The 57,671-nt window shown below is 57.7% G+C and carries 54 protein-coding genes (2 of these 54 only partly in view); 22 read left to right on the top strand and 32 right to left on the bottom strand.

The annotated features are described in order from the left end of the window. Together AVCG78_RS27235 and AVCG78_RS21640 are read right to left on the bottom strand one after the other, a co-directional pair. A protein-coding gene (locus AVCG78_RS27235) for a hypothetical protein (RefSeq protein ID WP_267889532.1) crosses the window boundary here: on the bottom strand, positions 1-27 show its start. Its footprint begins 102 nt before the window's first position; the window shows 27 of its 129 coding nt (coding positions 1-27); its start codon is at positions 25-27; its stop codon lies off the left edge, out of view. Between the two features lie 143 nt (positions 28-170). Beyond that, positions 171-533, bottom strand: a complete 363-nt coding sequence (locus AVCG78_RS21640; RefSeq protein WP_012654381.1) for a hypothetical protein — start codon at positions 531-533, stop codon at positions 171-173. A 222-nt stretch (positions 534-755) separates the two neighbouring features. Between AVCG78_RS21640 and AVCG78_RS21635 the strand changes: the two genes are divergently transcribed. The 5 genes from AVCG78_RS21635 to AVCG78_RS21615 all read left to right on the top strand — a co-directional run bounded on the left by AVCG78_RS21635 (position 756) and on the right by AVCG78_RS21615 (position 7,727). Beyond that, positions 756-1,229, top strand: coding sequence for a BA14K family protein (locus tag AVCG78_RS21635; RefSeq protein WP_012654380.1), 474 nt, complete (start codon positions 756-758; stop codon positions 1,227-1,229). A gap of 416 nt (positions 1,230-1,645) precedes the next feature. Further along, entirely contained in the window at positions 1,646-3,571 is a 1,926-nt protein-coding gene (locus tag AVCG78_RS21630; RefSeq protein ID WP_174089730.1) for a mechanosensitive ion channel family protein, read from the top strand. 331 nt (positions 3,572-3,902) lie between these two features. Continuing rightward, entirely contained in the window at positions 3,903-4,892 is a 990-nt protein-coding gene (locus AVCG78_RS21625; protein WP_071207103.1) for an iron ABC transporter substrate-binding protein, read from the top strand. Positions 4,893-5,142: 250 nt separating this feature from the next. Then, positions 5,143-6,684 carry an ABC transporter permease gene (locus AVCG78_RS21620; protein WP_071207104.1) on the top strand — a complete coding sequence of 514 codons (1,542 nt, stop codon included), beginning with the start codon at positions 5,143-5,145 and terminating at the stop codon, positions 6,682-6,684. Then, positions 6,681-7,727, top strand: a complete 1,047-nt coding sequence (locus AVCG78_RS21615; protein WP_071207105.1) for an ABC transporter ATP-binding protein — start codon at positions 6,681-6,683, stop codon at positions 7,725-7,727. The genes AVCG78_RS21620 and AVCG78_RS21615 overlap by 4 nt, the downstream gene beginning before the upstream one ends. Positions 7,728-7,953: 226 nt before the next feature. Here the strand turns inward: AVCG78_RS21615 and AVCG78_RS21610 are convergent, their stop codons facing one another. After that, positions 7,954-10,818, bottom strand: coding sequence for a DNA translocase FtsK (locus AVCG78_RS21610; protein WP_071207106.1), 2,865 nt, complete (start codon positions 10,816-10,818; stop codon positions 7,954-7,956). A 411-nt stretch (positions 10,819-11,229) separates the two neighbouring features. On the opposite strand from AVCG78_RS21610, the gene AVCG78_RS21605 reads away from it, so the two are divergent. Next, entirely contained in the window at positions 11,230-12,225 is a 996-nt protein-coding gene (locus AVCG78_RS21605) for an MDR family oxidoreductase (protein WP_071207107.1), read from the top strand. A gap of 40 nt (positions 12,226-12,265) precedes the next feature. Here the strand turns inward: AVCG78_RS21605 and AVCG78_RS21600 are convergent, their stop codons facing one another. From AVCG78_RS21600 to pcaD, 5 genes are read right to left on the bottom strand one after another with little or no spacing between them, the layout of a single operon-like run. After that, positions 12,266-13,324 (bottom strand): 3-carboxy-cis,cis-muconate cycloisomerase, encoded by a 1,059-nt coding sequence (locus AVCG78_RS21600; RefSeq protein WP_071207108.1) that lies wholly within the window; start codon positions 13,322-13,324, stop codon positions 12,266-12,268. Between the two features lie 8 nt (positions 13,325-13,332). Next, positions 13,333-13,950 (bottom strand): protocatechuate 3,4-dioxygenase subunit alpha, encoded by a 618-nt coding sequence (pcaG, locus tag AVCG78_RS21595; RefSeq protein ID WP_071207109.1) that lies wholly within the window; start codon positions 13,948-13,950, stop codon positions 13,333-13,335. A gap of 1 nt (position 13,951) precedes the next feature. After that, on the bottom strand, positions 13,952-14,692 hold the full coding sequence (gene pcaH, locus AVCG78_RS21590) for a protocatechuate 3,4-dioxygenase subunit beta (protein WP_012654371.1): 741 nt from the start codon (positions 14,690-14,692) through the stop codon (positions 13,952-13,954). A gap of 51 nt (positions 14,693-14,743) precedes the next feature. Continuing rightward, positions 14,744-15,148 carry a 4-carboxymuconolactone decarboxylase gene (pcaC, locus tag AVCG78_RS21585; protein WP_071207110.1) on the bottom strand — a complete coding sequence of 135 codons (405 nt, stop codon included), beginning with the start codon at positions 15,146-15,148 and terminating at the stop codon, positions 14,744-14,746. Between the two features lie 42 nt (positions 15,149-15,190). Then, positions 15,191-15,982 (bottom strand): 3-oxoadipate enol-lactonase, encoded by a 792-nt coding sequence (gene pcaD, locus AVCG78_RS21580; protein ID WP_071207111.1) that lies wholly within the window; start codon positions 15,980-15,982, stop codon positions 15,191-15,193. Positions 15,983-16,074: 92 nt separating this feature from the next. Here pcaD and pcaQ point away from each other — a divergent pair, with 92 nt between their 5' ends. Then, positions 16,075-16,995: a pca operon transcription factor PcaQ gene (gene pcaQ, locus AVCG78_RS21575; protein WP_071584577.1), complete on the top strand. Its 921-nt coding sequence runs from the start codon at positions 16,075-16,077 to the stop codon at positions 16,993-16,995. 8 nt (positions 16,996-17,003) lie between these two features. On the opposite strand, the gene pobA is transcribed toward pcaQ, so the two are convergent. Continuing rightward, complete coding sequence (gene pobA, locus AVCG78_RS21570) at positions 17,004-18,176, bottom strand: 4-hydroxybenzoate 3-monooxygenase (protein ID WP_071207112.1); 1,173 nt, start codon at positions 18,174-18,176, stop codon at positions 17,004-17,006. A 116-nt stretch (positions 18,177-18,292) separates the two neighbouring features. Here pobA and AVCG78_RS21565 point away from each other — a divergent pair, with 116 nt between their 5' ends. Beyond that, positions 18,293-19,219: a helix-turn-helix domain-containing protein gene (locus AVCG78_RS21565; RefSeq protein ID WP_071207114.1), complete on the top strand. Its 927-nt coding sequence runs from the start codon at positions 18,293-18,295 to the stop codon at positions 19,217-19,219. Here AVCG78_RS21565 and AVCG78_RS21560 read toward each other — a convergent pair. Next, positions 19,194-19,949: an IclR family transcriptional regulator gene (locus AVCG78_RS21560; protein WP_071584528.1), complete on the bottom strand. Its 756-nt coding sequence runs from the start codon at positions 19,947-19,949 to the stop codon at positions 19,194-19,196. The two genes, AVCG78_RS21565 and AVCG78_RS21560, sit on opposite strands and share 26 nt — an antisense overlap. 152 nt (positions 19,950-20,101) lie before the next feature. Here AVCG78_RS21560 and AVCG78_RS21555 point away from each other — a divergent pair, with 152 nt between their 5' ends. The 4 genes from AVCG78_RS21555 (at position 20,102) to AVCG78_RS21540 (ending at position 24,169) form a co-directional block, all read left to right on the top strand. Continuing rightward, positions 20,102-20,809 carry a 3-oxoacid CoA-transferase subunit A gene (locus AVCG78_RS21555; RefSeq protein WP_012654364.1) on the top strand — a complete coding sequence of 236 codons (708 nt, stop codon included), beginning with the start codon at positions 20,102-20,104 and terminating at the stop codon, positions 20,807-20,809. Then, on the top strand, positions 20,806-21,495 hold the full coding sequence (locus tag AVCG78_RS21550; protein ID WP_071207118.1) for a CoA transferase subunit B: 690 nt from the start codon (positions 20,806-20,808) through the stop codon (positions 21,493-21,495). The genes AVCG78_RS21555 and AVCG78_RS21550 overlap by 4 nt, the downstream gene beginning before the upstream one ends. A gap of 10 nt (positions 21,496-21,505) precedes the next feature. Beyond that, entirely contained in the window at positions 21,506-22,711 is a 1,206-nt protein-coding gene (gene pcaF, locus AVCG78_RS21545; RefSeq protein ID WP_071207120.1) for a 3-oxoadipyl-CoA thiolase, read from the top strand. A 396-nt stretch (positions 22,712-23,107) separates the two neighbouring features. Then, entirely contained in the window at positions 23,108-24,169 is a 1,062-nt protein-coding gene (locus tag AVCG78_RS21540; RefSeq protein ID WP_060716105.1) for a DUF475 domain-containing protein, read from the top strand. A 126-nt stretch (positions 24,170-24,295) separates the two neighbouring features. Here the strand turns inward: AVCG78_RS21540 and AVCG78_RS21535 are convergent, their stop codons facing one another. The 5 genes from AVCG78_RS21535 to AVCG78_RS21515 all read right to left on the bottom strand — a co-directional run bounded on the left by AVCG78_RS21535 (position 24,296) and on the right by AVCG78_RS21515 (position 29,050). Then, on the bottom strand, positions 24,296-24,463 hold the full coding sequence (locus tag AVCG78_RS21535; protein WP_087729627.1) for a hypothetical protein: 168 nt from the start codon (positions 24,461-24,463) through the stop codon (positions 24,296-24,298). Between the two features lie 291 nt (positions 24,464-24,754). Next, entirely contained in the window at positions 24,755-26,272 is a 1,518-nt protein-coding gene (locus AVCG78_RS21530; protein ID WP_071207123.1) for a tripartite tricarboxylate transporter permease, read from the bottom strand. Between the two features lie 22 nt (positions 26,273-26,294). Continuing rightward, positions 26,295-26,789, bottom strand: coding sequence for a tripartite tricarboxylate transporter TctB family protein (locus AVCG78_RS21525; RefSeq protein WP_071207125.1), 495 nt, complete (start codon positions 26,787-26,789; stop codon positions 26,295-26,297). Next, positions 26,786-27,730 carry a Bug family tripartite tricarboxylate transporter substrate binding protein gene (locus AVCG78_RS21520; RefSeq protein ID WP_071207127.1) on the bottom strand — a complete coding sequence of 315 codons (945 nt, stop codon included), beginning with the start codon at positions 27,728-27,730 and terminating at the stop codon, positions 26,786-26,788. The genes AVCG78_RS21525 and AVCG78_RS21520 overlap by 4 nt, the downstream gene beginning before the upstream one ends. A gap of 252 nt (positions 27,731-27,982) precedes the next feature. Beyond that, positions 27,983-29,050: an ABC transporter substrate-binding protein gene (locus AVCG78_RS21515; protein WP_071207320.1), complete on the bottom strand. Its 1,068-nt coding sequence runs from the start codon at positions 29,048-29,050 to the stop codon at positions 27,983-27,985. Positions 29,051-29,219: 169 nt separating this feature from the next. Between AVCG78_RS21515 and AVCG78_RS21510 the strand changes: the two genes are divergently transcribed. Together AVCG78_RS21510 and AVCG78_RS21505 are read left to right on the top strand one after the other, a co-directional pair. After that, positions 29,220-29,900 (top strand): response regulator, encoded by a 681-nt coding sequence (locus tag AVCG78_RS21510; RefSeq protein WP_012654355.1) that lies wholly within the window; start codon positions 29,220-29,222, stop codon positions 29,898-29,900. Then, the gene (locus AVCG78_RS21505) at positions 29,897-31,300 is read left to right on the top strand and encodes a sensor histidine kinase (protein ID WP_156582588.1); all 1,404 of its coding nucleotides are present in this window, start codon (positions 29,897-29,899) and stop codon (positions 31,298-31,300) included. The genes AVCG78_RS21510 and AVCG78_RS21505 overlap by 4 nt, the downstream gene beginning before the upstream one ends. 24 nt (positions 31,301-31,324) lie before the next feature. On the opposite strand, the gene AVCG78_RS21500 is transcribed toward AVCG78_RS21505, so the two are convergent. From AVCG78_RS21500 to AVCG78_RS21480, 5 genes are all read right to left on the bottom strand, one after another. Beyond that, positions 31,325-32,449, bottom strand: coding sequence for a glycerol dehydrogenase (locus tag AVCG78_RS21500; RefSeq protein WP_071207131.1), 1,125 nt, complete (start codon positions 32,447-32,449; stop codon positions 31,325-31,327). 30 nt (positions 32,450-32,479) lie between these two features. After that, on the bottom strand, positions 32,480-33,277 hold the full coding sequence (locus tag AVCG78_RS21495; RefSeq protein WP_081355291.1) for an SDR family NAD(P)-dependent oxidoreductase: 798 nt from the start codon (positions 33,275-33,277) through the stop codon (positions 32,480-32,482). Between the two features lie 35 nt (positions 33,278-33,312). Beyond that, positions 33,313-34,878, bottom strand: a complete 1,566-nt coding sequence (locus tag AVCG78_RS21490) for a GMC family oxidoreductase (RefSeq protein WP_071207133.1) — start codon at positions 34,876-34,878, stop codon at positions 33,313-33,315. Positions 34,879-34,988: 110 nt separating this feature from the next. Continuing rightward, on the bottom strand, positions 34,989-36,521 hold the full coding sequence (locus AVCG78_RS21485) for a UxaA family hydrolase (protein WP_071207135.1): 1,533 nt from the start codon (positions 36,519-36,521) through the stop codon (positions 34,989-34,991). After that, entirely contained in the window at positions 36,518-37,207 is a 690-nt protein-coding gene (locus AVCG78_RS21480; protein ID WP_071207137.1) for a GntR family transcriptional regulator, read from the bottom strand. Before AVCG78_RS21480 ends, AVCG78_RS21485 begins: the two co-directional genes overlap by 4 nt. Positions 37,208-37,497: 290 nt before the next feature. Here AVCG78_RS21480 and AVCG78_RS21475 point away from each other — a divergent pair, with 290 nt between their 5' ends. The 8 genes from AVCG78_RS21475 (at position 37,498) to AVCG78_RS21440 (ending at position 45,608) form a co-directional block, all read left to right on the top strand. Then, positions 37,498-38,610: an iron-containing alcohol dehydrogenase gene (locus AVCG78_RS21475; protein WP_071207139.1), complete on the top strand. Its 1,113-nt coding sequence runs from the start codon at positions 37,498-37,500 to the stop codon at positions 38,608-38,610. A gap of 42 nt (positions 38,611-38,652) precedes the next feature. Then, positions 38,653-39,690, top strand: coding sequence for a sugar ABC transporter substrate-binding protein (locus tag AVCG78_RS21470; RefSeq protein WP_071207140.1), 1,038 nt, complete (start codon positions 38,653-38,655; stop codon positions 39,688-39,690). 71 nt (positions 39,691-39,761) lie between these two features. Then, the gene (locus tag AVCG78_RS21465) at positions 39,762-41,270 is read left to right on the top strand and encodes a sugar ABC transporter ATP-binding protein (protein WP_071207142.1); all 1,509 of its coding nucleotides are present in this window, start codon (positions 39,762-39,764) and stop codon (positions 41,268-41,270) included. Continuing rightward, positions 41,267-42,259, top strand: coding sequence for an ABC transporter permease (locus tag AVCG78_RS21460; protein WP_071207149.1), 993 nt, complete (start codon positions 41,267-41,269; stop codon positions 42,257-42,259). The genes AVCG78_RS21465 and AVCG78_RS21460 overlap by 4 nt, the downstream gene beginning before the upstream one ends. A gap of 3 nt (positions 42,260-42,262) precedes the next feature. After that, positions 42,263-43,270: an ABC transporter permease gene (locus AVCG78_RS21455; protein ID WP_071207150.1), complete on the top strand. Its 1,008-nt coding sequence runs from the start codon at positions 42,263-42,265 to the stop codon at positions 43,268-43,270. Between the two features lie 16 nt (positions 43,271-43,286). Further along, positions 43,287-44,318 (top strand): aldo/keto reductase, encoded by a 1,032-nt coding sequence (locus AVCG78_RS21450; RefSeq protein ID WP_071207153.1) that lies wholly within the window; start codon positions 43,287-43,289, stop codon positions 44,316-44,318. 19 nt (positions 44,319-44,337) lie between these two features. Next, on the top strand, positions 44,338-44,763 hold the full coding sequence (locus tag AVCG78_RS21445) for an RbsD/FucU family protein (protein ID WP_071207154.1): 426 nt from the start codon (positions 44,338-44,340) through the stop codon (positions 44,761-44,763). A 20-nt stretch (positions 44,764-44,783) separates the two neighbouring features. Next, positions 44,784-45,608 carry an amidohydrolase family protein gene (locus AVCG78_RS21440; RefSeq protein ID WP_071207157.1) on the top strand — a complete coding sequence of 275 codons (825 nt, stop codon included), beginning with the start codon at positions 44,784-44,786 and terminating at the stop codon, positions 45,606-45,608. A gap of 101 nt (positions 45,609-45,709) precedes the next feature. Here AVCG78_RS21440 and AVCG78_RS21435 read toward each other — a convergent pair whose 3' ends face one another. The 12 genes from AVCG78_RS21435 to AVCG78_RS21380 all read right to left on the bottom strand — a co-directional run. Beyond that, on the bottom strand, positions 45,710-47,101 hold the full coding sequence (locus tag AVCG78_RS21435) for an NAD-dependent succinate-semialdehyde dehydrogenase (protein ID WP_071207325.1): 1,392 nt from the start codon (positions 47,099-47,101) through the stop codon (positions 45,710-45,712). 492 nt (positions 47,102-47,593) lie between these two features. Further along, positions 47,594-48,670: an ABC transporter ATP-binding protein gene (locus tag AVCG78_RS21430; RefSeq protein WP_071207162.1), complete on the bottom strand. Its 1,077-nt coding sequence runs from the start codon at positions 48,668-48,670 to the stop codon at positions 47,594-47,596. Further along, the gene (locus AVCG78_RS21425; RefSeq protein ID WP_071207164.1) at positions 48,667-49,467 is read right to left on the bottom strand and encodes an ABC transporter permease; all 801 of its coding nucleotides are present in this window, start codon (positions 49,465-49,467) and stop codon (positions 48,667-48,669) included. Before AVCG78_RS21425 ends, AVCG78_RS21430 begins: the two co-directional genes overlap by 4 nt. A 1-nt stretch (position 49,468) precedes the next feature. After that, a complete protein-coding gene (locus AVCG78_RS21420; RefSeq protein ID WP_409065501.1) occupies positions 49,469-50,356 on the bottom strand; it encodes an ABC transporter permease in 888 nt (295 codons plus the stop codon). Between the two features lie 101 nt (positions 50,357-50,457). Next, positions 50,458-51,468, bottom strand: coding sequence for an ABC transporter substrate-binding protein (locus tag AVCG78_RS21415; RefSeq protein WP_071207165.1), 1,011 nt, complete (start codon positions 51,466-51,468; stop codon positions 50,458-50,460). Positions 51,469-51,549: 81 nt separating this feature from the next. After that, positions 51,550-53,013, bottom strand: coding sequence for an aldehyde dehydrogenase (locus AVCG78_RS21410; RefSeq protein ID WP_071207167.1), 1,464 nt, complete (start codon positions 53,011-53,013; stop codon positions 51,550-51,552). Positions 53,014-53,017: 4 nt separating this feature from the next. Beyond that, entirely contained in the window at positions 53,018-54,055 is a 1,038-nt protein-coding gene (locus AVCG78_RS21405) for an LLM class flavin-dependent oxidoreductase (RefSeq protein WP_071207169.1), read from the bottom strand. Positions 54,056-54,058: 3 nt separating this feature from the next. Continuing rightward, positions 54,059-54,979, bottom strand: coding sequence for a flavin reductase family protein (locus tag AVCG78_RS21400; protein ID WP_071207330.1), 921 nt, complete (start codon positions 54,977-54,979; stop codon positions 54,059-54,061). Positions 54,980-55,008: 29 nt separating this feature from the next. After that, complete coding sequence (locus AVCG78_RS21395; protein ID WP_156582587.1) at positions 55,009-55,845, bottom strand: alpha/beta fold hydrolase; 837 nt, start codon at positions 55,843-55,845, stop codon at positions 55,009-55,011. Positions 55,846-55,859: 14 nt separating this feature from the next. Next, positions 55,860-56,462, bottom strand: a complete 603-nt coding sequence (locus AVCG78_RS21390; RefSeq protein WP_071584534.1) for an amino acid synthesis family protein — start codon at positions 56,460-56,462, stop codon at positions 55,860-55,862. 101 nt (positions 56,463-56,563) lie between these two features. Further along, positions 56,564-57,256 carry a GntR family transcriptional regulator gene (locus tag AVCG78_RS21385; protein WP_071584535.1) on the bottom strand — a complete coding sequence of 231 codons (693 nt, stop codon included), beginning with the start codon at positions 57,254-57,256 and terminating at the stop codon, positions 56,564-56,566. A gap of 101 nt (positions 57,257-57,357) precedes the next feature. Next, on the bottom strand, positions 57,358-57,671 hold the 3' portion of the coding sequence (locus AVCG78_RS21380; protein ID WP_081363393.1) for an Lrp/AsnC family transcriptional regulator. It continues 154 nt past the right edge of the window; only the last 314 of its 468 coding nucleotides appear in the window; the start codon falls outside the window, past its right edge; it ends in the stop codon at positions 57,358-57,360.

Raw genomic sequence — 57,671 nt, 5'->3', positions numbered from 1 at the left:
GAAAAGGGAGCCGACGAAAATCTGCATGCGACGTCTTGGTTTGCTAGCGTGTTGAGTCATGTCACCTCAAAATTGTGTTTGGATTTATTGGTTTTTGTCGGGCGCGCTTACCCACGCTCTGAAACGCCACCATCCTCTCGGCTACGCCTCAAGGAAATGCATCAGAGCTGTTACTTCCTGTTCATCAACGCCTGCATTTCCTCGAAACGGCGGCGGCGGTCGTCGGCGCGCTCACCTTGCGAATAGCACGTGCTGGAGATGCAGAATTTGGTCAGACCGAAAGGTGCGGTCGATTTTTGAAACTCGCAATCGATGACGTCATCCATCTTCGTGGCGTCGACATCCTGTCGCTCGGAAAAGCTGATTCGTGCTCCTGGAGGGGTCAATTCAGGAAAGCTCTGTGTCTGGCCGATTTTCACATCCGGCTTCATCAGAAAATTTTGCAGCACCGTATGACAAGCCTGCTCGAGCTGCGGCGATTGGGCCATGGCTGGCATGGCTGTGGCCAATAGAATTGGGAGAACATATTTCATCGAGAACCGCTCGCGTTTGTGAAGTCCGCAATAAAGCCTCCACAGAGGATTTTGTTCCCGAAAAGCTGAGTTTTACGCACGCTTTTCACCTAGAGGTAAGACGCCATTCCTTATGCATCGGCATATTCCCTAAAATGCGAGACCCTAAACTCGCAGACCAAGGAACTTTTCTTGCTGGCAAACAGTTTACCGGTGAAATCAAAGACGGAAACAGGTGAGGAAATGAAAAAAATTGCCGCAATTCTGCTGTCAGCCGCGACACTGCTGACAGGTATGGCGCCGGTTGGCGCATCCGCCGCACCAACATCGCTTTCGCAACCTGCACAGACGCAGAGTGTTCCCGGTGCCACAGCACAGGGCGGCGTCCAGGTCGCGGAAAATAGTTGGGCTGACGATCGTCGCCAGCGTCGCTATGTTCCTGGTCCACGTCGCCATAGCGATCGCAATTGGGATGGTCGCCGTAACTATAACCGTTATGATCGTGACAGATATCACCGTCGCCATAACCGCAGCAATGCGGGCGCAATTATCGGTGGATTGGCTGCAGGTGCCATCATTGGCGGCGCTCTCAGCGCACGGCCACAAGGTGGAAACTCGCATACTCAATGGTGCTATAATCGCTACCGGTCCTACCGGGCCTCGGACAATACGTTCCAGCCCAATAACGGCCCACGCCGCCAATGCGTTTCACCGTAAACATCTCCTAATAACTGGAAAATGGCGCGAGACTCGGTTTCGCGCCATTTTTGCATGAAAATTCCTATCGCATCGCGATGGCTTTGCTGATTTTTCAGAAAATCGCGCTAATACTTCCCAAGGCATAGCATAGCCGGATGGCTAAACGCCGGGGGGAAGAGATGACACAGCTTATCGCAAGGTGCCGGCATACCGGCCTGATCATCGCCATCCTCCTCCTCACAAGCCTCTTCAGTGGATTAATGTCAGGGGTTGCCGCGCAAGACAGCGCTAAGGGTCCGGCCAAAGCTGCAGCGGAACAGAACAATCTAGTGCCCCAGCAAGCCCTACCCGCAATCACCCCTGTATCGTCCCCGTCACCCGAAGTAACCACTGCCCAAACTGCGCAGACGGGTTCCGCCACGATGGAAGCCGACATGATGACGGCTGCCTACGGGGAAGTGGCAACTGCCCTTCGGCGCGGCGGGACCGTCGCATTGACCGGCCTGCAAAGCTTGCCAGCGGCGTTTAGCAACAGCATGCAATCTTTGCATGAAGAGCAAACGGGTATGAAGGAACTCAGCCTGACGGCCGCTGGCGCCATCGTTGCCGGGCTCGCGACATCAGCAGTGTTTCTGATGGCGTTCGCAAGGCTCATGCCCCGTCTCAGGCCGGACCGAGGGCTACTTGCCAAGGTCTCATTGGCAGGCCTGCGGCTCGCGGGAGATCTACTTGCGGTGGTCATCTTCGTGGTTTTGGCGCGCAATGGCGCCCATATGGGCATGGTCTCCGGCTCATTTGGCAAGGAGGTCACCTCTAGCTTCATTCATATTGCCATGACGACCGCGATTTTTGCCAGTTTCGGACGCCTGCTCTTTGCCAGGATCAATGGTTTGGAACCGTTATTCGATATTGCCGACCCGTCCTGGCATTTAAAAATGATGGTGGGCTTCGGCTTTCTGTCCGGCTTTACCCATAGCAGCCTCAATCTGGCCGATGCCCGCGGGCTTGCCCCGATGGCGGTGGATGGCTGGCTGTTCCTCAGTTCCACCATCATCACCGCCTATCTGCTGGTCTGGTTTATCGTCGGACGGAGCGACATCGCCAATTCTCATTCCGGCCATGCCAACGGATGGCAGCGTATTACCGGCAATCTCATCGCCAATTTCTACATCGTCTCCACAATAATTATATGGCTGCTCGGTCTTCTGGTCGCCGGCACGGCTCAAAACGTCCTCTGGGTGCGCGTGTCGGGCATCAGCCAGATAGTGTTCATACTGATTCCCATCCTGCATCGCGGTGTCTCAGGCTTGTTTCAATATCTGGCAATACGACGGGAAGCCGTCTATGGTCCGGGCTTCCATTCGGTCCTGCTCTGGGCCTTGCGCATCCCATTTACCGGGGCAATCTGGCTGATCGGAATTCACATCACCGTCATCTTGTGGCAACCGCTTCTGGCCAATGCCGGGGTGGATGCCTCCTACTGGCTGAACCATTTACAGCAATTTGGCATTACCATTGTCTGTAGCGCCTTTGTCTGCGGCTTCCTCTGGAAGTTTTTCGAGACCATATCCCCCGTCAATACCGTCAAACTGCCGGGTCACGAGGACGATGGCGAACAGAAAACCACCAGCCGGTTGTCGACAGTTCTGCCTGTCGTGCGCAATCTGGTTATGGGTGCGGTTCTCGCCGTCGCACTCCTGGTCATCCTGTCCTCACTCGGCGTCAATGTCGCGCCGCTTCTCGCAGGCTTCGGCGTGCTTGGCCTTGCCGTCTCTTTCGGATCGCAAGCGCTCGTCAAGGATGTCGTTTCCGGCATATTCTTCCTGGCGGAAGACGCCTTCAGGATCGATGAATATATCGATGTTGGCAAGCTACAGGGCACTGTCGAGCAGATTTCCCTGCGCTCCGTTCGTTTGCGCCACCACAATGGGCCTGTGCATACAGTACCTTTTGGCCAGATCGCCGCCGTTACCAACTACAGTCGCGATTGGGGCACGATTAAATTCGAATTGCGCTTCGACCGCGACGCCGATCTGGAAATGATCCGCAAGACGGCCAAGAAAGTCGGTCTGTCACTGCTGGAAGAGCCGGAATTTGCGGGTGATTTTCTTATACCTCTCAAAATGCAGGGCATACAGGAGGTCAATGAGAATTCCATGGTCATCCGCTTCAAGTTCACTTGCCGGCCCGGCAATCCCAGCCTGATCAAGCGCGAAGGTATCAAGCGTCTACTCGCCGCCTTCAAGGCCGCAGGGCTCAATCTCGCTTCCAATGCTGTCGTCGTACGCTCCGATGGAACGACAATCAGTGATGCTGCTGCGGCCTCAACCCTATCCGCAAAGGCCGCCAACGCGCCTTGATAGGCGTCTGGATTAGCCCTCCCAAATCAACGTTTCCGTTCTCCACATTACAATTCATTGTGATCCGGAACGCAGAACCGGTTGCACCCATAATGCGATAGCGTGCGATAAAAGGGCATCGAGCCCTTCATTCCCACGGCCATAGGCGTATCCAACAGTCGTTTTAGGCGCCGGATACAGCTAAGCCGTTCAGCGGCCACACACTTCCCAACCGAGAGTAACTTGACTTTAATACTCAGCTTACCTAACCAAGGTCCAGATTTGTAACTTCCTTCTGCCCTTCGACAAGGAGACTGACTTGAAAATCTCTCGTATTTCCAACCTCCGCGCTATGGCTGTTCTTTCCGCCCTCTTCGCCACGACTGCAATTGTGCCGGCTTTCGCCGCCGACGGCGACGGCATTGTGGTTTACAATGCCCAGCACGAAAGCCTAGGCCGGGAATGGGTCGAGGCCTTTACCAAGCAGACGGGCATCAAGGTCACGATGCGCCAGGGCAGCGATATGCAATTTGCCAATCAGCTCTTGCAGGAAGGCGAAGCCTCACCAGCCGATGTGTTTCTGACGGAAAATTCGCCAGCCATGACGCTGGTCGATCAAGCTGGCCTGTTTGCTCCTGTTGATACCGATACTCTGGCGCAAGTGCCGGAAGAGTTTCGTCCAGCCAATGGCCAATGGATCGGCATTGCTGCCCGCTCCACGGTGTTTGCCTATGACAAGACCAAGCTCAGCGAAGATAAGCTGCCAAAATCCCTGCTCGATCTTGCCGATCCGGCGTGGAAAGGCCGTTGGGCAGCCTCTCCATCAGGTGCGGATTTCCAGGCCATCGTCAGCGCCCTGCTGGAGCTGAAGGGTGAGGAAGCGACCGCCAAGTGGCTGAAGGCCTTGAAGGAAAATGCGACCTTCTACAAGGGCAACAGCGTTGCCATGAAGGCCGTGAACGCCGGTGAAGTCGAAGGCGCGGTGATCTATCATTATTACTGGTTCGGCGATCAGGCCAAGACCGCAGAAAACAGCGGCAACGTGGCACTGCATTATTTCAAGCATCAGGACCCCGGCGCCTTTCTCAGCATTTCCGGCGGCGGCATCATCAAGTCCACCCAACATATGAAGGATGCCCAGGCCTTCTTGAAATTCATCACCAGCAAGGAAGGCCAGGCGATCCTGAAAACCGGCACATCCTATGAATATGCCGTCGGCAAGGGTGCAGAATCGAATGCCAAGCTGGTTCCGATCAAGGATTTGGATGCACCGAAGGTGGAGCCGACCAAGCTGAACAGCAAGAAGGTCACTGAAATGATGACGGCGGCCGGGATTCTCTAATCCAGCTATTCTCTAAAGCAGTCGGCACGCGTTACGGCAACCGGCCCGGTCGGTTGCCAGACGTCACCTTCACTTCGAAACTATTGTCTTTCCCTCAAGAAAGGCTTAGGGCAATCGCCAATCGGCGATTGCCTTTTTTAGAGTCAATTTGGCTTTTCCGGAAACGCCCGCATCGATATTGCCATAACAAGAAGATCGAATACCGTTGTTGCAGGACAATAGGCGAACAGCGCCCAAAGCGCAGACAGGGATGACGGCAGGGCGCCAGCACCGGCCTGCCGGGCATATCGGTCTTCTGGCGATTGCAGGATTCGTGGCCGCCTTCAGCCTTGTGCCACTTGGCTTTATCGCCTGGGTGACGGTCGATGTCGGCTGGGAGACGGTGAAAGCCCTGGTCTTTCGTGGTCGTGTCGGCGACCTACTGATCAATACGGTCCTGCTGGAAGCGGCAACCATTCCCATTACCATCGTGCTTGCCGTGGCCCTCGCCTGGCTGATTGAGCGGACACGCCTGCCCTGGGCCGGGCTTTGGTCCTGGCTGATGGTGACGCCGCTTGCTGTTCCAGCTTTTGTGCACAGCTATGCCTGGATCGGCATTTCCCCCGGTATGCATGGGCTGTGGAGCGCGGTGTTTATTTCGGTGCTCGCGTATTTCCCGTTTCTCTACTTACCCGTCGCCGCCTCTCTTCGCCGGCTCGATCCGGCCATAGAGGATGCAGCAGCCTCGCTCGGCCTTGGACCGTGGCAGGTCTTCTTCCGCGTGGTCTTGCCGCAATTGCGTCTGGCCATTCTCGGGGGCGCATTGCTGGTGGCGCTGCACCTGTTGTCCGAATACGGCTTGTTCGTGATGATCCGGTTCGACACCTTTGCGACCGCCATCGTCGATCAGTTTCAATCGGCCTATAACAGCCCCGCCGCCAATATGCTGAGTGGCGTTCTGGTTTTCTGCTGCTTGCTGCTCTTGGGTCTTGACGGAGTTCTGCGCGGCAGCGAACGCTATGCACGCGTCGGCTCTGGCGCCATCCGGCCGTCTCCGCGCCACGAGCTGGGCGGATTTGTCGTTCCAGCCTTGCTGCTGCTGCTCACCGTAACGGTTTTGGCGCTTGGCGTGCCTGTCTATACGCTGCTGCGGTGGCTCTATATTGGCGGTTTGCGTGTCTGGCAGAATGACATGGTCGGCGCAGCCTTCGTCGAAACCATCGTGCTGGCACTGACCGGCGGCATCCTCTCGATGCTAGCCGCAGCGCCGATGGCCTGGTTGTCGGTGCGCGCACCGGGACGCCTGCAAAAGCTGCTGGAGGCCTGCCATTATTATGTCGGCTCTCTGCCCGGCGTCGTCGTGGCGCTGGCGCTGGTGACCATCACGGTGCGGGTAGCGCTGCCTTTCTACCAAACATTCGCCACGCTCATCGCTGCCTATATCCTGCTTTTCCTGCCGCGTGCCATGGTAGGTTTGCGTTCCAGCATTTCGCAGGCTCCGGTGGAACTGGAAAGGGCCGCCATGAGCCTTGGTAAAAGCCCGACCCGAGCGGTCTGGCTGACAACAATGCGACTGGCAGCACCGGGCGCCGCCGCCAGTGTCGCGCTGGTTGCCATGGGCATCACCAATGAACTGACCGCAACGCTGATGCTGGCGCCCAACGGGGTCGACACGCTTGCCACCAAATTCTGGTCACTGACCAGCGAAATCGACTATGTGGCAGCGGCTCCCTTCGCCTTGATGATGGTGGTCCTCTCCCTGCCCCTTACCCTGCTTTTGCAGTCGCAATCCAAACGCACGGCTGGCCAATGACCTTTCTCGATATTCAATCCGTCAGCAAACAGTATGGTCATGTGCAGGCGTTGAACAATGTCTCGCTGGCTATTCCCGCAGGCAGTCGCACCGCCATCGTCGGCCCTTCTGGCTCAGGGAAAACCACACTTTTGCGGTTGATCGCTGGCTTCGAAATGCCGGACGCGGGCCGGATCAGCCTTGGCGGCGCTCTTCAAGCCGAGCCAGGCTTCATGCAGCCAGCCCATAAACGCGGCATCGGCATCGTCTCTCAGGACGGCGCGCTTTTTCCCCACTTGAGTGTTGCCGACAATATCGGTTTCGGCTTTGAACGCGGGTTGAAGAACCGCGATGAACGGATCAAGAATTTGGCCGAAATGGTCGAACTCGATCCTACCATGCTCGCCCGGCGTCCCCACCAACTGTCAGGTGGCCAGCAGCAACGGGTGGCGCTAGCGCGCGCCCTCGGCCGTCAACCGCGACTGATGTTGCTGGATGAACCGTTTTCAGCACTCGACACCGGCTTGAGAGAAACCATGCGCAAGGCAGTGTCAAAACTGCTGGCCGCCGCCGGGATCACCACCATTCTCGTCACCCACGACCAGACAGAGGCATTGTCCTTCGCGGATCAGCTTGCTGTATTGCGCGATGGCAAGCTGGTACAGGCTGGCGCGCCCAGAGAGCTTTACGAGCGACCGATTGACCGCCAAACAGCCCTTTTCCTGGGCGAAGCCATCGTTCTCCCAGCAGTCTTATCAGCTGGGAAAGCCACTTGCGTGCTTGGAACGATCCCGGTGGAGGGTGCCAACACTGGGAACGGCGATATCATGTTACGACCGGAGCAGATCTGCATCAAACCGGCAATGACAGATGCAAGCAGACCAGTGCGGGTGCTGGATGTCGAGTTTTCAGGCGCAAGTGGAACGGTGACCTTGCAATTGCAGGGTAACGATGTGGCAATGCAGCCCCTTTCCGTGAGGATGTCACGCCTTGATCTGCCAAGGCCAGGAGATCTGTCTTATTTGTCCGTCATCGGCAGCGCCCACGTCCTGCCGCCCGAATAATCCGTTCCGAATAGCCGTTAAAATGCAAAACGCCGTGCCCCTAGCAGAGGCACGGCGTTGGTATCTATTATGCGCCTAGACTCTGTCAGGTTCAGATTGAACCAGACAAACTCTTGTTTCTTTTGTTTTCGTTTGTCTTTTCGGGAAAACCAGGTTCCACTTTTCCCCGACAAACTCTAATCATCTCCATCATCAGGAGTGACGCAGTCGTCATCGGTCTCTCGCGTCAATCGACGTCATCAAAACCAATGCCACTCCCAACTGGTTCAGATGAAGAACCGGCGATAATTTCCCGCTTGCCGACATGGTTTGCCGGACCGACGAGACCTTCGCGCTCCATGCGCTCCACCAGCGAAGCCGCACGGTTATAGCCAATCGAAAGACGGCGCTGGATGTAGGAGGTCGAGCATTTCTGGTCCCGCAGCACCACCTTGACGGCCTTTTCGTAGACCTCGTCGCTCTCTTCGCTACCACCGCCAACCGGGGCACGATCATAGGTCTCTTCAACGGCCGGTGCACTGGCCATGGGTTCGCCGCCGTCTTCCTCAGTCACCGTGCCGAGATATTCAGGACGGCCCTGTGTCTTCAGATGCGCCACGACTTGCTCGACTTCGGCATCCGAGACGAACGGACCGTGGACGCGGCAGACCCGGCCACCGCCAACCATGTGCAGCATATCGCCCTGGCCCAGCAGATGTTCAGCACCCTGCTCGCCCAAAATGGTGCGACTATCGATCTTGGATGTCACCTGGAAGGAAATCCGGGTCGGGAAATTCGCCTTGATCGTGCCGGTGATGACATCGACGGACGGCCGCTGGGTCGCCATGATCAAGTGAATGCCCGCCGCACGCGCCATCTGCGCCAGACGCTGGATCGCGCCTTCGATTTCCTTGCCCGCCACCATCATCAGGTCGGCCATTTCGTCAACAATGATGACGATATAAGGCATATGCGACATATCGAGATCCTGATCCTCATAGAGGATCTCGCCCGAATGGCGATCAAAACCGACCTGAACGCTGACGGTAATCACTTCGTTCTTTTCGCGAGCCTGGGCGGCGCGAGCGTTATAACCATCAATATTGCGCACGCCGAGCCGCGACATCTTGCGGTAACGGTCTTCCATCTCGCGAACCGCCCATTTCAGCGCCATGACAGCCTTTTTCGGATCGGTCACGACAGGGGTCAGCAAATGCGGAATGCCATCATAAACAGACAGTTCCAGCATTTTCGGGTCAACCATGATCAACCGGCATTCCTCCGGCTTCAGCCGGTAGAGCAGCGACAGGATCATTGTGTTGATCGCCACGGACTTGCCTGAACCCGTCGTGCCTGCCACCAGAAGATGCGGCATCTTGGCGAGTTCGGCGATAACCGGTTCGCCGCCAATCGACTTGCCGAGGCAAAGCGCCAGCTTGAACCGGCTTTCCCAATAATCCTCGCATTCGATCAATTCGCGCAGATAAACGGTTTCGCGCACGGCATTTGGCAATTCGATGCCGATGACATTGCGGCCGGGTACAACAGCAACACGGGCCGAGAGCGCCGACATTGAGCGAGCGATATCATCAGCAAGGCCGATAATCCGCGATGATTTGATGCCCGGGGCCGGTTCGAATTCATACAGCGTTACGACAGGGCCGGGGCGCACGTCGATGACCTCGCCGCGAATGCCGAAATCCTCCAGCACGCTTTCCAGCAAACCGGCGCTCTGCTCCAGTGCTTCCGGCAACATGGCTTCGGCGCGCGCAGCCGGCGGTTCCTGCAACAGGCTGATCGACGGGAAAACGAAATCACCATCGAACGGATGATGACGGTTCATTTCCAAGCCGCCAATGGCACGATTGGCCCGAATGGCTTCCGAAATGGGACGAGCAATGGCTACGGGCGCCAAAACGAGCGGTTGAGCTTCAACAAACGACAGGGCTTGAACAACCTCAGCAGGCTCGACCGGCTCTTCCCAAGGGGCGAGATCGACAGGAGCCGCTTCTGCTACGTCAGCAACAATTTCGGGCTCTGCGGCGCGTTCAACAACAGATTCAACCACTGGAGCAGGCGGAACGGGCTGCTCGGCATTCTCTTCGACAATGATGGTGGGAGCAGGCGCGGAAATGACCTGTTCCGCGCCATGACGCACCCGGATCTCCCGATAAAGCTGAGCAACCGAACCGCTAACCGGCTCTGACACGGGCGTGACCGCGGGAATGGGCGTCCACACCGGCGCCAAAGCAACCTGGGGAGCCTCCACCTCGACGGGAAGATCAAAGGGATCGGCGAGCATTTCAAAAAATGCAAAATCGGACACCGACAATTGGGCTGTAGCGACAACAGGCGCCGCCTGCCCTCCATCAGCTGGAATTTCGGCAGCAGCAGCCACCGACAGGCTTTCATTGCGCAGGTTCAACTCGATATTCTCTGCCATGCGCATGGCTGCCGCAGCCTGACGCAAACGCAGCGCCTCAGGCAATTGCGGCAGGTCCGCACCGATAGATTCGATTCTCTGTGAATTCGACAAGGGCCGCACCAGTGTCTCCGGCGAAAATTGTGGAGCGATAACGATCTGTGGCACTTGAACCACCTCAGCTTGAGCAGGCCCATGATCCTGAACAGGTTCAGCCACTGACGCCTCGGCAACGGGCTGCGGCGGACGAGCATTCACCGGCCTTGGCGGCGGCGCACGGCGTGGGACGATGAGCGGACTCCCCGTCTTCGGCAATCCGAAAAAGCCCGTATTCTGCGCTGCGGACTCAGGAGTGATAGAGGCAGGCATCGCCGTGGTCGACGCCAGATCGGGGGAAACGGAGACCATAGGCGTAGACACGCGAGCCTGATCGACAGCCTTCTGCAAGGCTGCAACGACTGCCGCCTGTTCGGCTGCCGCTTCAGCTTCCCGGCGCTTGTTGATGGCGGCTTCCGGCGTACGGGTAAACCGCACATTCGGCCCCAAGACGAAGGCCGACTGCCAAGGCTCAAGCGGTCCATTCGGACCGGACTGACGGCCCTGATCGGATGAAGACACCGCGCCAGACTGCGGATCGTCATGACCGGACTGATCGGAAGAACGGGGACTATTCTGTGTTGGAACGCGCATGATGCCTAACAGTTCATTTGGAATGGCTCTTGTCCCCTATAGAAGTAAAAAATAAAGGTTAATCACTCCTTTCCAAGCCGCATCATAACTGGGCGAAACCTTGCGAAACCCCGCGTATAACCCATTGTTTTTCAATGCGTGACTGGAAGAGCACAGATCAAAGCCCGCCCTCAGCGCCTTGAAAACAGGGGATAATCGCAGTCAGAAATTTTTTCGCCTAGGATAGGCCTGCGGACGCATTTTATTCGTCCGGCGAGAGGCACAGCGATGGGCCACACCCCATTCTTCATCGTTCTCGAAGGAATGCCGCTGGTTTGCCCATTCATGTCCCAACCAGCTTAGACGAATCGACAGTAGCCAGGCCGGACTGGACATGGCAGATTCCACGGCACTGATAGTGAGGAGACAATCATGACCGAACCATTCACCGCAATCGTCATCGATACCGTTGACGGCAAGCCAAAAGGCGTCTTTCGGCAACTGACACTGGCCGATCTGGCCGATCACGATGTGCTGGTGGAAGTTTCCTATTCGACCTTGAACTACAAGGACGGATTGGCCTTTACAAGCACCGGTCGGATTGCCCGGCGCACCCCCATCATCGCCGGTGCCGATCTTGCCGGAACCGTGGTGGAGTCGCGCTCGCCGGGTTGGAAACCAGGTGACCGCGTGATCGTCAACGGGTTTGGCATGACCGAGACCGAAGGCGGCGGCTATAGCCGCTACCAGCGGGTCAAGCCGGAATGGTTGCTGCGTTTGCCCGAAGGGTTTTCTTTGCAAGAGGCGATGGCCATCGGCACGGCTGGCTATACCGCGGCCCTCGCCGTGCTGGCTTTGGAGGATTGGAGCGCAATCCAGCCGGGGAGTGGCGAGGTTCTGGTAACAGGGGCTGGCGGCGGCCTTGGCTCCATGGCCGTCAGCCTTTTGGCGGCGCGGGGTTATCAGGTGACGGCATCCACTGGCAGGCCTGAGACGCATGATTACCTGAAAGCGCTTGGGGCCAGCCAGTTCGTGGATCGTGCCGAGTTGGCGCAAAAGGCCGGCGCCTTGCAAAAAGAACGTTGGACCGGTGCCATCGACAGCGTCGGCTCAACCACGCTTGCCAATGTTATCGCCCAAACCGTTTACAATGGCGCTGTCGCAGCCTGCGGGTTGGCGGGTGGTGCCGACCTGCCTGCCACCGTCATGCCGTTCATCCTGCGTGGCGTGGCGCTGCTGGGTATCGATTCCGTCATGACGCCGATGGAAAAACGCATCCGCGCCTGGGATTTTCTCGATAAAACCCTCAACCGCGACCACCTCGCAGCCATGACAACCATCGAACCAATGTCCAATTTGCCCGCGCTGGCAGAGGCTATCCTTGCCGGGAAAACCCGTGGCCGGGTGGTGATTGATGTGACGAGATAATCGCCCTTGCAATCGACGGACATCGTTTTTCCGCTTGATATCAGGCCGATTTGCCAAGCCGGGCGATGGCACCGATCAATTGCAGACCGGTTTTTGTGGCGGCCCCTGTCGCCACAACCATCTGCGGCAGCAGCAACCATTCCAAGGCCCAGGCAGCGCCGGACCGCTCCTGTTCATGCACAAGGCTTTGATGTAGGCCAGCCACCTGGACGGCATTGAAACGGGCAAGCGTCACCAGCGTTTCAGCACCGACCGGGTTTTGCTTATGCGGCATGGCCGAAGAGCCGCCGCCGCCGGTCAATTGAATTTCTCCACCCATTTCCGCCAGAAGCGCCACGTCCTGCCCGAATTTGCCAAGGCTGCCTGAGATCAATGACAGGAGATCGGCAAAGGCAACGATCCGGTCACGCTGGCTATGCCATTGGAGCGCATCCTCAAGGCCAAGCAGTTCAGCCAGTCGGGCGCGCACCGCAGGGCCTTTATCGCCGAGCTTTTCCAATGTTCCGGCAGCACCGCCAAATTGCAAGGCAAAACCATCGGCGAGCAAAACTCGCAGACGGGCTCGGTGTCGTTGCAAAGGTCCAGCCCAAGCGGCGATCCGGTCTGAAACGGTAATCGGGATGGCCGCTTGCATGCGGGTATGGCCCATTAGAGCATTCTGCCCAAAAGCGGCATCTATCTGCTCGAAGCCGGCGATCAATGCGGCCAACCGCTCGTCGAGGAGTCCCGCCGCCACCTTTAGGCGCAGCACGAGACTGGTATCGATTACATCCTGACTGGTGGCACCGAAATGCAGCTTTGCAGCGCTTGTCCCGCCGACAGCTTTGCGCATCTGGCCGACCAATTCGGGAATGACCACGCCATCGCGTGCCGTGGCCGTTTTCAAGGCATCGAGATCCGCTGTGAAGCGGGCGAGGCCTGCCTGGATCGCTGTCGCATCCCCCACTTCGATCACCCCGGCCTCACCTTGAGCGGTGGCCAGTGCCGCCTCAAAGGACAGCATGGCCGCAATATCCGCCTGCTCGGCAAACAAGGCAGAAAAGGCCTCATCGCCAAACAGGCCGGACAGGAAGGAATGTTCGAAAGGAGAAATGCTCATATTGCCAATCAAATATCGAAGAACACAGTTTCGTTTTCACCCTGGAGGTGAATGTCGAACACGTAGTCATTGCCCTGCTTTTTGGCAATCAATGTCGGGACCCGTACCTTGTGCTCGATACGCGCCAGAAGCGGATCTTCGGCATTGGCCGCCTCTTCCTCAGGGAAATACATGCGCGTCTGCAAGCCGATATTAATCCCGCGTGCCACGACCCAGAACGTCACATGAGGCGCCATCCAGCGCCCTCCGGCAAAAGGAACCTTGCCCGGCTTGATGGTATGAAAGACGAATTCCCCGGTTGCCATATCACCTGGGCAACGAGCCCAACCGAGGAAATTCGGATCGGCCTTACCGCCGGTTTCCGACGGACTGTTGTAAAGCCCATCGCTATCGGCCTGCCAGATTTCAATCAGCGCATCTTTCAGCGCATTCCCGCCGCCGTCATAAACGAAACCGCGAATGGTGATGCGTTCACCACGGGTTTTGTCGTTATAAAGCGGGCCGGAACCCAGATCTTCCTTGAAAATCCCCTCTATGCCGGAGAAATTCGGTGTGCAACCGATATGCACGTACGGACCCGCCGTCTGCGAAGGCGATTCCTTCAGATAACCGAGTGGCTGCACCATATCAGTTGCCCTCCTTGCGATTCTCAAACAGTGTCGAGCGGCGTCCGCGCAAGACGATATCGAATTTATAGGCGCGCATGTCCATCGGGATGGCCGCATTCATATCGAGCGGCGCCACCAGACGCTTGATCGCCTCTTCATCCGGAATGGTTTTGACGATCGGACACAGCCAAATCATCGGATCACCTTCGAAATACATCTGAGTGATCAACCGCTGGGCAAACCCATGGCCGAAAATGGAAAAATGAATATGCGCCGGACGCCAATCATTGACGCCGTTCGGCCAGGGATACGCACCGGGCTTGATGGTCTTGAACCAGTAATAGCCATTCTCATCGGTGATGGTACGCCCTACCCCGCCGAAATTCGGATCGAGCGCCGCCAGATAGGTTTCCTTCTTGTGGCGATAACGCCCACCGGCATTGGCCTGCCAGAATTCAACCAAAGCGCCGTTTACACCGACCCCACGCTCGTCCAGCACCCGGCCATGCACCAGAATGCGCTGGCCAATCGCCATTTCGCCTGGTTTGGCATAGTTGAGGATCAGATCGTTATCGGTCTCGTTCAACAAGCCGTGCCCGAAGACCGGGCCGGTAATTTCACTCTTGGTGCCCTCAAGGGAAATCAACGCACGCTGCGGCGAACGCAGCACGCTGGTCTTGTACCAGGGGGCATAGGCCGGCGGATGCATATCCCGGTCACGGGCAAAAAATGGCCCGGTTTCCGGCAGGGAATTCTTCATGTCTTTCCTCCTCAAGTTTCACCGTTGCAGTCATCCTGATCCCGGTCAGGCTCAAACTGCTTCGGCATCCATCTGCGCGTAAACGCCCTTGGCAATCTTGAACGCATGGTTTGCGGCCGGAACGCCCGCATAGATCGCCACATGCATCAGCGCTTCGCGTATATCCTCGCGGGTTGCCCCGGTATTGACCGTGGCGCGAATATGCATGGCCACTTCCTCATCCTGACCAAGGGCGGCCAGCAGCGCGATGGTCACCATCGACCGCTCGCGTTTCGTCCACTGTTCACCCGACCACACGGTTCCCCAGGCGCTTTCGGTAATCAGCGTCTGGAAGGGTTGATCGAAGGCGGTTGCCGCCGCTGTTGCCCGATCCACATGGGCGTCGCCAAGCACGGAGCGCCTGGTTTTCATACCGCGCCGATGTGCCTCTGATGCTGTGTCTGTTTTATCCGTCATGTCCGCTCTGTCTCCGCGACGATCTCGTTTGTTGTTTTTTGGTTAGACCAACTCATCCAAAAACGGCAGCAAGGCCGCCACATAGGCGTCCGGTTGCTCAACGCAGGGAATATGGCCTGCCTCAGCCACGACTGAAAACCGGCTACCGGCAATCAAGGCCGCAAGCGATTGCACCAGAGCCGGCGGGGTCGAGCCATCCTGGTCGCCCACAACACAAAGCGTCGGAACAGCGATAGCCGCTGCCTGCTCCGTGAAATCGGCATCGCGCAGCGCAGCACACGTGCCGCAATAGCCTTCTGCTGACTGGCGCAACAACATGGTGCAGCAACCCTCATAGAGCGAATTATCCGTCGTGCGGAACGGCGCCGTGAACCATCTCTCCATGATCGGTTCAAGCAAGGCTCCGATGCCGTTGTTTTGAATAGTCGCGATGCGGGTGTTCCACATTTCGGCAGAGCCGATCTTATGGGCGGTGTTGCTGAGGATAAGCGCCCGCACCAGATCGGGACGGCTGGCGTAAAGGCCCTGGGCAATCAGACCGCCGACAGAAAGCCCAATGACAATCACCTGCTTCAACGAAAGATGATCCAGCAGTGTGGCCATGTCATCGACATGTGTCGCCATCGAATAGGGAGGATTTCCGAGATCCGACAGGCCATGACCGCGCTTGTCATGCAGCACAAAGGCGAATCGATCCTTGAGGCGTTCGATCACCTCGTCCCAGATCCGGAAATCGGTGCCGAGTGAATTGGCAAACGCAATCACCGGCTTGCCACTCTCCAGGCCAATCGCGTGGTAATGAATAACTGCATCCGTCGTCTTGAGAAATTTCATCACTTATCCTCCGAAAGCGATCTTGCAGCAGCCGATCGGTTAAGTAAAATGACATTATCGCCACTAATGATAACCTCTAGGTTATGGAAAATATGATCGATCAGCGCATTAAGTTTCGTCATCTTCAGACCTTTGTCGAGGTTGCGCGGCAAAAAAGCGTGGTGAAATCCGCCAATCTTCTGCATGTCAGCCAACCCGCTGTGACCAAAACGGTTCGTGAGCTGGAAGAAATCTTAGGCGTCAGCCTGTTTGAGCGCGAGGGCCGCGGCATCCGCATCACCCGCTATGGTGAGGTCTTTCTGCGCCATGCGGGCGCAACGCTGGCGGCGCTGCGTCACGCAGTGGATTCGGTTTCGCAAGAAGCGGCAAAGGCTGGGCCGCCGGTGCGGGTCGGTGCGCTACCAACTGTTGCCACCCGCATAATGCCCCAGGCCATGACGGCGTTCTTGGCGGAGAACACCGGAAGCCCGATCAAAATCGTCACCGGCGACAACTCAGTCCTGCTCGAACAATTGCGCATTGGAGAACTGGATCTCGTGGTTGGGCGGCTGGCGGCACCGGAGAAAATGACAGGATTTTCCTTCGAGCATCTCTACTCAGAACCCGTGGTTTTCGTCGTCCGGGCGGGCCATCCATTGTTGACGGGCGAAAGGGCGCCGTTTGAGCGGATGCGTGATTTTCCGGTACTGATGCCGACCCGCAACTCGATCATCCGTCCCTTGGTTGACTATTTCCTGATCGCCAACGGCGTCGCCACCCTGCCCAACCAGATCGAAACGGTCTCCGATTCCTTTGGTCGAGCCTTTTTGAAAATCAGCGATGCCGTCTGGGTCATTTCCGAGGGTGTCGTGGCGGGCGACATAGCAGAAGGGACGATTTGCGCCCTTCCGATAGACTGCTCCCCGACGCGCGGCCCGGTCGGATTGACCGTCCGCGCCGATGCCATGGCAACGCTGCCGCAATCACTGCTCATGCAAGGAATCCGTGATGCGGCAGCAGCCATTATGCCTTGATCGCCTGATCAGTAAGGCAAGCCGACATAGTTTTCAGCCAATGACGTAGACGCGGCACGGGAGTGAACGAGATAATCCAGCTCCGCTTCCTGAATGCGCTGTCCGAAATCACCGGTATCTGGAAAACGGTGCATCATGGTCGTCATCCACCACGAAAACCGTACGGCCTTCCACACCCGGGCCAGCGCTCGTACCGAATATTCATCAATCCCGGCACTCGACTTATCGCCATAGAATTCAATCAGGCCTTCGCTGAGATAATGGATGTCACTGGCAGCGAGATTAAGCCCTTTGGCACCGGTCGGCGGCACGATATGCGCGGCATCACCGGCCAGGAACAACCGACCGAACCGCATAGGCTCGGTGACGAAAGAGCGCAGCGGCGCAATCGACTTCTCAAACGATGGCCCGGTCACCATGGCTTCGGCATGTTCTGCCGGAAGGCGACGGCGCAACTCATCCCAGAACCGGTCGTCGCTCCAATCTTCAACCTTGTCTTCCAGCGGGCACTGCACATAGTAGCGGCTACGGGTGTTGGACCGCATGGAACACAGCGCAAAGCCACGCGGATGGTTGGCGTAGATCAACTCATGGGCCACAGGTGGCACCTCGGCCATCACACCCAGCCAGCCGAAAGGATAGATCCGCTCGAATTCCTTGATGGCGCCCTGGGGCACGGATTTGCGGCTAACGCCATGGAACCCGTCACATCCAGCGATGAAATCGCAGTCGATCCGGTGGCTTACGCCATCTTTTTCATAGGTGACGTAGGGGCTTTCGCCCGAGAAATCGTGCGGTTCAACGTTTGCGGCATCGTAGATGATCAAGGCACCGGCTGCATCGCGCTGGTCCATCAGATCGCGGGTCACTTCGGTTTGGCCATAAACCATAACCCGGTCGCCGCCGGTCAGATTAAAGAGATCGATGCGGTGATCACGCCCATCGAATGCCAGCGAAAAACCGTCATGCGGAAGGCCTTCCCGGTGGAGGCGGTCGGCAGCACCGGCCTTTTCCAGCATGCCAACCATGCCCTGCTCCAGCACGCCGGCGCGGACCCGACCAAGAATATAGTCGCGGCCAACACGGTCGATGATGACGGTCTCTATGCCTTTGAGATGCAACAATTGTCCCAGCAACAAGCCAGAGGGGCCTGAGCCAATAATGACGACTTGAGTACGCATGAATTCCTCCCGAATTTGCTCGTGGTCAAGAAATTGATCGTTTCGGGCCGCGAGCTCAATGGACTTTTCAATCCAAAACTTGCACTATTTGACCATCAACGAAGGATGCTGCGACCATGGCTGCCATACCGACTTACAAGCTATATGGCGAAAAAACCGAGGTTTCCGATGAGTTTTTGCTGCATTGCGAAACACTTTTTTCCCGCAGCAGCCTCTATCGCTTCGAAATCGACCTCCACCGCCATGAGAACTTTCTGCAAATTCTGTACATTTCAGAGGGTCAGGGAGATGCAACACTGGACGGCAAGGTGATAGCCATTACCCCACCCGCCGCCATCGTCGTTCCACCGCTGTTTAGCCATGGATTCCGGTTTTCGCGTAGCATTAAGGGCATGATCATCACCGTTTTGCCAGCCGCCCTGCCGATTGCCGTTCGAACCAGCCTGAAACAAGCTTTGCCCCTGCCTCTCCATATGCCTTTGGAAGGCGAGCCTTGCGCAATCGAAATCGGCCTATTGATGGAGCGGATCGCCGACGAATATGCTGGCGCAAAGCCAGGCCGCAACGGATTGCTTGAGGCTTATCTTGCGACTGTCGTGCTTCTGCTGGCAAGGCAGGCCGCGCCGGACGCATCCCAAGACCTGATGACACTGACGGCCAATGACCGGCGGATGGAAAAGCTTGCTGCACTGATTGCTGCCAATTTTCGCAGCCACAAGACTGCTGCTTTCTATGCACGGGAAATGGGCCTTTCGCCCACCCATCTGAACAGGCTTGCCAAAGCGGGAACCGGCGCAACTCTGCAACAATTGATCGCTCGCAAGCAGTTGGAAATCGCCCAGCAGGAGTTGATCTTCAGTCAAACCAGTATTCAGGCTATCGCGCTCAACCACGGCTTTACCGATCCCGCCTATTTCACCCGTTTTTTCACCCGGGAAACCGGCCTCACACCGCGGGCCTGGCGCCTCGCGGAACGACAAAAACTCCAAAACCTGAGCGACCGCGCGCAGGCAGAGATCAGCGCAGCAACGGTTTTAGAATAGCTTGTGTCGCCAGCAGCGCTGGAAGATACCGCTGAGCCATTTCCGATGCAGGGATAAGAGCGGCTGGCGCGCCGATATTGATCGCCGCCGCCATCTGGCCGCGACTGTCATAAACCGGCACGGCAATAGAGCACAAGCCGATTTCCAGCTCCTGATCGATGATTGCATAGCCTTGGCGCCGCACATGGGCAATTTCGGCCATGAGGTCTTCCGGATCAGTTCGGGTGAAGGCCGTATTGGCCTTCAACACCGATGCCTCAAGCACGGACATGACCTCGGCATCGCTCACTCCGGCCAGCAAAACCCGCCCCATGGAGGCGGAATAGGCTGGCAAGCGGCTTCCCGGCATGAGGTTGATGGACATGACGCGCCGTTGTGACGCTCGGGCGATGTAGACGATCTCCGTCCCATCCAGAACGCTCGCCGACGCGCTTTGACCGACTTTCTCACTGAGCTGATCGAGATGCGGCTGTAGAATGGCAGGCAATGGGGTGGCGGAGAGCCAGGCGTGACCGAGCCGCAGGATCTTTGGTGTCAGAGAGAAGAATTTCCCATCATAATCGGCATAGCCCAGTTGGGAAAGCGTCAGCAGACATCTGCGGGCTGTTGCCCGGTCCAGGCCCGACAGCTTCGCTGCCTCCGCGATGGACAGGCGCGGTGCGGCCTCCTCGAAAGCCTCGATGATCTTCAGGCCTTTGGCAAACCCGCCCATGATATCCGTTTCGCGCATCATGCCCTCCTCGTTGATGTGCAGTTTGTGCGTTATTCGAACAAATGTCAATTATCGCACAAACCTGTTGCGAGGTCATCGGTCCGGTCCTATCTTCCATGTCGGAGGCGCGCCCGACTTTCCTCTGGCGCAATCGCAAACGGGAGAATCCCATGGATAAGACTATCGCCAGCACGGCAGACGCCGTTGCCGGTATACATGATGGTGCCGTCGTCATGATCGGCGGCTTTGGCGGCTCCGGCGCGCCTATCGAACTCATTCACGCCCTGATCGACAAGGGGCCGAAAAACCTGACGGTCATCAACAACAATGCCGGTAATGGCCGGATTGGCATCGCCGCAATGATCGATGCGGGCATGGTCAAGAAGATGATCTGCTCCTTTCCGCGCTCTTCCGATCCACGCGCCTTCACTGACCGCTATCTGGCCGGCGAAATCGAGCTGGAGCTGGTGCCACAAGGCACGCTCGCGGAGCGCATTCGCGCTGGCGGAGCTGGAATTCCGGCTTTCTATACGCCAACCGGTTACGGCACCGAACTTGCCGAAGGTAAGGTGATTGCCGAGTTCGATGGCCGCCATTACGTACAGGAACGCTGGCTGAAGGCGGATTTCGCCATTGTCAAAGCCCATCTCGGCGATTTGCATGGCAACCTGACCTACAGCAAGGCGGGCCGCAACTTCAACCCGCTGATGTGCATGGCTGCGACCAAAACCATCGTGCAGGTCTCCAAGATTGTTGCCCCTGGCGAGATCGATCCCGAAATTATCGTCACGCCCGGCATTTTCATCGATGGCGTCGTTGAAGTCGCCAATCCGCAACAGGAAGAAGCGCTGATCCGCGCCGGAGTGGCCTACGCATGACAATAGACACTCGCGAAGACATCAAGCTTTCCAACGCCCAGATCGCCTGGCGCGCCGCCCAAGACATTGCCGATGGTGCCTATGTCAATCTCGGCATCGGCTTTCCCGAAATGGTGGCGCAATACCAGCCGCCGGGCCGTCAGGCGATTTTCCACACGGAAAACGGCATCCTGAATTTCGGCGAAGCCCCGCCTGAAGGCGAGGAAGACTGGGACCTGATCAACGCAGGCAAAAAGGCGGTTACGCTGAAACCGGGCGCTGCGTTTTTCCACCATGCCGACAGCTTTGCCATGGTGCGCGGCGGCCATCTGGATGTCGCCATTCTCGGTGCCTATCAGGTCGCGCAAAATGGTGATCTCGCCAATTGGCGTGTCGGCTCCAAAGGCGTGCCTGCCGTGGGCGGTGCCATGGATCTGGTGCATGGCGCAAAACAGGTTTTCGTCATCACCGAACATGTCAGCAAGAAGGGTGAGTTCAAGCTTTTGGACAAATGCACCTTCCCGCTGACAGGCGTCGGCTGCATTACCCGTGTCTATACCAGCCACGCCGTGATCGATATCGCCAAGGGTCAGTTCGTGGTGCGTGAAATGCTCGCCGCCATGACGCTGGACGAATTGCAGGCAATGACTGGCGCAAAGCTGCATGTCGATGGGCCGATTGCCGATCTCACCGTACCCGCGCTTTGAGGAAATCCCGATGACCGAAGCTTTTATCTGCGATTATATCCGCACGCCCATCGGCCGATTTGGCGGCGCACTTTCCTCGGTTCGCGCCGATGACCTCGGCGCGGTGCCGCTCAAGGCCCTCCTTGCGAAACACACCAATCTGGACTGGGAAGCGGTCGATGACGTGATCTTCGGCTGCGCCAACCAGGCCGGTGAAGATAACCGCAATGTCGCGCGCATGTCGTTGCTGCTGGCAGGCCTACCGGTTTCAGTGACCGGCACGACCATCAACCGGCTTTGCGGCTCAGGCATGGATGCCGTGATCGCGGCGGCCCGCGCCGTTAAATCCGGCGAGTCGGAACTGATGATTGCCGGTGGCGTCGAAAGCATGAGCCGGGCGCCTTTCGTCATGCCAAAGGCAGAGACGGCCTTTTCCCGCAATGCCGAAATCTACGACACCACCATCGGCTGGCGTTTCGTCAATCCGCTGATGAAAAAGCAATATGGCGTCGATTCCATGCCGGAAACCGGCGAAAATGTTGCGGAAGATTACAAGATCTCCCGCCAAGACCAGGATGCGTTTGCCGTCAGAAGCCAGAACAAGGCATCGGCAGCGCAGGCCAATGGCCGCTTGGGCCAAGAAATCACCCCGGTAACCATTCCCCAGCGCAAGGGCGATCCGGTCATCGTGGACAAGGACGAGCACCCCCGTGCCACGACAATTGAAACGCTGGCAAAACTTGGCACGCCTTTCAAGAAGGAAGGCGGCACAGTCACCGCTGGCAATGCCTCCGGCGTCAACGATGGGGCAGCCGCTCTGATCATCGCCTCCGAGGCTGCTGCTCGCAAATACGGCCTGACCCCGATTGCCCGCATTCTGGGCGGTGCGACTGCCGGCGTACCGCCCCGGGTGATGGGCATTGGCCCTGCCCCCGCCAGCCAGAAGCTGCTGGACCGGCTCGGCCTCACTCAACAACAGTTGGATGTAATCGAGTTGAACGAGGCCTTTGCCTCTCAAGGACTGGCTACCTTGCGTCAACTCGGGATTGCCGATGACGATCCACGCGTCAACCGCAACGGCGGCGCTATCGCCCTTGGCCATCCGCTCGGCATGTCCGGCGCGCGGATTACCGGCACGGCGGCACTGGAATTGTCTCTAACGGGCGGACGCTACTCGCTGTCCACCATGTGCATTGGCGTCGGACAGGGCATCGCAGTGGCGCTGGAGCGGGTGTAATCCGGTATCTAACCGGCAAGACGACAGATGAAGGTGGAGGATGATTTCTCCACCTTTTTCGTCTTTAGCGTCGTTTGATCAGATGTTACGAATGCCTATCTGCGCGATGGTTGTTTGCATTTACACAACAGCACTTGACCTTGCTCGCATGGCTGGTAGTTAACATATGCTGCCGCATTGCCAGACATCGGTCTCTGCGGAGTGAACTTATGGTGCCGGGCCCCTCTGGCGAGAGTTTACGGCGCTCTCGTGATGTCGGTACCGCCAGCAATCATGGCCGGCGGATTATAACGCAATGACAATTTCATCCACGTGTTTTTCGCGTGATCGGTCCGGCATGGCCGGTGCTCGTTCACGCACCACCCCGCGTTTCCATCGTGTTTTGGAGGTGCGGGCATGAGCACGGCAACCCCTTCCAATTCCGTTCTCAGCTATTTCAAATGGGCCTTCATCGTCACTATCGCCGGTCTTGCTCTCGGTGCCTGGCTCGGCTGGAACATGACAGGCACGCTTGGCGGCATGGCCAGCGTGTTCTTCATCTGCACAGTGCTGGCCGTTCTGGAAATCTCGCTTTCGTTTGACAATGCTATTGTCAATGCGAACAAGCTGAAGGAAATGACCCCGGTTTGGCAGCAACGCTTTCTGACCTGGGGTATCCTGATCGCCGTGTTTGGTATGCGGATCATTTTTCCCTTGGCAATCGTCGCCATCGCGGCCCAGATTGGTCCGATCGAAGCGCTGAAACTGGCGGCCGCTGAACCGGCGGAATACGCCAGAATCATGAATGAAGCGCATCTGCCGATTGCGGCCTTTGGCGGCACATTCCTGATGATGGTTGGTCTCAACTACTTTTTCGATCAGGAAAAGGACGTCCACTGGATCGCCTTTATCGAAAAGCATATGGCGAGATATGCGAGCATCAAGGGTATCGAAGTGGCGTTCGTCCTGGTGCTGATCCTGCTGTTCTCGTCCTTCCTGGAGGGAGCGGAAGCGATTACCTTCCTTTACAGCGCCATCTATGGCCTGTTGACCTTCCTCGCCGTCGAATTGGTCGGCGGCCTGCTCGATGCGTCGCAGCAGACGATGAGCGCTGCGGCCAAAGGTGGCCTGGGCGCGTTCATCTATCTCGAAGTGCTCGACGCCAGCTTCTCCTTCGACGGTGTGATTGGCGCATTTGCCCTGACACAAAACCTGTTCGTGATTGCCATCGGCCTTGGCATCGGTGCCATGTATGTCCGCTCGATGACGATCATGCTGGTCGAAAAAGGCACGCTCGCGGAATACCGTTATCTGGAACACGGCGCTTTCTACGCAATCTTGATCCTCTCGGTGATCATGTATTGCCAGACGCTGGTGCATATTCCCGAAGTGATTACCGGCCTCGGCGGTGCGGCACTGATCGGCATCTCTCTCTGGTCTTCGATCCGTTATAACAAACGCGAACACCAGAACGGCTGAAAAGCCTGCGGCGGCACTTGACACCTTTAAGGCGCCGTGTGCCGCATGGACAACAGCCGTCTTGCCAAACAAAAAGCCCGCCAGTTTCTATAACTGGCGGGCTTATACATGCGGATATGAAAAAATTCAGTCAGCGCGCTTGATATTGCGGAAGCTCAGGGGATCGATACCCAGAAGACGCAGGTCGCGGTCACGCGGCTGGCGATGCCCATCTACAGCCGCGGCAGCGGCGGTTGCTGCGCCGAACACGGCGATGGCACGACCGATAAAGCCTTTACGGGGGAGGGAAGCCATTTTCGTTCTCTTTCCTTGTTAAATCTTACAGAGGAAAGATGGGCCTTCCATTAGCTTGTTTCAATGCACACAAACGCACTGTAGCCATGCAACCTGAACAGATCGAACAGATTTACCCCTCAGATTTTATGGGTATATCCAATGGCACAGCTTCTTTTACGTCTGGAACAGCCTGAACCCGTGTATTTCGAGAGAAATTTGCAGAGAATTTGCTCGAATGAAACAGAACAGCCCCCTGCGCCATAATGGCGCAGGGGGCTGTTGGCTGTTCATTTTCGCCCAGACTGATACTCAATCTTCGTTGGCAGCAAGCTGCGACAGAACCTGCCCACGCCCTCTGATTCTCATGATCAGCGGAATGAAGAAGGCCGCCGCGGCCACGAGGAAAAGGCCAACAGCAATCGGTGACATGAAGAGCACAGTGAAGTCGCCCTGCCCTATTGCCAGCGCCCGGCGCAATTGCTGTTCTGCCAGTGGTCCAAGAATGAGGCCGATAACGACAGGCGCAATCGGATAACCGAAGATGCGCATGACATAGCCGAGAATTCCGAACGCCAGCAGCATGCCAAGCTCAAACACCGACGGATTGGCGCCAATCGTCCCAAGCGTGGCAAACAGCAGGATGCCAGCGTAAAGCCAAGGCTTCGGAATGGTCAGCAGCTTTACCCAGAGACCAATCAACGGCAGGTTCAAAACCAGCAGCATGAAATTGGCAATCAGCAGGCTGGCAATCAGGCCCCAGACCAATTGTGGATTGGTGGCAAATAGCAAAGGACCAGGTTGAAGGCCGAACTGCTGGAAACCCGCCAGCATGATGGCAGCGGTTGCCGTGGTCGGCAGGCCAAGCGTCAGCAGCGGCACCAATGTTCCGGCAGCCGAAGCATTGTTGGCCGCTTCAGGACCAGCCACACCCTCGATGGCACCATTGCCAAATTCCTCAGGATATTTGGTCAGCTTTTTCTCAGTGGCGTAAGACAGGAAGGTGCCAATCTCAGCGCCGCCAGCTGGCATGGCCCCAATTGGAAACCCGATAGCCGTGCCGCGCAACCATGGTTTCCAAGACCGCGCCCAATCCTGCGCACTCATCCACACGGAGCCTTTGACCGCTTCGACCTTATCGGGGCCAAGATTACCCTGGGCGACGATGAACAGGGTCTCGCCAATGGCGAACATGGCAACCGCCAGCGTCGTGACTTCGACACCATCAAGCAGGTCTGGCACGCCGAAACTCATTCGGGTCTGGCCCGTCAATTGGTCGATGCCGACAATCGCCAGCGTGAAGCCAATGAAAAGCGAGGTCAAACCGCGCAATGCCGAGTCACCAAACGCAGAGGACACGGTTACGAAAGCCAGAACCATCAGCGCGAAATATTCGCGTGGGCCAAACACCAGTGCAAGCTTGACGATTGTCGTGGCAACAAGCGCCAAGGCAATCGTTGCCAAAAGCCCGGCCACAAAAGAGCCGATAGCAGCCGTTGCCAAAGCGGGGCCGCCGCGCCCGGCCCGGGCCATCTTGTTGCCCTCCAATGCCGTGACAATCGAAGCGCTTTCTCCCGGCGTGTTGAGTAGGATCGACGTGGTTGAGCCCCCATACATGCCGCCGTAATAAATACCGGCAAACATGATCAGTGAGCCAGCAGGATCGAGCTGATAGGTCACGGGCAGCAGCAGCGCCACGGTCAGGGCGGGTCCGATACCCGGCAACACGCCAACGGCGGTTCCAAGCGTCACCCCGATCAAGGCATAGAACAGGTTCATGGGTTGCATTGCAACGACAAGACCCTGCATCAGGAATTCAAATGTACTCATGAAGGTAAGTCCCTGTCGGGTATCAGAAAAACAGATTTTCCAGCGGCCCGGCGGGCAGCGACAATTGCAACAGGCCAGCAAAGACCAGCCAAACAGCAAGGCTAAGCGCTATGCCTATGGGTATCGAGAACCACAATTTACGTTTGCCGAAGGCCCTGGCCGTAGCAGCAAAAAGCAGGCCGGTCGCAATGGAGAATCCCGCAACATCGAGCAGAAGCATCTGCGCGGCAAGACCACCCACGACCCAGATCACCGGGGCGATTTCCTGCTTTTCGCGTTCAGGAAACTCACCGCGCCATGACTCAAACACGGTCCAGATCGCCAGTCCGATCAAACAGATCGCGATTGCATAGGGAACGGTGGCAGGCCCGACGGGCGAGTAGCCTGCCACAGCGCCAAGCCGGGCAGAGTCCCACAGGATGACACCGGCGATGGCAACGAGAAACACTGCGATTGCAAGCGCCGCCCAGTCCGGGCGGCGCTTCTCATTGGTCAAGAGGTTAGGACCGGTGCTCATTTCACCAGACCGATATCTTTGAGGATTGTCGAGGTCGCGGCGATGTCCTTGTCGAGCTGCGCATTGAAAGCATCGCCCGCCAGATAGGTATCCTGCCAGCCCTTGGTCTTCAGCAGGTCTTTCCAGCCTTCGGACTTGGCCAGTTTATCAATATCAGCCGAAACAGCCGCTTTCTGTTCGGCCGACAGCCCAGGAGCGGCAGCCACCATGCGCCAGTTTTCGACCACGACATCAAGACCGGATTCTTTCAATGTCGGCGCATCGATGCCAGCGATCCGCTCGGCGCTCGAAATAGCAATCAGCCGCAGCGTTCCCGATTTGACCTGGGATTCAAATTCGCCATAACCGGAAATACCGGCGGTCACCTGCGCACCGAGAATAGCCGCCAATGCCTCACCGCCGCCGGAATAAGCGATATAGTTGATCTTGGTCGGATCGACCCCAGCAGCCTTGGCGATCAGGCCAACTGCGATATGATCGACACCGCCGGCAGAACCACCTGCCCAGGAAACCTTGGCCGGATCTGCCTTCAGTGCAGCCACCAGATCCGCAGCATTCTTGATCGGCGAGGAAGCAGGAACCACGACCGCCTCATATTCGCCGGTCAGGCGGGCAATCGGCGTTACGTCCTTCAGCGTCACCGGCGCATTGTTGGTCAGGATTGCGCCCACCATGACATAACCGCCGATAATCAGCGCATTGGATTTGCCCTTTTGCTGGCTTGCGAATTGCGCAAGACCAATGGTGCCGCCAGCACCCGGCACATTTTGAACCTGCACCCGCTTTGAGATGCCTTCCTTCTGCATGACAGTCTGGAGGGAGCGGGCAGTCTGGTCCCAGCCGCCGCCAGGATTGGCAGGTGCGATAATGGTGTAATCGGCCGCTGCGACCGGCAGCGCCATGGCCCCGGCCAGGATGGTTGCGAGAATGAACTGCTTCAAAATAATGTCCTCCTTCGAGTGCGCCTCTATGCGCAATGTTCGTCGATGCCGAAGGAAGAGTGTGTCACGGGACCCTCCTGCAAGCCGCGGCAAGACACCGTGCTCGTCCATCCCTTGAGTATCCTCCCTCAAGCCGCAATCATCCGCCTCCACGGATAATCGAGACTTGGAACGCACCATACAAAGCTGTCATCGAGCTGACATTGCACTGCGTTTTATCAAGCGGCGGCGCACGCCCCACAATTCAATGGGTTATTGCAATCGCAAAACCTCGTTCCAGCGGGCGATGAGACGCATACGCTTGACCTGATCGAGATAGACCATCAATCCGGGACTGACGGGCACGGGCCGCAGCTGTGCGCCCAGCAAGGATTGCATGGTATTGGCAGTGTTTTCGCCGCCGACATCCGGACTGACCGCCGCAATATGCAGCTCACGCGCCATGATGCCCTGCCCTTCCTTCGACATGAAGAATTCCAGATAGCGCCGACCAAGTTCCGGCGATGCAGCCGCCTGTGGCACAAGTCCGATTCGTGACATCACCACGGTATAATCCTTGGGCAGCACGATGCCGACATCGGGATGGCGTGAAGCCCAATCCGCAGCGTAGGACCCCAGAATGTTATAGCCAAGCACGAATCGCCCATCGGCGACCCGCTCCAAAATAGCCGAGCTGTTGGAGTAGAGCTTGACGCCCGCCGTCCCCATGCTGCGGATCACCGACCATATGTCCCCAAACTGCTCCTGGTCGCGGGCCATGAACAGAAAGCCGACCCCTGAACGCTCTATATCGTAGGTGCCGATCCGGCCATAGACCGCATTTCCCTGGCTTTTCAGGTAGTCCACGAATTCCGCTCGTGTCGAGGGCGGCTTCTGATTGGCGAAACTCGGCTTGTGATAGACGAAAACAGCAGGCTCAAATGTCAGGGCATAGGCGGTATTTCGCCAGTTTGCCCAGGCGGGCCAGCTTGCGCTCATCGGCAAATCACTGCGCTGGGCATAACCATCGTTACTGAGCTTGACTTGCAGGTCCATGGCCGATGAAAAAGCAAAATCTGCCGTTGTCTTGCCCGCGTCGGTTTCCTGCACGATCCGATCATAGATTTCACCGGTCAGCATATCCTCATAGCGCACCGCGACATCAGGATTTTTCGCCTGAAACCCGGCAATGATCTGCTCTGCCATCGGCTCGTCGAGCGAAGAATACACGAGCAGGACGGGAGCTTTTGCATCACCCGACAAGGCAGGAAACAATACGGGCTCGGCAGCGGCTGGAAATGCAATACCCAGCAGGATCGAAAAAAACATGATAAAACGCATGAACGGATCATGCCGCAGCCAAGCTGGCTTCACAAGCACCATAGACGGCACCATGGCATAAATGCTTCAAAAGACATCGAAGTGGAATGCGAAGTGTCATTTTCAGGAATTCATCGTATTCCAGACCAAATATAAAATGTTAGAGCAATGACTCAGGAGACATTCCCCAGTGCGGATCTTGCTCGTCGAAGACAATAAGGCTCTGGCCGATGGCCTGTCCGCCATTTTGCGCGGAACCGGATATGCGGTCGATACCGTCAGCGACGGCGCGTCTGCTGACGCCGCGATTGCGACGGAAAACTTCGATCTTGTCATCCTGGATCTGAACCTACCGGAAATGGACGGCATAGAGGTGCTGCGCTGCGTACGCGCCCGCCATGACAAGGTGGCAATCCTGATCCTGACGGCGCGCGGCACACCGGAAGACAAGGTCAAAGGCCTGGATCTCGGCGCTGACGACTACATGATCAAGCCTTTCGATATTGGCGAATTCGAAGCGCGTGTGCGCATGTTGTTGCGTCGGCAGGCCGGACTGCGGTCTTCGATGGTCAGCTACGGAGCGGTTTCGCTCGACCTGAATTCGCGCAGCTTTTCGGCAGCAGGCGTCCCCCTCGACATTCCCGCCCGGGAACTGGGACTGCTGGAAGTGCTTTTCATGCGGGCGGGCAAAGTCGTGGCGAAGGAAGCTATCATTCAGTCGCTGGCGGCCTTTGACGACGATCTCAGCGCCAATGCCATAGAACAATATGCCAGCCGGTTGCGCAAACGGCTTGCGCCTCACGGCCTCACCGTGCGCACTGCGCGCGGCATCGGTTACTACCTCGAAAAAACCCTGACCGAGACGGCATGACCGGGGTCGCCTACTCCCTTCGTCGGCGTTTGCTGGGCTGGCTGCTGCTTTCAACAGCAATCATCGGTGCCGTCGCCCTGATCGATACCTATTACGAGGCCGTCAAAACTGCCGATACAGTCTCCGACCGGGTTCTGGCCGGGTCCGCATTGGCGATTGCCGAACGGGTCATCGTCTCGGAAAATGGCGAATTGGCGGTCGATATCCCCTATGTCGCGCTGGAAATGCTGACATCAGGAGCGCAGGACCGGGTATTCTACCGCGTCGACGGCCCTGGTGGCCGCTTCATCACCGGTTACCAGAACTTACCGACAGTTTCCGATTTCAAGGGGCAATCGGCTGTGTATATGGACGCAGCTTTCCGCAACGAGCCGATCCGCATCGCGGCCCTGCAACGGTCTGCCTCGACCGGTATCGATTCGCTGCCCTTCGTGGTGACCGTGGCTGAGACGACGATTGCGCGCAATCAGCTCACCCAAGCCATTTTGTTGCGCTCGGCCTTGCGGTTGTTGCTGATGATTGCCGGTGCTGGCGCGATTGTCTGGGTCGCCGTCACCTATTCACTACGCCCGCTTTACCGGCTGGGAGAAGCCATTGCCGAGCGCAGTCCGAACGATCTGCATCCCATTGAGCAATCCGTTCCAAGCGAAGTCGAAAACCTCGTTGAAACCGTCAATTCCTTCATGGTGCGGCTGCAATCGGCGCTGGATGCGCTTCGCCATTTCACCGGCAATGCCAGCCATCAATTGCGCACGCCGCTGGCGATCATCCGCACGCAGTTGGCGCTGTCTGCCCGCGCCACAAGTCTTGGTGATGCGCAATCGGCAGCGCGCAAGGGCGATGAGGCACTCGCCCACGCTGAACACATTCTGGCGCAACTGCTGTTGATGGCGCGTGTCGACGCCGCCAGTTCCAACGAGCCACAAATATCGCCCCGGATCGATCTTGTCCAACTGTCTCAATCGATCACCGCTGATCACGTGCCACGCGCCGCCGATGCCGGTATCGATCTCGGGTTCGAGGGGCAGGATGGCCCTGCTTTCGTGCTGGCTGAACCCTTACTGATTGGCGAATTGCTCAGCAATCTGATCGCCAATGCCCTTGCCTATGCAGGGAATGGCGCGGAAGTCACCGTGCGCATCCGCCACGACATGCGAAACGTTTCCCTGATCGTCGAAGACAATGGTCCGGGTATTGCTCCCGAACGACGCAGCATCGTGCGCCAACGGTTCTCCCGGGGGGAACACAACCCCTCCCCGGGTTTGGGCCTTGGCCTGCCGATCGTTGAGGAAATCGCCAATCTCTTCAATGCCAAACTCACGCTTCAAGACACATCCGAGGGGCGCGGCCTGACAGTATCGGTCACATTTCCCAATGCCGCAAAAGTAGCGCAGGCATAAGCCTTCCAAGGTCTTTCAGGAGCATCAAAGCACCCTGTCCGCCCTCGACTGCTTGCGGGTCTCTGCCAGTTTACTCGCTGTCCAGATGCAATCTGCAATCAGTCTTGGTGTCAGTTTAACCGGGACAGAGTGAATGACGCTGGCTGGAGCCATGGCGATCTCACCGACTTTCAGCAGGTCTTCCGCTGTGACCGTCTCCAGCCCGAGATCGCCAAGCATTGTCGGCAATTTCAGGTCCTGGCAGAAGTCGATGGCCTCGTTGATCTCATCCAACGGACGGTTTTCCAGCACCAGCAGGCCGATAATGCCGAAAGCAACCTTTTCGCCGTGGAAGAAATGATGGGTCGGCTCCAGCACGGTCAACGCATCATGGATGCCGTGGGCGCCGGAGACACCGCAATTTTCAAAGCCAAGACCGCTCAAAAGCGTATTGGCCTCGATGATATTTTCAACCGCCGGTGTCAGCTTGCAATCGATGGCGGCAGCGTAAGCGGCACGGCCATCGCGCATCAGCACCTCATGGCAACGGCGCGCAATGGCTGCCCCCGCCGCCGTGGTTCCATAGCCATCGCCGATATAATTGTTTGAATGGCTTTCGAAATTGGAGCGCGCCTCATACCAGGTCGATAGTGCATCGCCCATGCCGGAAACCAGAAACCGGGCGGGCGCCTTGATAATCAAGGCACTATCGACCAGAACCACATCCGGATTACGGCCACATCGCACCACTCGGTCGTAAACTCCGTCCTCGCTATAGATCACGCCAAGCGCACTGGTTGGGGAATCGGTCGAGGCGATTGTCGGAACTGTTACCGTGCGCGCACCAATATGAAGCGCAGAAATCTTGGCCGTATCGAGCGCCTTGCCGCCGCCGATGCCAATCACAACGCCAGCACCAGCAGTTTTGCCAAGGCTGACGGCGCGCTCGACCTCTTTATCCGTCGATTCGCCTGAGAATTTCAGGAAATGGCCCTTCACTCCATGAGCCGCCAGGTTTTTCTCCACGTCGGGCCGCAAAGTATCCCAGAAAAACGCATCAATGACGATCAGTGCCGAGTTTGACAGCGGCGCGATATAAAGCCCGATTTCATTGATGACACCCGGTCCCTGAACATATCGCAGCGGTCCGCCATAGCCTCTTGAAGTCATGGTTTTATCCTTTTTCTAAAAATGCAATGATCAACGCAGCGTCAAGCCGCCATCTATGGTGATGATTTCGCCTGTAGTGAAGGAACTGGCGTCGCTAGCCAGATAGACGACCGAACCGGCCAGTTCCTCGACGGAACCGATTCTGTTCTGCACGGCACCTTTTGCCCAGTAATCCCTGACCACATCGGGATGCTCCCGCAGCACGTCGTCGGTCAGCTCGGTGCGGATATAGCCCGGGGCAATCGCGTTGACGCGGATATTGTGTTCAGCCCATTCCGTTGCCAGCGCCTTGGTCAGCATATGGACGCCAGCCTTGGAGACGTTATAGGCGGCGTGACGAAAGGGCCAGTTGACGATCCGCCCCGACATTGAGCCAATATTGATGATCGAGCCGCTTTTCTGCACGATCATTTGCCGTCCAACATGTTTGGAGACAAGGAAAACGCCATCCAGATTGACCGCCATGGTCTGGCGCCACTGGTCGAGGCTGCAATCCTCTGCTGGCGCAGGCAGCACAATACCAGCGTTATTAATGAGAATGTCGATACGCCCGAAGCGATCAATCACCGACTGGGTCATGCGCTCGACATCTGCCTCCTGTGCGACATCGGCTTGCAGGGCAAAACTGTCGCGCCCTTGCGCGCTCAAGCTGGCGGCCAGTTCTTCGGCACGATCCAGCGTTGAGCGCACGACAATGGCGACATCTGCGCCATGGGCCGCGAGCGCCTCGGCCAGCGCCTTGCCAATGCCCCGCGAACCACCGGTCACAATGGCCTTGCGTCCGGTCAGATCGAACATATGGCGGTAATCGGATGCTGTGTTTGACATGTAGGCTCCTCCCTATCTGTCTTGTTTTTTGCCGATCAGGCCACGGTTGGTGAAGCCTGTGGCGTAACGGCGGGTTCACCCCATTGGGCCAGAATATGTTCGGCGGTGCGCTGCGCCTGCGCGACAATGGTCAGCGACGGATTGACGGCGGTGGAGGAGGGCAGGAAGGACGCATCGACGACATAGAGATTATCGACGTCCCAAACCCTGCAATGCGTGTCCAGAACCGAGGTTTCCGGTGCCGTTCCAAAGCGCGCGGTGCCGCATTGATGCATGGACACCTTGATATCCATCTTGTTGGTGATGATCAGCGGATAGCCCAACGCGCGCATATGCCGTGACCAGACCTTCACCAATTCATTGTGCGATTTGAGATTGTTGGCCGTATAGCTCAAACGGATGCGGCCATCCGTATCCACGGTGACGCGGTTTTCAGGATCGGGCAGGTCTTCCGACATCAACCACCAGTCAACGCTGCGATCCGCGAAGATCGACATCAACCATTCCGGTGTCCAGGCCGCCCCAGCGGTCAGCATGCCGCCCTGCAATTTGCCGAGCCCCTGGATATTGCCAAGCGGATAAGGTTTTTCGGCATTGGCGAGGTAGTAATCATTGATCGCCATGGATTTCTGGAAGATGACCCGGTTCTTCTTGAAGGGCGAAATCGCCATCAACGCCGTATTGTTATGCGCCATGTAATTGCGGCCGAGCTGGTCGGACATGCTGTTGCCGATGCCGCGTTTATGGGCCTGATTGGCTGATCGCAGCAGAAGGGCTGCCGAATTGATCGCGCCTGCACTGGAGACGAACAGATCGGCTTCGATCAGCTTTTTCTCACCCGCATGGGTCAGTTCAACGCCCGTCACCATCTTGCCAGTCGGATCGGTCAGCAAGCGATGCACGAAAGCTTCTGTGACAAGCTCGATTTTACCTTTGCCACGGGCGAGCGCTGGATTGACGAGACGGACTTCCGCATCCCCCTTGGCGCCCAGCTTGCAGGCAAAACCATCACAGGTCCGACATCGGATACAGCTGCCGCCTTGGTGGTAATCGATAGCAATCGGCAGCGGAAAGGGATGAAGCCCTCTTTCCTTCAGTTTCTTTTCAAAGAAGGCAATTTCCGGTTCATGGCCGATAGCCGGATGCGGCATGGGGCCGGAGCGTGGCGGCTCGGTCGGGTCGATGCCCGCCGTTCCATGCGTCCCCATCAACCGTTCGGCCACAGCATAATAGGGTTCGAACTCGTCGTAGGAAACCGGCCAGGCCGGAGCAATGCCGCCTTCATGCGGCAAATCCTCGAAATCCTCCCGGCGAAAGCGCAGGGTCGCCGCACCGAAGAATTTGCTGTTGCCGCCGACATAATAAAACGTGCTGGGCCTGAAGGACTGACCATCCTTGTCGCGCCATTCTTCCGTCGTTGCATATTTTTTCTGGTGAAAAACCGCATCGACGCTCCAGTTGTCGTCTTCGCGTGGCAGCCGTGGGCCACGTTCGATCATCAGGATATTGCGGCCCGACTCTGCTAACCGGTTCGCCAGCGCGCCGCCGCCGACACCTGATCCAATAATGATTACGTCGTAAAATCGCTTCAACTCACTCATGTCTCTCTCCCGTGCCTGCTCTTGCTTGCACCTGCGTCTGAATGAATGCCTTTCTCCTCCGAAAGGCGCTTTTCTACCAAGGCTTGAAGATGCTCCAATGCTCGTTGGTGTTACATGATCGCGCCGACCTGCCAGGGGACGAATTCGTTGTCGCCGTAATTGTAGATCTCGCTCACTGTGCGCTCGCCCGAGGCTGTGGCGATCACGGCCTCGAAAATCCGTTGCCCGACCGCCTCCACCGTCTCCTCGCCGGTGACGATGGTTCCGCAATTGAGGTCCATGTCCTCCTGCATCCGCTCATACATCGGGGTGTTGGTGGCAAGCTTCAGCGACGGCGCCGGTTTGAAGCCAGACACCGAACCGCGCCCGGTGGTGAAACAGATGACATTGCAGCCGCCCGCCACCTGACCGGTCACGGCAATCGGGTCATAGCCAGGCGTATCCATAAAGACGAAGCCGGGTTCCATGATGCGCTCGGCATATTCATAGACGGCGTTGAGCCTGGTCGTGCCGCCTTTGGCCACCGCGCCGAGCGACTTCTCCAGAATTGTGGTCAGCCCACCGGCCTTATTGCCATGAGATGGATTGTTGTTCAGCTCGGCCCTGCCGCGCGCCGCATAATCACGCCACCATTCGATGCGCTCCAGCAGCTTTTGTGCCACATCAGGGCTTTTTGCCCGCCGGGTCAACAGATGTTCGGCACCGTAGATTTCCGGTGTCTCGGCCAGACAGGCGGTTCCACCATGGCGGACCAGGAGATCGGCGGCATAACCAAGCGCCGGATTGGCGGAAATGCCGGAATACCCATCCGATCCGCCGCATTCGAGTGCCAATTTCAGCTTCGACACCGGTTGCGGCGTCCGCTTCAAGGCATTGACGGCAGGCAGCATGGAATCGATGGCCGCAATTGCGGCTTCGATGGATTTGCGGGTGCCGCCGGTCGCCTGGATGGTCAGCGTGTGAAATCTATCGCTCTCGGTGAGGCCATGAGCGGCAAGCAAGGCCGGAATCTGGTTGGTTTCGCAGCCAAGGCCGATCATCACCACGCCGCCGACATTGGCATGGGTGGCATAACCGGCCAATGTGCGGGTGAGATAGAGATACCCCTCGGTCGCGGTATTGATGGCACAGCCGCCTGCATGGGTGAGCGCAATAACCCCATCGACATTGGCGAAATCATCGAGCCTGCCCGGTTGTGCATAATGCTGCGCCACGGCCTTGGCCACGGTGGCGGAACAGTTCACGGAAGAGACGATGGCGATGTAATTGCGCGTACCAGCCTCGCCATTCTCTCGCTGATACCCCATAAACGTCGCGGGTTGTGGCACAAAAACAGGCTCCTGGGCATCCACGCAAAACTCGTGGGCCAGCTCCACATCCCCCATCGCCATATTGTGCGTATGAACATGGTCGCCAACCGCAATGGGCTGCGTGGCAAAGCCGATGATCTGGCCGTATTTGATGATGGCCTGCCCCGGCTGAAGGGCCGTGACGGCAACCTTGTGTCCCTGGGTGATCCGGGCCGAAAGCCGCACATCGCCAAGCTCTGGAAGCGTCACCGGCTCCAGCGTCAGCCGGGCAACGGCAACATTGTCGCGCATATTGAGCCTAAGCAGCGGCGAAGAAACCGAAGTCACTGTCATGGGCCTTCCTTTCTGTCAAAGAGCGCGCCCTGGTCCTCATGCATTTTGGCCATGACGGCGAAGGATGAATCGAGGTGGATGCGCATGGCCAACTCGGCCTGATCAGCGTTGCGGCTGGCCAGTGCCCGCACGATCGTGTCGTGCTGCTCGGTCACCACGGCCAGATGGCCCGGCACAGGTGCGCTGAGCTGGCGCATACGGTCGAGATGAACCTTGGCAAGCGTGATAAACTTCCAGATACGCGGATAGCCGCTGATCGTGGCAATGGCACTGTGAAAGGCATCGTCACAATCCAGGTATTTGTCCAGCTGGTCGCTATCGAGGATGGCCTGCATCTGCGTGATGATCGACTTCAGCTGCGCAACGTCGCGATCTGTTACATTGGCCACAGCCTTTCTAACACTTTCGATTTCCAACGCACGGCGAATGACAAACCCCTCTTCCGCGACGGTGAAGGAAATACGGCTGACATAGGTGCCGGAATGAGGAAATACGTCCACCAGACCCTCATCCGCCAGCCGCTGCAAGGCCTCTCTAACCGGAGTACGCGACACACCAAACTCGGCGCAGAGGTCCTTTTCGGAGATAATCGCGCCCGGTTGCATCTCTAGATGGACGATGGCTTGCCGCAACAACCAATATATCTGTTCGGCCTTTGGAATTGTCTTCATTTTTTCCGTACGCATATCAATCTCGTTATTATCAGGGCTTTTAGCACGAGAAGAGAAGTTTTCGAAAGCCTGTTGACAGGCGAATAATCATCTGACTTAGATAACTCATATATTGGTTGACGGTGCAAGTGAATTTTTCAGCCCGCAGCCAGGAGGACTAAACCGAGCTGGCGAGGAGGCCGGCAGGCGCTTTCAAAATTTGGGAATGACAATTCTGGCCGACACTGTTTGCGCGTTGCGTGATGCAATGGCGACGGGAGATCTGTGTCTCACCTCGGCTGACAAACAATGGATACAAGCGGATCATGGCGACAATCAATTATTTGACGCGGATTGAATTCAACGAGGGCGCAATTTCCACATTGCCTGCGTTGCTGGCTGAACTCGGCGTGAAAAAGCCGCTGATTGCAACCGACAAAGGACTGGTTTCGACTGGTCTGGTTGCGAAAGTCCTCGGCCTGTTTGATGAAACACCCGCGGTGTTTGACGGCACTCCGGCCAATCCGACGGAAGAGGCTGTTACCCAAGCTTATGACCTCTATAAAAGCGCCGGGTGCGACGGCATTGTCGGGCTCGGCGGCGGGTCATCGCTGGATCTGGCAAAAGCCGTCCGGCTTTTGACTGGCCACGCCGCACCACTGGCGCAATATACGGCGGTAGAAGGCGGCGCCTCGAAAATCCATGGGCGCATATGTCCGATGATCGCCGTACCGACCACCTCAGGCACTGGCTCGGAAGTCGGGCGCGCTGCCGTCATCATCACGCGGGAAGGCCGCAAGCTTGGTATATTGAGCGGCCACATGCTGCCCTCCATTGCGCTCTGCGATCCGGAACTGACCTATGGCCTGCCGCCCTTCCTGACGGCGGCAACCGGCATGGATGCTCTTTCCCATTGCCTGGAAACCTATATGGGACCCTCCGTCAATCCGCCTGCCGACGCCATTGCCCTCGACGGATTGAAGCGGGGCTTTCCGGCCATTCGCAAGGTGTTTGCCAATGGAGGCGACCGGCAGGCGCGCTGGGACATGATGATGACTGCGCTCGAAGGGGCCATGGCCTTTCAGAAAGGTCTCGGTGCTGTCCATGCCCTGACCCATCCGCTGGGCGCGATCCGCGAGCTTAATCTGCACCATGGCACGCTGAATGCGGTGCTGATGCCCGCCGTGTTGCGCTTCAACCGCTCGGTCATCGGCGCGAAATGGGAGGCGATGGCCGACATCATGGGCGGTGCGCCGGATGAGGTCACCGCAGCGCTGAACCAGGATATCGGCATGCCCTCTGGCCTGAAAGCCATGGGTGTGACGGACGCGATGATGGAAAAAATCGCCGGAGAAGCCCTGAAAGACCATTGCCATGCCACCAATCCCCGGCTCGCCAGCCGTGAGGATTACCTGGCGTTGCTCCAGGAATCGGCCTGAAAACCGAGGGAAACGACAACAATCGAGTGGGAGGAGAACACAATGTCTGACTTTGAGGAAACCAGGGATCGCGGCCGGTTTATGGGCGATCTGAAACTGAGCCGTCGTGGCGTGTTGAGCGCCGGTGCGGCACTCACCGTGGCCGCCGCCCTGAGCAGGCCACGGCTAGCCGGTGCAGAAGACCTGAAATTCTGCGCCTCGCTGGGCTGGACCGTCTGGGAATCCGGTCGCCATATCGTCAATGGCTATAAGGATGCCGTCTCGCGTCTGGGCGGAACCTTGACTATCGCCGATGCCAATTACGACATCAAGAAACAGGCCGATCAAATCGCCTCCTTCGTGGCGTCCAAGCCAGCGGCCATCTTCATAACACCAGCCGATGCCGCCGCGATCTCGCCTGCCGTACAGGCTGCGGTTGCCTCCGGCATTCCGATTTTCTGTGGTGACAGCTATGTGCCAAACACCACCGTAACCTCCACCGCCATGTCCAATAACTTCGGCCTTGGGGCCGCTGGGGCAGAATATATTGCCAAACGGCTGAACGGCAAGGGACAGGTCGCCCTGGTCAGCCTGCCTTCCAACGAATCCTGGGACCAGCGCACCTTGGGCGCAAAATCGGTGTTCGTCCGCTTTCCGGATATCAAGGTCGTCTCGGAAATCGCCTTTGCATTGGGCGGCACGACGACGCCCCGTCAGGTGGTGGACAATATCCTGACGGCCAATCCTGAGTTAAACGCCATCTGGTGTGCCTGGGATGGCGCAGCCTCCGAAGGCACGCTCGCCATTCGCGCCGCAGGCCGCAAAGTGTTCATTACCGGCATCGATGGTGGCCGCCAGTCGTTTGAATATATCAAGGCCGGATCGCCTTTTGCCATGACCATGGCGCAGAGTTTCTACGAAATGGCCTATATGAACGCCTTTTATGCCCACGAGGTCGTCGCAGGCCGCAAGGCACCGCGCTTCGTCATCACGCCGTCCTATGCGGTGACAGAAGACAGTCTGAAGCCCCTCAAGGACATTCCCGACAATTACGACCAGCCGGGTGAAGCCATCAAGCTTGGCTGGGCGCGCGCGCTTTGATCTGTCACTCCGGCAGGCCCACCAGGCCTGCCGGCTCCATCAATACAGCCGGAAAGGCGTAGGTGCAGGATATGACAGCCATTCTCGACATGAAGGGAATCGAAAAACGGTTCGGCGTCGTCAAAGCGCTGGACAATGTCGATTTCTCGCTGGACGCCGGCGAAATCCACGCGCTGCTGGGGATCAATGGCGCGGGCAAATCGACGTTGATCAAGATCCTCTCCGGCGTCTATTCCAAGGATGCCGGTACAATCGCCATCGCCGGGGCGACGGTAGAACTCGGCAGCCCGGCAGCGGCAATTGCCTGCGGCATCGCGTCTGTGCAGCAACATCCGGAACTGGTCGATGACTTCACCGGGGTGGAAAACATTTTTCTCGGTCAGGAATCCAACAGGATGGGTCTTGGCCGCCGTATAGATCGCAAAGCTCTGAAGACCGAAGCGGCTTTGCTGCTGAAACGCTTTCCCATCGACGTCGATCTTGACCAGCGCGTCGGCGAAATGCCCGCCGTTGACAGGGAAATTGTCGCCATTCTGCATGCGCTCAGACGCGAGGATATCCGCATCCTGATTCTCGATGAGCCGACCTCGACGCTGACCGAGCGCGAAAAGACCTCCCTGTTCCAATTGATGCGGCATCTGAAGGCGGCAGGCATCGCCATTATCTATATCACCCACCGGCTGGAAGAGGTTTTCGAGATCGGCGACCGCTTCACCGTGTTCCGGGCAGGCAAACGTGTCGCCACCTTCACCTGCCGTGAGGCGCGCGACAGCAACATATCCATTCCCGAACTGATGCTGGACGAAAAGCCGGGTAATATCTTTCCTCCCAAGGCCGCGAGCGCCGCAGGGGAAGCACTTCTGGAAGTCGAAGGTCTTGAACGGCCTGGCCTGTTTTCCGGCGTAAGCTTCACCCTGCGGCGCAGCGAGATCCTCGGTATTTTCGGCCTGGTCGGCTCCGGTGCGGATGAATTGTCAAAGGCGCTATTCGGCGTCATCCGGCCAGACGCAGGCACGATCCGCATCAAGGGCAAGCCGGTGACGTTGAAAGACCCGCATGACGCCTTACGCAAGGGTATTTTCCTGGTTCCCGGCGATCGCCGCACGGAAGGCCTGACCCTGTCACGCAACGTGATTTTCAACATGACGCTGGCCCATTTGAAGAAAGCCTCGTTTTTAGGCGGGCTCCTGAAATTCTCCTCCAGCCGCAAGGTTTCCGAACAATTGGCCCGGCGCGTCGCTCTTCATCCGCTGACGCTGGACCGCCCGGCCAGCGCCTTTTCCGGCGGAAACCAGCAGAAGATCGTTATCGCCAAGGGGCTCTACCGCGATGCTGACATTTATATCTTTGTTGAGCCGACGGTGGGCGTCGATATCGGCGCAAGAGCAACGCTCTATGCGCTGATGCGGGAATTGTCGCAGCATGCGGGCGTGCTGGTGATTTCATCTGACTGCGACGAAGTGCATGGCGTCGCCGACCGGATGATCGCCCTTTACAAGGGCCGCCCCGTCGCCGTCGCCGACCAACGCCCCAGCCGCGACCAGCTTCTGTCTGCCGGAATCATGGGAGCACGTACATGATTGCCTCGTTCAAATCCTCACCACTTGCCTTGCGGCTGGCTGCCTTCCTGGCTCTGCTCTGCGTCATCGCTGCGGTCTTCCAGTCTTTTGCACCCACCTATCTCAGTGAAAACAATCTGCATGCCCTGCTGCGCCATATGTCGGTCAATGGCCTGACGGCGATAGGTCTGACCTTCGTCATTGTGGTTCGCCATTTCGACCTTTCCTTTCCAGGCGTCGCGTCTTTGGGCGCAATGACGCTCGGCTGGCTGCTTGCCAATGACTACAGCCTGTCTGCGAGCGTGCTGGGCGGCATCGGCGTCGGGCTGATGGCCGGGTTGATCAATGGTACGGTCATTTCCTATCTGCGGCTGCCCGATATTGTCACCACCATCGCCACCGGCGGCGTGGCAGTCGGATTGTCCTATTTCTACAGCAACGGCACATCGATTTCGGAAAACTTCTTCATGTCGGGCATTCTCGACCTGAACGATTCGAAATTCCTGGCGCTCGACATGCCCGTGGTCATCCTGCTGGCAACGGCGATCGTGGCTTTCGTTATCCTGCACTGCACCCGCTTTGGCAGGGCGTTTTATGCCACTGGCGAAAACCGGCGTTCAGCGGTGTTTTCCGGCATCCGGGTAAAAACATATATCCTTGGGGCTTTCGGTCTTTGCGGCGCGCTGAGCTGTCTTGCCATCACGCTGCTGGTTGCCTCATCGGGGGCGGCCAATGTCACAGCGGGCAACCAACTGATGATGCCAGCCTTTGCTGCCGTTTACCTGGGGGCTGCCCTGTTTGGTTCCCCCTCCATTCCGGCGACGCTTGCCGGGGCGCTCTTGATGTCGGCCATGCTGAACGGCTTCACCCTGCTTGCCATTCCCTACTACTACAGCGACGCCATTGTCAGCACCGTGCTGATCCTTGCCATTGGCATTTTCGATCCGAAGCTCACCACACTGTTTGGCGACATTTTTGGCCGCAAGGCCGCGAGCAAAGACGGGAGATAGTGGATGAAAAACGCAACGGATATCACCATGACGACTGTGCGAAGCGCTGTAACTCCTGGCCGTTTAGACATGCAGGGATTTTTCCTGCGCTACGGACTGTTCCTTCTCTTAGTATTGCTCATTCTGCTATTTGCTTGGCTGCGGCCAAGCTTCGTCAGTGGCGGTAACATCAATGACATGCTGCGCTCGGCCAGCATCGCGGCACTGATGTTTCTGGGGCTGACCTGGATCATTGCGGCAGGTGAAATCGATGTCAGCTTCATGTCCGTTGCAGCGCTCGCCAATATGGTCGTGGCAGCGCTGGTTGCGGCAGGCCAAGGCTGGACCATGGCCTGTCTTGCGGGCCTGTTGGTTGGTCTTGTCTTTGGTCTCGTAAACGGATTGCTTGTAGCTATCTTCAAGCTTCCGGCCCTCGTCATTACCATTGCCACGGGCGGGCTGGCCGGATCGATTGCCGCCGCCATCGGGCTTGGCACATCAATTTCCCTCTCCTCCACGGGCTTCGTCGGCTCTCTCTTGCATGTCAATTTCGGCATCATCCCGCTGCTGACGGTGATCGTCGCGCTTCTCTATGCCGGTGCCTGGTTTATCCAGGAAAGGCTGACCTTTGGCCATTATCTCTACGCCATGGAACAGAACCGCGCCGCCGTGATCGAAACGGGCGTGCCAGTCAACCGGTTATTGCTGATGCTCTATGTGCTGTCTGGCCTTGTGTCGGCTCTGGCGGGTATCCTGCTGACAGCCGATCTCTCGTCCGGTCAGCCCTATATCGGCAGTTCCTATTTCATTGACGGCCTGACCTCGGTTCTGCTGGGGGGCATGGCGCTGAAATACGGCAAACCCAATGTCATCGGCACCGTCACCGCCGTTCTCCTACTGGCCACGCTTTTAAGCGGTGCCGCCCTACTCGGCTGGACGGATGCGCAACGCCAGATCGTGCGTGGCCTGCTCCTGCTATGCGGTGTCGCCACGGTTGTCTGGGCAAGGCGCAAGACACGCGCCCACATTTAAAGCCAAGGAAAATAGCATGAAAGCGACTGAGAAACGCCCCATCGGCAAGACCGGCCTGACTGTCACCGCGCTTGGCGTCGGCACGGCCCCGCTTGGCGGACTATATGCAGCGGTCTCCAAGGACGATGCCACCGCCATGCTGGATCGGGCCTGGGAGGCTGGTATCCGCTATTTCGACACCGCCCCCATGTATGGCAATGGCCGTTCCGAACATCTTGTTGGAGCGTTGTTGCGAGAGAAAAATCCCGAGCAACGAGACTGGACGATCAGCACCAAGGTCGGACGCTTGATGACAACGGAGCGCGCAGGCCGAAAGCTTCCCCCCGCCCCGCCGAAAAACCCGCTCGATCCCGGCTGGTGGAACGGCTTGGATTTCCGCGAGGTGTTCGATTACAGCTATGACGGCATCATGCGCAGCTTCGATGATAGCCAGCAGCGCCTGGGCTTTCCCAAGCCCGACATTCTCTATGTGCATGACATCGGCAGCGTTACCCATGCCGATTTGCACGAGCATCACTGGTCGGCCTTGACCAAGGGCGGCGGCTTCCGGGCATTGACCGAATTGCGCGATGCAGGCGACATCAAAGGCTTCGGCCTTGGCGTCAATGAATGGCAGATCATCCGCGATGCGCTGGAAGAAGCTGACCTCGATTGTTCTATGTTGGCGGGCCGCTATACGTTGCTGGACCAGGATGCGGAACAGCAGTTTCTGCCATTGGCCCAGAAACGCGGCATGGCGCTGGTTGTCGCCGGTGTCTTCAATTCCGGCATTCTTGCCTCCACGACCGGCCGCCGCAAGTTCAACTACGCCGATGCACCACAGGAGATTATCGATAAGGCTGAAAGACTGAGGGCAGTCTGCAACAGTTTCGCGGTGCCGCTGCCTGCCGCCGCCATCCAGTTTCCGCTGCGCCATCCGGCTGCGACCTGCGTGGTGATCGGCGCAAAGACCGCAGAGCAGATCTCCACCAATATTGGTTGGTTCGAACAGGACATTCCCGAGGATCTTTGGGCGCAACTACGCGCTGAAGGCCTTATAAGTCATTAACCTGTCCTGGAGGACGACAATGCTGAAAACCCTCAACCCGCTCTTGACTGGCGATCTCCTCGCTATCCTCGCCGATATGGGTCATGGCGATGAAATCGTTATCGCCGACGCCAATTTCCCAGCGGTCACCGCCGCCGAGCGTCTGGTGCAGATGCCGGGCATCGACGCTTGTGCTGTGCTGGAGGCTATTATCTCACTGATGCCGCTCGATGATTTTGTCGAATATCCGGCTGGCGTCATGGACGCGCCGGGCGAGCGGCCCTCCATCTATGCCGAGTTCGATGCACTGATTGAACGCGCCGAAAATCGGAAAATCGAACTGGATCTCATCGACCGCTTCACTTTCTACGACCGGTCCAAAGCCGCCTTTGCAGTGATCTCAACCGGCGAGCGTCGGCTGTACGGCAATATCATCCTGAAAAAGGGCGTGGTTCGTCCCGCATAAGTCAGAGTGGAAAGCTTCAGATGCTCGACAGTCATCAACATTTCTGGAAAGTTGAGCGTGGCGATTACGGCTGGCTGACGCCTGATCTTGGAGCGATTTATCGCAATTTTCTGCCAAAGGATCTGGAACCCGACATGCGCCGGGCCGGAATAACCCGGACCATTCTGGTCCAGGCGGCGGAAACCCAGGCAGAAACTGATTTCCTGCTGGCGCTTGCCGCAAAGACTGATTTCATCGCAGGTGTTGTCGGCTGGCTCGATCTGGAAGCCGATGATTTTTCCACGCGCCTGAAACACTACCGCGCCAATCCTGATTTCATTGGCATCCGTCCCATGCTGCAAAGCTTGGCCGACGACGTCTATATCCTGCGCCCGAAGGTGATCGATAGCCTCAAAGCCATCGCTGACAGCGGTCTGCCTTTCGATATCCTGACCTTCCCACGCCATTTACCGCATGTGATCGCGGCATTGAGACAGGTGCCGGATCTGACGGCTGTGGTCGATCATATTTCCAAGCCGGACATTGCCAAAGGCACACTTGATCCCTGGCGCGACCATATGGCGGAAATTGCCAGTTTCGACCAAGTCTACTGTAAGGTTTCCGGCATGGTCACAGAAGCCAGTGCCGATTGGGCGCTGGAAGATTTCCGGCCCTATGTGGACCATGTTATCAAATGTTTCGGTCCCAACCGGCTGATGTTCGGCAGCGATTGGCCGGTTTGCACGCTGGCCGCCAGCTATGGCGAAGTTGCCAATCTGGCCCGCACCTTATTGTCCGCCCATTTCGGCCCTGATGATCTCACGCTGATTTTCGAGACCAATGCGCGCCGTTTTTACGGTGTCTGAGTTATAAGTCTCAGTGAACTTTCGCAACGTCCCTTTACGTCAAACGCCCACCTCGATCTTATAAGCGGACCGAGGTGAGCGTTTGATTTTACGCGCTAAAATCAGAACGGTGCATCGATATCCACGACATCAATCAGCTTGTGATTGACGAATTCCTTGATGCCGAGGCCCAGCAATTCACGGCCATAGCCGGAACGCTTGACTCCGCCGAACGGCAGGTCCGCCTTGACCATGGTCGGATGGTTGATGAACACCATGCCTGTGGTGATCCGGTGGGCAAGCGCGACACCGCGTGCGGTGTCCCGGGTGAAGATCGAGCCGCCCAAACCATAGGGCGTATCATTGGCAATGCGGATCGCGTCATCGTCATCCTTGGCGCGAAACAGCATGGAGACAGGGCCGAAAAACTCCCAATAACGGGCCGGATTGTCATCAGCTAGGTCAGTCAGAATAGTTGGCTGCACGAAAGCGCCCTGGTTTGGCACCGGCGGCCCGACCTCAGTTGCCGTTGCCCCATAGGATACTGCTTCGGCAATCTTCTGACGGATCTCGTCGGCAGCCCCTTGTGAGGACAGCGGCGCAAGCGTCGTTTGCGGATCGAACGGATCGCCCGCTTTGAGCCCGGCCACGCCGGTTTTGTATTGTTCCAGAAAGGCATCGTAGACCGCATCGACAATAATCATCCGCTTGGACGAGACGCAGACCTGACCGCCATTCCAGTGGCGACCGAAGACTGCCCATTTCACGGTCTTTTCCATATCGGCATCGGCCAGAACCAAGAAGGCATCAGCTCCTCCAAGTTCCATGGTGGATTTTTTCAGCGCCTGCCCTGCCTGTGCGGCAATCGTGGCGCCCGCGCCTTCCGAACCGGTCAAAGCCACGCCATGGACGCGCGGATCATTGAGGATCATTTCCACCTGGGTCCGCGTCGCATAAAGATTGGTAAAGGCACCCTTCGACAGACCAGCCTCCAGCATCAACCGCTCAAAAGCGGCTGCGCATTGCGGCACATTCGACGCGTGTTTCAACAGCATCGTATTTCCGGCCGACAGCTGCGGCGCGATGATCCGGGCGATCTGGTAATAGGGGAAATTCCAGGGCTCGATGGCCAGCAGCACGCCGAGAGGCTCATGCACCAGGATCGCCTCACCTTCAGCCTTGTCGGCGACGGGAAGCTGTTCCGGCTTCAACAGGCGCTCGGCATTGACAGCGTAGTAATCGAGGATGTCGGCAGAAAGCCCCACCTCGGCGCGTGCTTCAGACATCAGCTTGCCCATTTCCAGGGTCAGCAGCTTGGCATAATCATCCGTCTGTCCGCGCAGGATTTCAGCGGCAGCATGCATGACCTTGGCGCGCTCGGCAAAGGATGTCTGTCGCCATTGCTGAAACGCGGCATCCGCTGCCGTGATGGCCGCCTGAACGGCAGCGTCGGTTGCTTCGGGAAAAGTGATAAGAGTTTCGCCAGTATAGGGATTGGTTGTTGCGTAAGCCATGGAACCGTCCTTTGCAGTCATTGCTGCGGCGCGCATTAAACCGACATCGGTCGCGTCGATGAGACAATGATAGCGCTGAAGGTGGTTCTGGCTGTTGATCCTAATCAAGATCGTAGAAGTTGTAGATTATAGCATTTGCAGGATGCGGTTCTCCCAAAAACCCTAGAGCATCGTACAAAAAGCTGGAATCCAGAGTACACGACGCAACTTGATGAATTGGCTTCGCCCCCCTCATCCCCCTGCCGGGGACTTCTCCCCGCTGGGGAGAAGAGGTCAACACGACAGCACTGAACCTCATCCTACGGCACAAGAAGATGCCGCAGGTCTCTTCTCCCCAGCGGGGAGAAGGTGGCGGCAGAGGCAAGAGGGGGCGGCGAAAGCCGAGAGACGTTTGCGTCGTGTACTGTCAAATCGGAATCAGCGCGATGTTCTAAGTTTTTGTTTGCGCATCGGATTTATCCGAAAACCGGTTTTAACTTTCGGTCCGATGCTCTATTCAGCGAAAACATGCGCTGACGCCGGATCGAACCCCAGCGCCACCGGCGCACCAATCGCCAATCCCTCCAGTGCGGCATGGCCAAAAGGCAAACGCACGGATAGGCCATGGCCACCTTCACTCAAGACCGCGATATGAATCGTATTGCCAAGAAAGGTAATGTCCTCAATCTTGGCAGCAAGCATTCCCGGCACTTGAGCAGAATCCAGCGTCAACCGCTCCGGGCGCAGCATCAGCATGGCATTGCTTCCACTCTGCGCTTTTCCATGCAGCGGAATATTTCCTATGGTCAAATCACTGCCGAGCCGAATTTCAGCCTTACCGTCCCTGGCACCCGTCACCACGCAGGGCAGAAAATCGCTGTCCCCGATAAACTCGGCCACAAACCGCGTCGCCGGATTGGCATAAAGCTCGGCACCGGTGCCGATCTGGTCGATCACCCCTTTGGAAAACACCGCAATCCTGTCGGAAAGCCGCAGCGCCTCTTCCTGATCATGGGTGACGTAGAGGATGGTAACATCCGTTTGGTGATGGATACGGCGGATCTCATGTTGGATTTCCTCGCGCAGCTTTTTGTCCAGCGCCGAGAGCGGCTCGTCCATCAAAAGCACCGGCGGATCGTAGGCCAGCGCCCGGGCCAGTGCGACACGCTGCTGTTGCCCCCCGGACATTTGCGCCGGTTTGCGATCCTCATAGCCTTCCAGCCGCACCAATTGCAGCATTTTGCGGACGCGCTCGGTGATATCAGCCTTCGACCAGCCGCGCATTTTCAGCGGAAAGGCGATGTTCTGACCAACAGACAAATGCGGAAACAGCGTATAGCGCTGAAACACCATGCCGATATTGCGTTGGTGCGATGGGGTCTGCAAGACGCTCTTGCCGGATAGCAGCATGTCGCCCGCACTCGGCTGCTCGAAACCGGCAAGGATATAAAGCGTCGTGCTCTTGCCGGACCCGGATGGGCCGAGAAAGGTCATGAACTCGCCCTTTGCCACCTCAAGATTGACATCCTGCACCGCGACCACCGGGCCATATTGCTTGCGGATACCGCGAATTTCCAGAAAAGGCGTCATGCTTTCAGTCCTTTGCGCACCAGGGCGGTGATCAGCATCAACGCGATGGTGACGACGATAAGAAGGGTGGAGGCCGCGGCAATCACCGGTGTCAGATCCTGACGCAGCGTTGCCCAGATCTTCACCGGCAAAGTTTGCAGCGTCGGGCTTGCCATGAAGATCGCCAGAACGACCTCATCCCAGGAGGTCAGGAAGGAAAACACCGCCGCCGAAAACAAGCCGTGGCCGATGCAGGGCAGCGTGATCAACAGCCGCGCCTTCAACGGCGACGCCCCGCACAGCACCGCCGCATCCTCGATGGATTTGTCAAAACCTTCCAGCGCATTGGTCAGCGCCAGAATAGAGAACGGAAGCGCGACAACCAGATGGGCGATGACGAAACCGAGTGTCGTGCCGTTCAGACCGATGCGCAGGAAAAACGCATAGAGCGCCACCGCCAGGACCACAACGGGCAGGATCATCGGCGTCATAAACAGCGCCCGCAACGCATCCCGCCCCAGAAACCGACCGCGAACCAGGCCGAACGAAGCACAAAGCCCAATGAGCACCGACAGGATCGTGACGATGACAGCGATGCGAAAGCTGGTCCAGGCGGCATCCAGCCAGCGCGGATCGGCAAACAGCTGGCCATACCATTTTGTGGTCCAGGCCGGTGGCGGAAAAATCAGCCATTGCGAGGAGCCGAAGGACAAGGCGGCGATAAACAGGATCGGCAACAGGAGAAACGCCGCCGTCAGCAGCGTGATGACCAGCAAAATCCATTTCCAGGTGCCAAGGCTGTTGAAATTCAAAAGCATGTCAGCGCCCTCCCTCACCAGCTGCACCGAACAGCTTCAATTGCAGGGCATAAAGGCTCAGCGTCACCACCAGCAGCACCAGCGCCGCCGCACCGCCCATGCCCCAATTGACCAGCGATTGCACGAATTGGGCGATCAATTCGGCCAGCATCATATTGGATGTGCCGCCAAGCAGCGACGGCGTGACGAAATAGCCAAGTGACATGACGAACACCATCAATCCGCCCGACACCATGCCCGGCATGGCAAGCGGCAGCAGCACCGTCACCAGCGCCTGCCAGCGGGTCGCGCCGCACAGTGCCGCCGCCTGCAACAGCGCCGGATCGATCTTGCGGATCACCCCATAGAGCGGAATGATGATGAAGGGCAGCATGATGTAGCTCATGCCAATAGTCACGCCGACGAGATTGTTGACCATCACCAGCGGCGTATCGATCACACCGAGGCTGATCAGCGTCTTGTTGATGACCCCAGTGCGCTGTAACAGCACCATCCAGGCATAGGTGCGGGCCAGAAGGTTGGTCCACATCGACAGCAAGACGATGGCAAAAATCACGGACGCCAATCGCTGCGGCATGATCGCCAGCGCCCAGGCGACGGGAAAGCCGATCAGCAGCGAAATTACAGTGACCAAGGCCGAGACGAAGAACGTGTTGAAGAAGATTTTCAGATAAGTCGCACTTCCCAGCAATGCGGCATAATTGCCAAGGCCGAGAACCGGCTCCGTCACCGAGCGCGTCAGCAGAGCCAGCACCGGCAGGACGAAGAAAATCAGGATCAACACCAGCGCCGGAAGGGTCGCGGCTTTATTGCCGAAACCAAACCGGTTCCTCCTGGGCTGCTCAATGGTCGAGGTCAGGGACGACATACCGTTTCCTTGCGAAACCAGTCCGGCATTTTGCATTTGGAGGATGCATCATGCCGCAACGCTGAGGACGCTCCGGCACCGGATGTTTACGGTGCCGGAAATGCCTTACTTTAGAGTATGGCTTATTTCGACTGCCAAGCGTACCAGCGCTCGCCAATCTCGTCACGGTGCTTTGCCCAATAGGCCATGTCGGCATTGACCTGTGACGCGGTCTGCTGGTCTGGCAAGGTCTTGGCGATGGCGGGGTCCATCAGCGCTGGCGACTTGGTATTCACAGGCGCATAGCCAGTGCCCGCCGCCATCTCGGCCTGGCCAGCAGGCGAGGTTGCGAAAGCGATGAACTTCATCGCCGCTTCCTTGTTCTTGGTGCCCTTCGGCACGACCAGCGCATCGGCTGCCGTGATATTCTGCGCCCAGGAGGTTTCAACCGTTACACCGGTCGCGGCCAACGCCGTCAACCGGCCATTCCAGAAGGAACCGAACGGGGCCTCGGCAGAGGCCAGCAATTGCTGCGACTGCGCACCGCCCGACCACCAGATGATATCAGACTTGATGGTGTCGAGCTTCTTGAACGCGCGGTCGAGATCGAGCGGGTAAAGCTTGTCCGGCGTTACGCCATCCGCCAACAATGCCGCTTCGATCACCCCCGGCGCCGACCATTTGTAGAAGGTTCGCTTGCCGGGAAATTTCTTGGTGTCGAACAGGTCCGTCCAGCTTTTCGGGCAGGCGGCAACGGCGTCCTTGTTGCAGCCGACCACGAAGGAATAATAAAAGCTGCCGACCGAATAATCCGTCACGAAACGCGGATCGAGCGCTGTCTTGTCGATGGTTTTGAAATCGAGCTTTTCCAGCAGGCCCTTGTCGCCAGCCTGAATGGCATAGTCGCCCTCGACATCGACGACGTCCCAGCTTACGCCCTTGGCCTCAACCATGGCTTTGATCTTGCCGTAATCGGTCGGACCGTCCTGAAGAACGTTGATGCCTTCTTTGGCCGTGAATTTATCCGCCCAGGCGGATTTTTGCACGTCCTGTGTGGTGCCGCCCCAACTGGTAAACACCAGGTCAGCAGCGAGCGCCTGGCTGGAGACGCCCAAGAGCAAAGCCAGCGATGCGATAATGGTTGTGTTTTTCATGTTCCCTTGTCCTTGTTTGATTGTGCCTTACCCGGATGCCGGTTGCTTCTTTTGGGCCATCCATCCGGGGCATGTTCTTAATCACCGCATCACGAACGGATCGGGAAACGGGTCATCTGAGGTTTTCAGCCAGACCGTCTTGGTCCGGGTATAATCCAGCACCGCGGCCATGCCGCCTTCCCGTCCATGGCCGGACAGACCAAAGCCGCCAAAAGGCGCAATCGGCGAAACAGCACGGTAGGTATTGACCCAGACGACGCCAGCGCGAAGCCCGCGTATCATCCGATGCGCGCGTGCCAGGTTTTGAGTAAACACGCCGGATGCCAGGCCATAGGCTGTGTCATTGGCCAGATGCAGCGCCTCCGCCTCACCCTCGAAAGACACCACCGACAGGACCGGTCCAAAAAACTCCTGCGCCAGAGACGGAGAGTTGACGCCATCGCAATCGAGAATGGTCGGCGGATAGAAATTGCCCGGACCATCCGGGCGCTGCCCTCCCGTCACCAGCCGAGCACCTGCGGCGACCGAGGCCATGACCAACGCATCGACATGATCCTGCTGGCGTCTTGTGGCCAGCGGTCCCACCTCTGTTGCCATATCCAGTGGACTGCCGATGCGGATTGCTTCGGCTTTATCCTTCAACCGGGCCAGAAATGCATCCTTAACTGAATGCTCGACAATCAACCGTGATCCGGCAACGCAGGACTGGCCGGTCGCGGCAAATATGCCGGAGACCTGCGCATTGGCAGCACTTTCCAGATCAGCATCGGCAAAGACGATGAACGGCGACTTGCCGCCCAGTTCCAACGAGGTGGAGGCCAGATTTTCCGCTGAATTGCGCACCACATGCCGTGCTGCTTCTGGCCCACCGGTAAAGGCGACATGCGCGACCCTGGGATGGCGGGTCAGCGCGGCACCGCAGGATGGGCCAAAACCGGTGATGATATTGACGACACCGGGCGGAAAGCCCGCCTCATGCACCAGCCGGGCAAATTCCAGCATCGGGGCCGGACCGTCTTCCGAGGCTTTCACCACCATCGTGCAGCCAGCGGCCAGCGCCGGGCCGATCTTGACCGCCGAGAGAAACAGCTGGCTGTTCCACGGAATGACCATGGCGACCACGCCAACCGGCTCACGCCGCAGCCAGACATCCATATCCGGTTTGTCGATTGGCAGCGTCGAGCCTTCGATCTTGTCGGCGAGCCCCGCATAATAGCGATAATAATCGGCGACATAGGCAATTTGTGAGCTTGTCTCGCGGATGATTTTGCCGGTATCGCGGGTTTCCAGCTCCGCAAGTCTTGGCGCATTGGCGGCAATCAGGTCGGCCAGCCGGTAGATCAGCTTGCCACGCTGGGTGGCGGTCATTTTTGCCCATGGCCCATCATAGAGCGCAGCATGAGCGGTCTCGACAGCGCGGTCCACATCCGCTTCGCGCGCTTCCGGCATATCGGCCCAGACCTCGCCAGTGGCCGGATCAAGGCTTTCAAACCGCGCCTCGCCGTCACTGAAGGTACCATTGATGTAAAGCTGGAAACGTTGCATCGCTTTACTCCGCAAACGCTGGCATGACATCGGCAATGAAGCGCTCCAGCGAGGCTTTCTTACGCTCGAAGCTCATGCCGGTGTCGATCCAGAAGGAAAATTCGTCATAGCCCAGCGCCTCATAGCGTTTCAGCCGGGCGATCACCTCATCCGCCGTACCAACAGCCATATTGGCTCGCATCACCTCGGGTGCCAGCATGGCATTGGCGTCGATATCCTCCTGGCTCAACCGCTCGATCAGGCCCTGGTGGATTGGACGCTCGTTTTTGAACCATGCGAAAAAGTAATTGTAATAGGTGCTCAATTCCTTTGCCGCCTGGGCAATATCGGCCTCATTGGAGCCGACATAGCTGTGCAGCAGAAGCATGATTTTCGGGCGCGGCAGGTCAGGCGACTTCTCGCAGGCAGCGTTGAAACGCTGCATCAGAGTTTCGATTTCGCCGTCACCATTCCACAGCGGCGTCACCTGCACGTTGCAGCCATTGGCCACGGCAAAATCATGGGAATTGGGATCACGCGCCGCCACCCACAGAGGGATCGGTTCCTGCAATGGTTTCGGTGCCGAAGTGGTCGCTGGAAAAGTCCAGAACTCACCCTCATGGGCATAGTCGCCAGCCCAGACGCCTTTGACGGCTGGAATAAGTTCGCGCATCCGCTGCCCGGCGGTCCAGGCATCAAGGCCCGGCATCAAACGCTCATATTCAAAGGAATAGGCACCCCGGGCGATGCCGATATCCAACCGGCCATTGGTGATCAGGTCGGTCATCGCCGCCTCGCCTGCCAGCTTGATCGGATGCCAGAAGGGCGCAATCACCGTTCCGGTTCCAAGGCGGACGTTTTTCACCCGGTTGGCCAGATCGGCAATGGTCACGAACGGGTTGGGCGCAATGGTGAAATCCATGCCATGGTGCTCACCGGTCCAGATCGCATGCATGCCGCCCTTATCGGCGATCTCGCAGAGTTGCAGAAATTCCTCATAGAGGCTCTTGTGGCTCTGGCTGGCATCGAGCCGTTCCATATGGACGAAGAGAGAGAACTTCATGGATCAAGCCTTCCTGGCAATGGAGTGAACCCGGCCTGCCGTCTCGTTGCCAACATAGACGCCAAAATTGCCAATGGAGCTTTCCGCCGCGAACCGGTTGAGAATATCCGCCGTGGCCGAGCCGCCCGGACCGGCAAGCTGGCCAACCGGAACGAAATTGCCGGATTTCGGCGTGCCGGGACCCGCAAAAGCCCGGTAAACGATATGCTGGCATGCCTCGCTCTTGTCTTCGTAGACGGAATACAGAAACCCGATGGTAATGCTGAGCCCGGTCACGTGTTCGAGATGGGCTTTCAGATCCTGCAAAGGCTCGCCGCTGACCGCATGACAACCCGGCAGGCTGCGGCCACCCCCGCCCACCAAAAGAACCTCGCCGTCCCGCTCGATAACGGCGCTCAGATGCAGCGGGCCATCGCTGGCGGCACTGACCGCTTTTTCGGCAAGGGCCGGTGTGAAATAACCACCGCGCACATAGCCAAGCCCGTTCAACTCGCTCTTATCAAATGCCTGTACCCGCCCCAGCAGCACGACATGATCACCTGCCTCGATCACCTGTTCCAGGCTGCAATCAAACCAGGCAGATGTCCCGGTAAACACCGGAAAACCATGCGGGCCAGCCCGCCAGTCCACAGTTGCAAATCGATCTTCGACCGGTCGGGCGAACGTATTGGACACATCCTTCTGCGCATCCGACAATATATTGACCGCGAAGCCTTTGGCCTTGGTCATCACCTCAAAATTGCGCGAGGTTTTGGCGAGACAGACCAGCAGCAAAGGTGGGTCGAGGGAGACCGAAGTGAAGGAATTGGCGGTAAAGCCGATGGGAGAACCGTCAGGATCAAGCGTGGTGACAACGGTGACGCCGGTGGCGAAAGCGCCAAAGGCATCGCGCAGGCTGCGGGGGTCGATTATCGCTTCGCTCATCCGCACCTCACTGTTGGTTTTCTCGGCACTCATGGATGTGCCTCCGGTAAAGCAAGCCACGCGGCCATGATGTCATGCACCTCTTGCGGTGCCGTAAGATTGACCATATGGCGATGGCCGGGAACGATCCTTGCAATACCCTGCTGCGCCTGACGCGCCATGGTTTGCGCCATTTCCGCCGTCGAGTTCGGATCGCCGGCACCCGTCAGGAACAGCGCCGGACAGGAAACCTGCGGCCAGCAGTCCGCGTAGGTTTCATCACCATTGGCAAAGGCACGGTAAGCGGTGGCATAGGCATCGACATTCATCTGCCGCAGGCATTGCTCGGTCAGGGCGCGAGCGGCAAGGCTGACGGCGTCGCTATCGAACCAGCGCTTCAACGGCCCTTCAATATCAATGCCGTCGGCGGCAATCGATTCTGCCCGGGCAAGAACCGCCGCCTTGGCCGACACATCACGCCGGTAGACGCCATTAACCAGGGCCACCCGCCGGATTTTCTGCGGAAAGCTGGCGACGGCACCGCCTGCAATCAACGCGCCCATCGAATGACCGGCCAAGTTGACCGGCCCACGGTTGACTTCCTCGAGGAATCGGTCAAGCCAGGCAACAAAATCCGGCAGCTCACTGCCTTTCGGCAAGGCAACACTCTGGCCATGGCCCGGCATATCGACGGCGATCACCTGATGGCTAACGGAAAGGCTTTCTATCTGCGGCCACCAGGCCTCCAGCCGCATACCGACCCCATGCACCAGCACAAGCGGCTCGCCCTCGCCTTGCTCCACATAAGCGGTTCCATCAGGGGTAATGCGGCGCTCGACCGCCGGAAATGGCGATGGGGCCGTGCCACGCATTGCTGCCATCTCCATCTCGCCGCCCCCGCTTATACGCCCGCCGGGTTGGCGACATCCTGGCCCAGATCTTTCAGATCCTGATAGCGGTCGCCGATCCGGTGATGGGGCCTTCCGCCGACAGACGCCCCAAGCCCGACAACGATTTCGTCGGCAGCTGGTGCATCGGCAATGGCCGTCTGGATCGTTAGATAATGGGAGCGGCGACCTTCGTCATTCTTGTCCATCAATGGGATCATGATTGGGGCATTGGCCGGACCGCGGGTGTTACAAAATGCGAGATAGGATTTCGCCCCCACCGCCGTGCGGTAATGGTTGCCGAAGCGCAACGTGTGAATCAGCGCCGAAGCATGCTCGATCTCGCCATCAAGACCAACAACGGCAACTTTGCCATAGGCCTCGACCGCTTCGCCAGAGCCAACGGCATCCAGAATCATGCCTGTCAGAAGCTCGCCGAGAACCGGGGCGCATTGATGAATTTCCGGTTTCAGATCCTCGACAAAGCCGCGTCCGGCCCAGGGATTTTTAACGACGGCGAAGGCTGCGTAGAGTTTCAATGGTGTCGGCGCTGCCTTGCCGCCTTCCACCAAGGTGGTTTCCACATGCAGAAGAGTTTTGCGGATTTGCAGGGCCATGGCTTACCTCAAATATCAATGTTGGTATTATGGTATGCCAAGCTATTTCAGAGTCAAGCGACTTGTCGATTAGGAATTATTTTTTCTTTTAAGGAATATATCTATTCGATCTCAACGGCGGATCGGGCCTGCTGCGCAAGCACCGCGACGGCAATAGAGGAGGCACGCTGCACATGATCAATTGCGGCTTGTTCGGCAGCGGGTCCGTCGCTGTTGCGGATCGCCTCGACAATCCGTTGCATCTGGGCTGGTCCCTCCGTCGCCCGGCCATCGGTCTTGATGGTCATAGAGCGCAAATGGTTGATCCGCACGGTCATTTGCCGCACCACGCCCCAGGCGACCTGCCTATCAATCCGGGTAAACAAGGTCTCGTAAAATCGCGTCGTTTCCCTCAAGACATCAGCCATGTCCTGGCGAGCATAGCTGTCCTTGATCGCGTCCAGCGCGTCTGACAAGCCAGTCACAATAGCCGGATCACCCCTCTCCGCACAAAGCCGCGCCGCCATGCCTTCCAAAGCCGCACGGATTTCATAGATCTGCCGGGCTTCATCAATGTCCAGCAGCGCCACCATCGGCCCCTTGCTCTGCGGATTACTGACCAGACCCTCGGACTCCAGGTGCCGCAGCACTTCGCGCACCACCGTTCGGCTGACCCCAAGCTGCGCGCAGAGATCACGCTCGACCAGCCGGTCACCCGGCTTGAAATAACCGCTGATGATCGCATCGCGGACTTTCTCAAGCGCCAACTCCCTGAGTGTCTTGGACGGGCGCTCCACTTTTATGGTCTCTGTCATTCCCTCAAGCCTTCCCGGCAACCAGACCGCTCATAAAGAGCAGGCAATTCGCCCGTATTATGGTCTACCAAACGCCAAAATGACAAGCAGGAATGACACCATCACGATTTCGGCTTGGCATGGCGGGTTTTCAGTACATTGCGAATGGAAAAGCTGGAGTGGATGCGCGCTACGCCGGGCAGTTTGGCCAGGATTTCCTTGTGGATGCGTTCAAAGTCATGGGCGCTTTCGACTTCCAGTTTCAAGAGGTAATCCGATCCGCCGGTCATCAGGAAACATTCCTGGATTTCCGGATATTTCCGGATCGCGGCCTCAAAGCGGTTGAGATGGTCCTCTGTCTGCCGGTCCAGTGTGATGTTGATGATGACGGCAATACCATCGTCCTTATCAGACTTGCCGAGAATGGCGGTATAGC

This window comes from Gillisella vitis (assembly GCF_021559775.1).
GTDB lineage: Bacteria > Pseudomonadota > Alphaproteobacteria > Rhizobiales > Rhizobiaceae > Allorhizobium > Allorhizobium ampelinum.
Note: the sequence above shows the minus strand (reverse complement) of the source record. Positions and strands in the feature narration are given on the sequence as shown.

Coding starts and splice junctions, on each gene's coding strand:
- AVCG78_RS21640 (WP_012654381.1), bottom strand. CDS start 533: ATGAAATATGTTCTCCCAATTCTATTGGCCACAGCCATGCCAGCCATG.
- AVCG78_RS21635 (WP_012654380.1), top strand. CDS start 756: ATGAAAAAAATTGCCGCAATTCTGCTGTCAGCCGCGACACTGCTGACA.
- AVCG78_RS21630 (WP_174089730.1), top strand. CDS start 1,646: ATGATGACGGCTGCCTACGGGGAAGTGGCAACTGCCCTTCGGCGCGGC.
- AVCG78_RS21625 (WP_071207103.1), top strand. CDS start 3,903: ATGGCTGTTCTTTCCGCCCTCTTCGCCACGACTGCAATTGTGCCGGCT.
- AVCG78_RS21620 (WP_071207104.1), top strand. CDS start 5,143: ATGACGGCAGGGCGCCAGCACCGGCCTGCCGGGCATATCGGTCTTCTG.
- AVCG78_RS21615 (WP_071207105.1), top strand. CDS start 6,681: ATGACCTTTCTCGATATTCAATCCGTCAGCAAACAGTATGGTCATGTG.
- AVCG78_RS21610 (WP_071207106.1), bottom strand. CDS start 10,818: ATGCGCGTTCCAACACAGAATAGTCCCCGTTCTTCCGATCAGTCCGGT.
- AVCG78_RS21605 (WP_071207107.1), top strand. CDS start 11,230: ATGACCGAACCATTCACCGCAATCGTCATCGATACCGTTGACGGCAAG.
- AVCG78_RS21600 (WP_071207108.1), bottom strand. CDS start 13,324: ATGAGCATTTCTCCTTTCGAACATTCCTTCCTGTCCGGCCTGTTTGGC.
- pcaG (WP_071207109.1), bottom strand. CDS start 13,950: ATGGTGCAGCCACTCGGTTATCTGAAGGAATCGCCTTCGCAGACGGCG.
- pcaH (WP_012654371.1), bottom strand. CDS start 14,692: ATGAAGAATTCCCTGCCGGAAACCGGGCCATTTTTTGCCCGTGACCGG.
- pcaC (WP_071207110.1), bottom strand. CDS start 15,148: ATGACGGATAAAACAGACACAGCATCAGAGGCACATCGGCGCGGTATG.
- pcaD (WP_071207111.1), bottom strand. CDS start 15,982: ATGAAATTTCTCAAGACGACGGATGCAGTTATTCATTACCACGCGATT.
- pcaQ (WP_071584577.1), top strand. CDS start 16,075: ATGATCGATCAGCGCATTAAGTTTCGTCATCTTCAGACCTTTGTCGAG.
- pobA (WP_071207112.1), bottom strand. CDS start 18,176: ATGCGTACTCAAGTCGTCATTATTGGCTCAGGCCCCTCTGGCTTGTTG.
- AVCG78_RS21565 (WP_071207114.1), top strand. CDS start 18,293: ATGGCTGCCATACCGACTTACAAGCTATATGGCGAAAAAACCGAGGTT.
- AVCG78_RS21560 (WP_071584528.1), bottom strand. CDS start 19,949: ATGCGCGAAACGGATATCATGGGCGGGTTTGCCAAAGGCCTGAAGATC.
- AVCG78_RS21555 (WP_012654364.1), top strand. CDS start 20,102: ATGGATAAGACTATCGCCAGCACGGCAGACGCCGTTGCCGGTATACAT.
- AVCG78_RS21550 (WP_071207118.1), top strand. CDS start 20,806: ATGACAATAGACACTCGCGAAGACATCAAGCTTTCCAACGCCCAGATC.
- pcaF (WP_071207120.1), top strand. CDS start 21,506: ATGACCGAAGCTTTTATCTGCGATTATATCCGCACGCCCATCGGCCGA.
- AVCG78_RS21540 (WP_060716105.1), top strand. CDS start 23,108: ATGAGCACGGCAACCCCTTCCAATTCCGTTCTCAGCTATTTCAAATGG.
- AVCG78_RS21535 (WP_087729627.1), bottom strand. CDS start 24,463: ATGGCTTCCCTCCCCCGTAAAGGCTTTATCGGTCGTGCCATCGCCGTG.
- AVCG78_RS21530 (WP_071207123.1), bottom strand. CDS start 26,272: ATGAGTACATTTGAATTCCTGATGCAGGGTCTTGTCGTTGCAATGCAA.
- AVCG78_RS21525 (WP_071207125.1), bottom strand. CDS start 26,789: ATGAGCACCGGTCCTAACCTCTTGACCAATGAGAAGCGCCGCCCGGAC.
- AVCG78_RS21515 (WP_071207320.1), bottom strand. CDS start 29,050: ATGCGTTTTATCATGTTTTTTTCGATCCTGCTGGGTATTGCATTTCCA.
- AVCG78_RS21505 (WP_156582588.1), top strand. CDS start 29,897: ATGACCGGGGTCGCCTACTCCCTTCGTCGGCGTTTGCTGGGCTGGCTG.
- AVCG78_RS21500 (WP_071207131.1), bottom strand. CDS start 32,449: ATGACTTCAAGAGGCTATGGCGGACCGCTGCGATATGTTCAGGGACCG.
- AVCG78_RS21495 (WP_081355291.1), bottom strand. CDS start 33,277: ATGTCAAACACAGCATCCGATTACCGCCATATGTTCGATCTGACCGGA.
- AVCG78_RS21490 (WP_071207133.1), bottom strand. CDS start 34,878: ATGAGTGAGTTGAAGCGATTTTACGACGTAATCATTATTGGATCAGGT.
- AVCG78_RS21485 (WP_071207135.1), bottom strand. CDS start 36,521: ATGACAGTGACTTCGGTTTCTTCGCCGCTGCTTAGGCTCAATATGCGC.
- AVCG78_RS21480 (WP_071207137.1), bottom strand. CDS start 37,207: ATGCGTACGGAAAAAATGAAGACAATTCCAAAGGCCGAACAGATATAT.
- AVCG78_RS21475 (WP_071207139.1), top strand. CDS start 37,498: ATGGCGACAATCAATTATTTGACGCGGATTGAATTCAACGAGGGCGCA.
- AVCG78_RS21470 (WP_071207140.1), top strand. CDS start 38,653: ATGTCTGACTTTGAGGAAACCAGGGATCGCGGCCGGTTTATGGGCGAT.
- AVCG78_RS21465 (WP_071207142.1), top strand. CDS start 39,762: ATGACAGCCATTCTCGACATGAAGGGAATCGAAAAACGGTTCGGCGTC.
- AVCG78_RS21460 (WP_071207149.1), top strand. CDS start 41,267: ATGATTGCCTCGTTCAAATCCTCACCACTTGCCTTGCGGCTGGCTGCC.
- AVCG78_RS21455 (WP_071207150.1), top strand. CDS start 42,263: ATGAAAAACGCAACGGATATCACCATGACGACTGTGCGAAGCGCTGTA.
- AVCG78_RS21450 (WP_071207153.1), top strand. CDS start 43,287: ATGAAAGCGACTGAGAAACGCCCCATCGGCAAGACCGGCCTGACTGTC.
- AVCG78_RS21445 (WP_071207154.1), top strand. CDS start 44,338: ATGCTGAAAACCCTCAACCCGCTCTTGACTGGCGATCTCCTCGCTATC.
- AVCG78_RS21440 (WP_071207157.1), top strand. CDS start 44,784: ATGCTCGACAGTCATCAACATTTCTGGAAAGTTGAGCGTGGCGATTAC.
- AVCG78_RS21435 (WP_071207325.1), bottom strand. CDS start 47,101: ATGGCTTACGCAACAACCAATCCCTATACTGGCGAAACTCTTATCACT.
- AVCG78_RS21430 (WP_071207162.1), bottom strand. CDS start 48,670: ATGACGCCTTTTCTGGAAATTCGCGGTATCCGCAAGCAATATGGCCCG.
- AVCG78_RS21425 (WP_071207164.1), bottom strand. CDS start 49,467: ATGCTTTTGAATTTCAACAGCCTTGGCACCTGGAAATGGATTTTGCTG.
- AVCG78_RS21415 (WP_071207165.1), bottom strand. CDS start 51,468: ATGAAAAACACAACCATTATCGCATCGCTGGCTTTGCTCTTGGGCGTC.
- AVCG78_RS21410 (WP_071207167.1), bottom strand. CDS start 53,013: ATGCAACGTTTCCAGCTTTACATCAATGGTACCTTCAGTGACGGCGAG.
- AVCG78_RS21405 (WP_071207169.1), bottom strand. CDS start 54,055: ATGAAGTTCTCTCTCTTCGTCCATATGGAACGGCTCGATGCCAGCCAG.
- AVCG78_RS21400 (WP_071207330.1), bottom strand. CDS start 54,979: ATGAGCGAAGCGATAATCGACCCCCGCAGCCTGCGCGATGCCTTTGGC.
- AVCG78_RS21395 (WP_156582587.1), bottom strand. CDS start 55,845: ATGGAGATGGCAGCAATGCGTGGCACGGCCCCATCGCCATTTCCGGCG.
- AVCG78_RS21390 (WP_071584534.1), bottom strand. CDS start 56,462: ATGGCCCTGCAAATCCGCAAAACTCTTCTGCATGTGGAAACCACCTTG.
- AVCG78_RS21385 (WP_071584535.1), bottom strand. CDS start 57,256: ATGACAGAGACCATAAAAGTGGAGCGCCCGTCCAAGACACTCAGGGAG.